Here is a 57,671-nt window from a genome sequence, read left to right as displayed (position 1 = left end):
ATTCGCCGTAGCGCTTTCGTCATTGCCGCAGATAACGATTTCATAAAAGCTGCGGTGAAGGTTCACTTCGATGGTGCGGGAATTACGGGAGATGTTGCAACTAACTACTTCGATAAATTAATACAGGTTCCACTCCATGTCCCTCGCCTTGGTTTGAATGAGGCGAAAGCGTATCTGGTCCTTCTACTGCTTGAACGAGAGACTAGCGTAGGCAATTTTGGCAAGGAAAGGTTCAATCATGCGCTTAGCGTTATCCCTGAGAAACTGCGTAATAGCTGGAAAGGCGAAACGATCAATCAAGAGTTTTTGTATGAACTGGTAGAGCATATTGATGCACTCAAAAGTTTAATGGATTTAGCTCAGGGACTTGCTGCACTTCTTCATAGTTCTTTAGCAGTCAACGCCAATCCCCGATTAATGAAAAGATTTTTGAATACCGTTTATTTACGTGATGCTCTTTCTGCGCCGCAGGGAATAACTTTAGATATAGCCGCACTGGCAAAATGGCATCTCCTTGAAAGGTGTGACGAAAGCCTTGCTGAGGAGCTTGCTAGTCGTGTGCATTCGGATAATGACGGTAGGGTACAAGTTTTGGCGGACGCTGAAGCCGCTGCAGCGGGTCAGAGTAGCTTACCTGAGCCTTTCAAGAATACGCCATTTACTCAGCAATGGCTCCAACTTCTGCCAGCTTTGGGAACCGAGGATCTACGCCCGCTTCTCCACCTCAGTCGTGACTCTGGAACTCGCGACTTTGGTGATGACAATATGACTCCTGATTCTAGAAAATTGAGAGATGCACTGAAAGTTGCCACTAATGGTCATGAATCCTTAGTTGAACTTATGAGGAAAATAGGACCTTCACAGACTGAGTTGGCGATGACAAAGGCCTGGCAAAGTAACAGTGCTTCACGTACCTGGAAGAGTTACAAGGATATTGTAATGCTGATTGAGTGCTGCAAGGTTTACAAGGAAATTGGAAATAAAGCGGTCAGCCTTTTGGATCAGGCTCCTCTAAAACTTATTGGCCCGGGTTTAATCCCAACTCTTGGTGCTCAGCCATGGGCGCAGCAACTTTTGGAACGATGGAAAGATCTTAACGAATTACCAAAGACAACTAAGAAGGCAATTGTGGACCTTGGGAGGGGGCGCTAATGGGAACATCAACCTCTAGTGGGGGAGGACGTTCAGGCTCACCGTTTGACCCTGAATGGTTAAAACCTGATAGTGATACTACAACAGGTGGAGGAGATTCGCCTGATTCACCATCGCAGGAGAATGATAAAAATGTAATTCCTGATGGTGCTATTGCACCTGAAAGACGGTTTGGACCTGCTCGTTCGCTCCTTGGTGGATATCTGCAAAATGGCAGCCACGACAATTTACGCGGTGCGACTAAAAGCATGGTCTCCAAAGGAATGGGGGGAGCACGACGAGCTGCCACTACTATGCGAGGCGTTGCCAGCGGGGTCGGTAGTCTTGGTGAGTTCCTGACGTCTGCTAGGGATGGAAACGACCAGCGAGTGATTGATTGGCTTACTCACGTTCGTCAAGAGAATCTTTCGGCAACGGATCTTACTCTTGAAATTTTGAAAGAAGTTATTCCTGAGACAGGAAGCGTTGATGATGAATCTCTCCGTAATGCTGGCGCGGAGGCTATGGCGCAACTCTATGAACTTTATCCGGAAGTGGACATATTCAATCTTACGGATATGCAAATAGGTGAAGTCATGGGGTTGACCATTGCGAATGAGATTTGTAATCGAATCGATCTCCAGCTTGGGCAGACTTACGAAAAATTAAAATATGATCCTCTATTAATTCAGGAACGGCGTTCTGATATTCGCGAGTGGGTCGGTGCTAAGGTTAGAGTGGTATTGGAAAAGCAGACTACAAAAAACACAGATCCGAAAAGCTTGGCTCAGTCCATTCTCTTCTCTGCCTTAGAGGTATTTTCAGAATGATCAAAGTTATGTGTGCTAAAGCAGAACTTATACCAGCGCAGGTTCCTGCTGATGTGCGAGTATTCTCCTATTTCAAAGGCGCTAAGCGTGCAGGTGTTGGTACAATTGCGAATCGATGGCATGGCGCATTAAAACGGAGTGGATTTTGCCCTTCAATAGATATTTGGGATTTTGTACAATTTTGCCTCGCGGTATGTAGCGCAGATCTGTCAAGCCCTAGAAGAACGAGTGCAGATGGCTGGACCCGGAATATTCAGCTTACGGTTGGATTGTGCAATCCAGATAAGTGGTTACCGCTAAAATCCGATCTTGAAGATATGCTAAAAGTTCTGACTGGTGATTATTGGTTACTAAATTTCAATAATGCAGGCATGGAACCTCCTCAAGGAGATGGCGCTTTTCTAAGTAATGATTGCGTATCTTTATTATCCGGAGGGCTGGATAGTCTAATAGGTGGAATTGATTTGGTGGCAAAGGGTCGAAAACCACTATTTGTTTCTCAACTCGCGCATAAAGATTCTGAGCGACAGAGGGAATACGCATCCATGCTGATGGGAAATGGTTCACATTATCAATGGAGTCATGGCATCAGCTTCAAAGGACCGCGCGAGCCTTCGACACGTGGCCGCTCATTAGCTTTTTATGCATTTGCATTACTTGCCTCAACGAAAATAAATTTAACAAAACCAACAATATTTATTCCTGAAAATGGGGTGATCTCCATAAATCCTCCTTTGGTTCCGGGGCGCGTATCCAGTTTAAGTACTCGTACAACTCATCCTATGTTTATCGATATGTTGCAAAGAGTTCTGGATAATTTGGGCATCCATGTGCAGCTTGAGTTGCCGTATCGTTTCAAAACTAAGGGAGAAATGATGCAGGAATGCCTTGACCAAGACCTTTTGCAAAAATGGGCTGCTGATTCTACAAGTTGTGGCCGTTTTCGAACCTATAATCGTCAGCACTGTGGACGTTGCGTTCCATGCTTGATCCGTCGGGCTGCATTCCTTGCATGGAAACCTGATGGGGATACAACGTCTTACCGCTTTGAATCTGTTGTTGGCAGTGACAAGTCTGGTGCACCAGATGACCCTATGGCTGTAGCACTTGCCATCCTTGATGTAAGGAAGAGAGGGCTAGACAGATTTCTTGGTGGTTCGTTGGTTTTTGCACCGATTAAAGAGCGACCCATGTATCGTAGAGTTTTGCAGCAAGGTATTAAAGAGCTAGAAACTGTACTCGTTCAGGATAAATTGCTTTGATTGATTTTCACTGTCACGTTGATTTGTATCCCGAGGCTAGAGATGTTTATGCCGGTGCGATTAAGCGTAATGTTTTCACGTGGTTAGTTACTACGAGCCCAAAGGCTTTTCAGGCTACAAGCCATATTTTAGAAAAATATGAATCTGTAATGATCAGTCCTGGACTTCATCCTGAAATTGTCGCTGATCGTTTCCAGGAATTGGAAATGCTTCTCGAGTTGATTCAAAACGTGGCTGCTGTAGGTGAGATTGGATTGGATGGTTCAAAACGATATTCCACCAGTTACGCGATGCAACGTCGAGTGTTTTCCGAGGTGGTCAGGAAGTGCCACGATGCTGGGGGACGAGCAATGAGCATTCACTCAAGACAGGCCGTTCCTGATGTGCTGGCTACCTTAAAAGCGTTCCCCTCTCACGGAATTCCTATTTTACATTGGTTCACTGGAAGTGTTACGGAATTGAGGAATGCTTCAGCGCAGGGATGCTGGTTCAGTATTGGTCCGGCTGCTTTCAACTCTGCCGCTGGGAAAGCTCTTGCTATTAAGCTCCCTAAAGACAGGGTTGTGCCAGAGAGCGACGGGCCATTTGCTCAATTTAACAATCGCACTGTGATGCCATGGGATTTCAATATTACAGTTCGATTGCTGGGCGAGGCGTGGTCAATGCCTGAAAATGATGTAAAGCTACAATTGTTAAACAATACGAATACTTTGCTTGGGCAGATGGGGAGCGATCGAATTGCTCTCAACTTTTAAACGAAATGGTATTCAGTTGCCACAGGTTTAACAGATATTTTAGTCGGATGGTGTAAGTCTTAATGCGTATGCCGTTTGTTGACATAGCGAGTAACCGCAACGTACTTAAGCAAAGGAAACTCATAACTTTAAGGGAGAATTGGCAGCGAGAGATATCACCGACGAGTTTTATGGAGAATCATCTTTGTGCGTATTTGACTGCCATAACTAGGTAGGCTGGATTTTTTTCTACAAAAGGAAAGTGTGATGGAATCTGCACGTGATAAACATACCCGTGAGATTGTAGAAGCAGAGGATCTGTGGCTACTTGATAGCGTTGATACTGAAGGTTACGTGTGCTGGGGGTGTGGTATAACCATGCATCCTGCTGCATGGGAAAAAGATAAAAAAGTCAGAGCCTATTTTAAAAAGAAACGCCATATTCAGCATCATCCTGAATGTGATGCTGATGCTGAAAGCACAGTAATTCGCCAAGGCCAGAAGGCCAGTGTCCGCAACATACTGGACAGTGCTCCGGGGTTAATGCCCTCGGGGCTAAAGTTGATCGAAAAACGCCCTGTTGTTGAACCAAGTTTCTCTGGTGATGAAAGTAAATCCAGTTCGACACGTTCAGCATCCTCACAATCTGGTGAAGGTAATTCACCCGAACGACAATCCCGGCGTCAAGTGAATGCTATTCGCAATATTTGCCGTGCCTTCATCCGTTTCCCGCATGACCGGGGAATGTCGCTTAACGTTCCCGGAATCAGTGGTCAAATCTACATGACGGCATTTAAAAAGCTCCGGAATGAGGTTCAACCTTACCCTGAGCCGAAGATCTTTTATGCACCACTGCTCTGGAATAAATTTACTGAAAATGATGAAAACCTAATCATTCCGCTGTCAGGTGAATGGGGAAAAGATGAGGAAGGTAAACCTAAACCTACCCGAAGCTACCAGATCTACATCGAATGGGCTAGCTGGTCTAAAGCCAAGCGTACCGTGGTTCGTAAAGAGCTGGAAGCAGCTCGCACAGAGGCTATCGAAGCTAAAGGTAAAGGGCTGAAAGATAAAGCCTGGATCTTTTTTATCGGCGAGCAAAATGCAGAAAATCCGGAGATCTTTTACGTTAGCGATTATCGACTCATCTGCGCGATTGTAGGGCACATCACTTATCCCTGATGTGAAAAAGGCCTTCCCTAAACAGGAAGGCCACATTGAAATTAAAGATCGATTTGGTAAGAACCGAAATTACGATATCCTTCACCAAAGATCTTGGTCTCTATTTTAGCGAGATAATCAAGGCGGTTCAGCAGCTCCTGATAGTGGCATTGGAAGTCTGGATGGTTAGAATTTAGTACATAACGGCAGTTCTCTGGAAAATGCACCAAGCCTCGATAATCGTCCAGATGTAGGCCCATCGCGCTATACCAAGATCCGGTGATCATTGCTCTTAGCGTATTTTCTTGCTCATAATCCCCGAGATGGTAATAGGCATCTTTGTTAAACAGCAGGCAAAGGTGGTAATGGCATTTACCCGATAATGAAAATTCTCTCGCCCATATAATAATTACTGTTCCTCGGTGTACACGTTTCCCTTCTCGCTCTTTTCTCTGAATATCGGCTATGAGCTTAGCCTCCATTGATTTGCACATACGGCTAATTTCACCAGGTTTCAGGCTATGAAAGCAGCAAATGTTATCACCGTTGTCAACTATCCCCGGAAAATGAGTATCAACTCTGAACGCAACAACTCTTTGGTGCCTGTTCGTAATCAAATTCAATGATTGATTGATTATTGATCGGTAAAGTTCAACATAACTCATATCAGAATTCCTATGTGGTTAGTCCTACGGTCTTTAAAGACCATATTAATGATTGCCACACAGATAAGACTGTACATTGTCTTTGATTCAGATATATTCAGGCATCAGAGCATCGTATCCCCATACTGTTGTGATCTGATAATTACTTGATTAATAATACTGCTCTTAGATGACTATTAGTCATAGCTAAGAGTAGATTGCCATTATAATACCTTTCCAACATCTAAAATTTAGACAAAGACAGTCCTGGCCTGTGGTGGCTATATTAAAGTTACTCTCTAATTAGCTTGTTTTTGCTAAGTAATAAATGTGTTTTTCCAGTGGCGTTTGACTGTTGAAATACTGATTCCTAGAATTTTAGCTGTTTGTATCTGTGTATGTCCTTTTAGCTTAAGTTTTAATATTTCCATCTTATGTTTACTTCCCTTTTTTCTTCCTAACGCTTTTTTCATTGTGCGATTCCGACTCCTTGTTGACTTAAGATTATGAATGTCGACTTTTTTTTGGACTGTTATCAGAAATGACATGCAGCATTCAATTGCTGGCTCAATTCTAGTGCGAGGATGGTAACAGTAGACATTTATCTCCTTTCGAAAAAATAAAAATAAAGCCTCCTCTATGTCCTCAACATTTCTTCCCAGACAGCTTAAATCAGTAATTACAATGGTGTCACCACGGTTCATTTTTGTATTAATGAGCTCCTTTAAAAGCCGTTGTTCTGAAAATGGTCGTTTAATGTCAACAATTTCAATAACAATATTCTCTGAGTCTACATGGAAAAAAACGCATATTTCTCGAAAAACAGTATGCTCTCTAACACCTTTTGCTCCAGCAGAGTCAACACAAGCGAAGTAAGCAAAAAATTTCATTGATTAGAATCCGGTATCATTAATTATTTTTTGACACGTCAGACGTCTCTGACTTTGAGGGCGCAAAAAAGCATTTGATGACAATTGGCATTCTCACAGTGTTATCTGTCTAAGACAAAAAAATGTTTGATCTTGATGTTTCTGCCAATTGTCCTTTTCTTCTTGATTTGATACTTGTAAAAAGTGTCAATAATGTATTTTTGAACCTCTATTCAATTGGTTTGCAAGTTGATTTTATTAAGGTTTAATCGCCTCAATCGAATGATGCCTCCGCAATCTCGTATCGAAATTTCAATGGCTTATTCTGTTTTTATGGCTGAGTTAATGGCCTTTACTTGCAATTCATTAAGACTCAATAACCCACTTGACTACGTAGTAAAAGCCACTCGTCTAACTCAGCTTCCAGCCAGCCGATAGATTGCTTACCCAGTCGACGCTGTTTGGGAAAAGATGCATCGTAGCGCGAAGATTTTGGATTGAGCCAATCATAGATGGTGGAGCGGCTTATGCCCATTTTGCTGACGACGTCGGTTAAACGAAGGATTCTGACGTTGGATGTGTTCATGTTAAGTTACCTTGCATTAGTTCAGTTTGGTTGTGTAAGAGTATGATCAAAGGATTTTGCAAAAAATCCGGGTAGCAAAAAGACATTTTTTACAAGAGTTAACTTGTTGATATATGGTGGATTAATGTTTTCTGTATCTGAAATTTGTGAAGAAATTAGCCAGAAAATAAAGGAAGTCTCTGAGGAGATGTCACACTGCAAGTGGGAGAGATATGCTGAAATACTTGATGAAAGCTACTCGGTAATACAAGAAGAACTAGCCAGAATGAGAGAACAGTACTGGAAATCTGCAAAAGTGGGTACGCGTGTAAGGTTGTACTCAGAACCTCATCTTCGGGATTATCAAAGTCACACTGTTAATGGGATGTTACAGCTCAAAGAGGAGTACACAGAATTATATGATCCTGTACAGGAGTGCTGGCGAGACTTACAGAGTCGTATTTATCGGGAGACTTTTTTTCCATTAATTATCGAGCCCATCAGAATTGATGACATATTTTTTGCGCATCTTTTTAATGCTTCAATGTTGTATCAATGGGGGCAGTCGGTAGCATCGGAAAATGAATGCATCGCGCTAAGGGCATTAAATACCTCTTTTAGTCTATTTGATAAGTGTATCGGAATGGTTTGGTTCAAGGTTTACATTGATAAACAATCAGAACTATCAGGCGTTAGAGTTAAGGCTGGAAAGAAGGGGGGCGAGAAGAAAACAGAGGTATACATTGTTATTCAGAGGAAATTAGTAGACCTTATAAATGAACTTGCACCACAAGGTGGTTGGAAAAGTAAAGCTGCGGCAGTGAATGACCTTATTGACCCCTTATGGGAATATGTTGAAGAATCAGATATTGTAATTAACAATCAAAGTAAAAAATACCGATTAGCAAATGCAAGCCAAGATGCATTAGCGGATACTATTCTAAAAAATTGGTCACGAAACGTTGAGAGTGTCAGACTAGCATTTGATTCTCATGTACACAGAAAAAAATAATCACCTTGTAGCTGAAGCTCTGCTTTGTAATTTAGATAAAGTGTATTAGCTCAAATTTGACTGGCACTGTTGTTGCACAGGGCTTAACCTAAACTGACAGTCCGCTCAGTGCCGATAGCGGAACACGCTAATGCTGGTGTACAGGTGCTGACTCATTTCCTCCTCCACTTTCATCCCGTTAAACTGTGAAAAAAAGGAGGTAGGTGTGAAACTGAAAATGCAGGATTTGAGGCTGTTTAATCTCGTGTTTGAGAGCGATCCTGGCTGGATACTTGATTTCTCTAACCGCACCTTGTCTGCTTTTTTTGATGAAGAACTGAACATTGATATTGATGATAAACGTTATCAGGAAGAGGGGACATCAAAAGCCAAACGAGTTAGATGCTTGCTGAAACAGACTGATCGTGAGACCGCTCTGCGGGTTCTTGGCGCTCTCTGGCAGTATAAAACAGAATCCATGCCTGAACAGGCTGAACAAAGCCGTAATGACTATCTTGCACTGATTTCCCGCTTAGAAAACGCTGACACCAATGAAGCCAAAGGCGTAAAGCCTGTCCAGGCATGGCATGGTGTTGACTGGCCTTCACTTATCGCTGAAATGAACGAGATGAAATCTCTGCCGCCACAACTACGTGGTTTTCGGTTTGAAATTTGGCTTGCTGAACTGTTCAGTATCTTTAAGCTTGCTCCCCGTTCGTCTTTCCGAAATACAGGCGAACAGATTGACGGAAGTTTCCGACTGAATGATGAATTTTACCTGATGGAGGCAAAATGGCATCAGAAAAGAACGTCGGCTGCCGATCTCCATGTATTTGAAGGAAAGCTCAGTACCAAGGCAACCTGGACACGCGGCGTTTTTATCAGTTGGATGGGATTTACGCCTGAAGGTCTGACGGCTTTTGGTAAAGGGAAGCGGGTTATCTGTGTCAGTGGTTATGATCTTTACCACTCACTGAGTCATGGGATCCCTTTGCCCGACCTTCTGGACGCTAAAACCCGGCACGCCGCTGAAACGGGAGAGCCCTATGCTGAGTTCGACCGACTATATGCACTGAAGGACAAACAGTTCGGCACGCTGAAATAACGGGTTGGAAAGCGGTGACTTGCTCCCCGTTTCACACAGAATACAGAATGCTGTTAGTAATGTCCGCATATCGCTCAATGAAAACCTGGCAGCGCAATAGGCGGTCCGCTCCGTATTTTGTTTCGCGAGTTATATTTTTCGCGGTTGCGTATTGAAAAAAGATGAACAGTACCTATTTCAGTATTTCCCGTGCTAATGGTTTTTCCTTTTCAGGAGTACCCTTACGTGAATGCGAAAAAAAAGGCGGATGATTCGAGTGGGCGTTTTAACACTAGCCCTGAAGTGAAAATTCTGGTCTGGATCCGTGCAGCGGGTCATTGTGAACTCTGCGGAACCGATCTGACCCATGATTTTCGTATCGGTACGCCGATGAAATGGGGAGAAGTGGCCCATATTCTTCCTGCCAGCCCGAAAGGCCCCAGGGGAAACGCCACACACAGCGAAGAAGAGGCCCTGGCACTGACGAATGACAGCGAGAATCTTATGCTACTGTGTCCGGGATGCCATGACCGGGTTGATCGTGACGGCGATAATTATCCTGAAGACGATCTTAGCGGACTTCACTCTGCCTGCCTGACCAGAATTCGCTTAGCGGCTTCCACGCCCGGGGAGGAACGCGCCATACCGGTTATCGTTCAAAGCCAGCATCATCAGACTCTGGTTGCAATTCCGGCGCAGGCCCTTCTTACCGCCATGTCTGCAGAAGGGCTTACGGCACAGTGCCATCCGGTTACGGTTGTGTTCCCTGAGCCCAGTTCACGGGGAAGGGATGCGGGTTACTGGCAGGCGATTAAGGATTTAATCACTGAAAAACTCGAGGCCGGGCTTGCCCGCCGCGGGGGGCAATTTGGCGATAAGCCGGCTCTGGCCATGGTTGGGCTTGCGGATATTCCGGCGTTGTTTTTCCTCGGCCAGACCATTGGCGACCGCTATAAACGCTTTCAGTATTCATTTAACAGGGAACATATATTGCGCTGGCCGGATACAGATGCCCTGCCGCCGGCGTTTATCTCTTCTGAACTTCCGCAAGGTGAGGGGCCAGTTGCTCTGGTGCTGTCTCTTTCCGCAGCGGTACCGCGAGGCGATGTTACCGCCGCACTGCCGGGTGCCCGAATTGTAGAATTCACTGTACCTGAACCCAGCTACGCCATGGTGACAAACCGCAGGGTCATCCATGCGTTCAGAGATGAGCTGCAGAAGCTGCTCAGTCAGTTAGAAGCCACCACGACCCAGGCCATTCATGTTTTTGCCGCGGTGCCTGCTGCGCTGGCCATTGAATTTGGGGCTTTGCTGACGACTCAGCATCAGCATCCCTACATCATCTTTGACCGTGACAAAAATAACGCAAACCAGTTTCGCCCCATGCTTAGCATCGGATGTACAGAGGAGCAACGTCCATGAGTAACGAACAGACTAAACACCGCAGCTGGGAGTATTTTCTTCTCCGTGCAGCCCGAAAAATTTCGTTATCAGCAGCTCAGTACAGTGTTATTGATGCTCGCTACTCTCAGCTGGAAAAAATTCTTTCTGCTGCCGATGATCCCCTGCTGGCGGATGCCCATATTTTTCCCCAGGGTTCTATGCGTCTTCAGACAACGATTAACCCGGTGCCTGGGGCGCCAGCAGATCTCGGGACAATTGATGCCGATGCGATTGTCTGGTTGCCCCATGCCAGAGGGATCGATGCCCGGACTGTATTAGAGGTCATTGAACGTCGTTTCCAGGAGGGCAGTAGGGTTCAGGAGGATATTCAACAACTTCGTCGCGGTGTCAGGATTGTTTACGCCGATGAAAATCCGGGTTTCCACATTGATGTCACACCTGCACGTCCCTGCCATCATAATGAGCAAAGCGACGGACTGGGCATGCTCGAAGTACCCGACAGGGAGCACGGCTGGAAGGCAAGCAGTCCCATTCCTTATGCAGACTGGCTGCATGATGCGTCAAAGCAAGACATTATGCTTGAACATGTTGTTGAGTTTAATAAAAGTCATGCAGTAATGGACTCTGCGACCCAGGCCCCGCTGCCTGAATATAAAGAATATCAAAAAGATGATCCGTTACGTGCGAGCATTAAACTGATGAAAAGGCACAGGGATGAATGGGCGATCAGGACGAAAAATGAAAGATACCGGCCTATTTCGGCAGTTATCACCACGCTTGCGACTCACGCTTATCTGGATGTTGTCGCGCAGTCAGAATATACCGCCTTCACCCCGCTTCAGGCTATCCTGGCAATCGTGAACAGGATGCCTGACCATATTCATCGTTACAGTAATGAGTATTACGTCTGCAATCCTGAAGATAACGGCGAGAATTTTGCGGAAAAATGGAATCGTCCGGATGAAGGTTATAAATACGTTGATGCCTTTAATAAATGGCATGCGAGTGCCCGTTCGGCGCTGATGCTGGGGCTCGACAGCCACGCGTCGACAGAAACCTTTGCGAAGGCGGTCCAGGAGCAGTTCGGTATTGGTCCGACATTCGTTCGCGAAGTTAACGAGAGCATTCCGGCAAACTGGACGATGCCCGGGCGGCAAGATGGTGTGACACGAAACTCTGTCGCAATGGGGTCTCTGTTCGGGAGTTCAGTCAGCAGTAACCAGTCTCAGGCAAATGTTGCACCTGTCGGGCGACTCGGCTGATATGAAGGATGAGATGATACAACGCGGCATTTCCGCCCTTAAAGACTGTCTGGGCGCGGACAATGCTTCGGCTCTTCTCAGGCCCGCTGAACTGCGGGTCGGTGAGGCGGCCGCCTTTTATTTTCCTTTACCCGTTGATTACACCGGCCTTGAGCGAAGACTACGGATTGGTTTTCCCAACGATTTCCCGTCTGAATCCCCTAGCCTTCAGGTTGAACCTTCACCGTGGTTAGTCTGGCCCCATGCCATGGCGTCCGGGTTGTGTCTCCATGGATTCAGGGAAAAGCCCGTTACGGGCTCGCCTGAGAAAATTGTTCAGGACAGCTTATCCCGTTTTGCGAGCATTGTGTCTTTTTCTCTGGAAAACGCAGATCCTGCACGGCGGGAAACGGAGTTTCAGAATGAAATTTCCACTTACTGGCTCTGGCAGCTTAAACGATCGGCACGTAACCTGATTCTTTTGGGGGAGCCTGAATCGGATTCAGTTTTGTATGTTGTAAGCGATCCGAGGTATACCGGTCATACTGGCCTCAACCCGGTATGGGTTTCGTCTGACAAGAACGCTATCCGCCAGCATTTCAGACGTGCCACTGGCCGTTCGGTTCTGATAAGAAGCCCCCATGAAGCAGGTTTCTTTGTCAAACTGACGTCTTTCCCTGGCATTAAGGTGCCTGAACCTCACGCGTTTCTCGAATGGCTTGCTCCCCATATTTCTGAAGAATCCCTGGCCGCGATGTCTAAATGGTCAGAAAAGAGTAGTGCTTTGCTTTCCCGATGGGTTGTCATGGCATTACCGGGTGGGGACGGGGCGGCAAGATTTACTGTTAACCTGTGCACCAGAAAGAAGGAAACAGACCGTACACATTTTTACGGCCTGAGATCCTCACGCCGTCAGTCCGGGTTAAAGAAAGAAGGGCCTCCGGCCAGTATTCTGTCATCGCGTGTGAACATTATTGATCGTGGAGCATTTTTTTCACGGGATCGAAGTAACACAGCAAAAACACTTGAGAACTCGCATGTTGTCTTTGTCGGTGTAGGGTCGCTGGGATCCGCTGTGAGTATTCAACTCGCCAAGGCCGGTCTGGGCAGGCTGACCCTTATCGATCCTGACAGACTGGAGTCACCCAATCTGGGGCGGCATATGCTGGGTGCTGAGGATTTAGGCAAATTTAAGTCTCAGGCCATGCGCCATCGACTGCTTCAGGATCTGCCTGTGCTTGATGTCACCGCGCTGGATACATACATCGAATGGGTTATGGGTCAAAAACCCGATATTTTCGAGGATGTTGATCTGGTTATTATCACGACAGCGGACTGGGAATCAGAGTCTGCCCTCTGGGAAAAGAAAGCCTCCGGAGCGAAATGGGGGCTGATACAGGCCTGGAGTGAGCCGCATACACTTGTCGGGCATGCACTGATCGCACCTGAAGGCCGCTTTGATGCAAGATATCTTTTTAGCGATAGAGGTGACTTCAGGCACCGGTTTACCGACTGGCCGGATGGGGGCGTTGTGCCTCTTCCTGCCTGTGGTGAAAGTTTTATACCGGGAGGCTCGGCGGGAATGAATGGTGTTGCAACAATGGTCACTCAGGCCGCAATACGTTACCTGACGACTGTAGGGGATGTCACTCTATGGCATTCCAGTGTGTATCGTCCTGATGAGGCCGGAGTGTTGGGGGGACGCTATACGGGACCTGTACTTCCTGAAGGAGTTGTCCAGAGTGTTTTTGAACGTAACTGGCCGAAACCCGGGCAAAACGCATGAATGAAATAGCATGGCGCTGGGCCTGGCCAGATATGAATGCGGAGCTGCAGGTTGGGCGGCAGGTCTCTGAGATGTTCGGTCACTACCGGCAGTCACAGGGAGAAAATGAGCGAGGCGGGCAGCTGTTTGTCGATCCCGCCGATCCCGGCGGCATTGTACTGTGTCATGCTTCAGCGCCACATCCTGCGGACCGCGCTGGCAGAACGTGGCTCGAACTGAACAACGATCGCTGCCGCACTGAAATCGAGAACGCAAACAGGAAGGGATTACGCTTGGTTGGATACTGGCATACGCATCCGCAGGCAGTTCCTCACATCTCAGGGACTGACATTGCCAGTTTTGCGCGATTCGCGAGGCAAAATGCACGTGATCTTCCACATCCCGTGGCGGTGATTGTCGGCACGTCACCATCGAGCACAGGCATTAAAGCCTGGATATTTCGGGAGGGCAGGTATCAGGAGGCAGTGTATACAGCATCCTTGTCGCGGCCTTAACGGACCCAATTCATCAAGACCCTTTATTTTGCATCATCGCAAAAAGCTCTGCCTGAAATAATGCATCATCCAGAGCATTATGGCTGGGTCTTCCTTTGGCAGATAAACGCTGTGTCATCATTGATGATTTGGTCTCAGACCACGTACAGCCTGTTGCCCCCATAAAGTAAGCTTTAATATCTAATGCACTGAAGCCAAATGGGTTGTTCCCCGTATATTTATGGAAGTAGTAATTGATGAATGACCAGTCAAAGGGGGCATTCAGTCCCGTAAAGACCGGCTTCTGGCTCGGTTGAAGGTGGGTTGTGAGCCATGTGGATAACTGAAGCATGGCGTCCGCGGGGGCTATGCCGGTGGTAGCCAGTGCCTGAAGGTTAAATCCCGTCACTGCCAGCGCCTCAGGATCAAAGCCAGTGCAGTCAGGCTTCAACTCGGCATAAAAACGCACGTCGGGCGCATGCACCAGACAGGCCCCAATGGAAAGCAGACTAAATAATCCCGGGACCGGGCCGGATGTTTCAATATCGACTGAAACGAAAATCTCGCTAGCATTCATAATCACTCCTGCGATTGAGGGCACTGCTATTTGGCTTGTAAAAGAAAACGATACGCTATTACGGGTGGTAAGTATCTACCACACCACCCTTTAACTAATGCCTTTATCAGACTAAAACCATATGCGAACTTCCGCTATTTGCTCAAAGCAGACTGTCAGATTTGATAGTCTGCTGCCAAATAAAACTGTCAGGTCAAGTCTGAGCTAATACAGATAAAGCACCTATGGCTGGCGCTTGTAACTATGTCATCCGACAAGCCTTATACCTCGAATACCATCTCCAAGCATATTTCCACGATCCGCAGCCATTACAAAATCAGCCCACCACTGCATCATCGGGCGGCGCTGCTCAAGGTAATCGCTTCGGTTATAGGCTCGACGTACTTCATTCTTGTCAACATGGGCAAGCGCAGCCTCAATCACATCGGGTGGAAAGCCTTGCTCATTAAGAGCAGTGCTTGCGATAGATCGCAGACCATGTGACACGAGGATACCGCCGAACCCCGCCCTCTTAAGCGAAGCATTTACCGTTTGGCTGTTCATTGGCTGAGTGGGCTTCAAACGACTTGGAAAAATGAATTCCCGGTTGCCACTTAACGGTTTCATCATCTCTAATACAGCAATTGCTTCATCTGACAATGGGACGGTATGGTCACGGTTCATTTTCATACGTGCTGCAGGAATCTTCCACTCTCGCGCTTCCATGTCTACCTCCTCCCAGCGAGCTTCAGCCGCTTCAGCAGGGCGGGTAATGGTAAGAAGTTGCCACATAAACAGGCAGCGTGTGGAAAGGCTAATGCTGGCTGTTCGCATCGTCTGCATCAGTTGAGGCAGCTGATCCGGTCGAATGCTTGGCATATTTTTTTTCTGCGGCTTCTCAAAGGCCTTGCCAATGTTGACACTGGGTACCGCATCAATCAGCCCCGTATTTTGGGCATAGATCATGACCTCATTAATGCGCTGGCACAGGCGACGAACGGTTTCCAGTGCTCCTCTGGCCTGAACCGGTTGGACGGCCTGAACCAGTGTATGAGCTTTAATATCTGTAACGCTAATGTCGCCAATCGCAGGAAAAACATCTCTCTCAAGAGAGCGCCAGATATCCTCTGCGTAGTCTTCGGTCACACTGGCTTTCTTCACATTCCACCAACGTTCAGCCACGAGCTGGAAAGTATTGGTTTTGGCTTCCAGCGAACTGCGAAGTTGTTCTTGCTGATGTTCCTGTGGGTCGATTTGTTTCGCCAGTAGAGAGCGTGACTCTGCTCGATAGTTTCTGGCATCGGCAAGCGTAACTGACGGGTAGGGGCCTATGCTCTTCTTCGCACGTTTCTTGGTGACAGGGCGAATGTAGCGAAACTGCCAGATTTTACTCCCGCTGGATTTGATAAGTAGCTCAAGGCCATCGCCATCATAGAGAACGTAGTCCGCTTCCTTGGGTTTAGCAGATTCGATTTCTTTAACGGATAGAGGTTTGGTTTGTCTTGCCATTGCCGGGTTTCCATAGTTTTAGGCACCTCAAAAACAATAAAGCTTTATGGGGTGCCTAACAAGGTGCCTAAAAGGTTCGGATTTAATTAGTTGGCATCAGACTTCGCGGGACAAATTGAGGGCACAAAAAAGCCCGCAGGGCTTGCGCCGTGCGGGCTCTTAGGACTTCATCGGATGACTCTGGTAATCACCGATGGAGAATTTTGGTGGAGCTGGCGGGAGTTGAACCCGCGTCCGAAATTCCTACATCCTCGGTACTACATGCTTAGTCAGTCTTTACATTCGCCTGGTACCTGCGGACAGACACGCCACTACCAGACTAGCCTGATTAGATTTAACGCTTCAACCCCAGGCAGGGCCTCCACGCGATCTCTTTTGGGTTTGACCTCTCTTTGATCCCCGTCTTAAGAGCGGAAGCTAGGGAGAGAGGGCTCAGAGCAGGTTATTAAGCTGCTAAAGCGTAGTTTTCGTCGTTTGCGACTATTTTTTTGCGGCTTTTTACGAGGCCAACCGCCCCTCGGCATGCACCTTGGGTTTCGCGAATCCCGTCGAATCCAGAATCAGCCCCAATGTGTGAGAGCAAGTATAACAGACTTGTGACACGCGTGACCAGCCCCTGCAACCCCTAATCCTCAAGGATTTACCGCTCGCGCAGTGCTTCTTTTGCACGATTAAATGGTTTGATTAAATAGTCGACGATGGTTTTTTCACCTGTTTTTATATCCACGGTAGCAATCATGCCCGGTACGATGGAGAAATGGCGTCCGAGTTTGTTCTGCAAGAAGTCCTGATGGGTACGGATAAACACGCGGTAGTAGAAAATTTCTGGTTTCACTTTGTCCTGGATGGTGTCCGGGGAGATGGTTTCGACTACGCCTTCCAGACCGCCGTAAATAGCGTAATCATAGGCGGTTATCTTCACCAGCGCCCGCTGCCCGGGGTGGATGAACGCGATATCGCGCGGAGACAGGCGGGTTTCTATCAGCAGATGATCGTCCAGCGGTACAATCTCCATCATCTCGCCGTTAGGCGGAATAACGCCGCCAATGGTGGTGACCTGGATATTTTTTACAATACCGCGCATTGGCGCGCGCACGGTCAGGCGGGTCACGGAATCCTCTCGACCTTTTAAAATAGCCGCCAGCATATCCACTTCGGCGTTGGCTTTTGACAGTGCTTCCCGTGCCTGCACGAAGTATTGCGAGCGCAGGTCGGTGATTTTCAATCCCAGATCGCTTTTTTGGCGTTGCAGGCGCAGCACTTCTACGTGGCTGGCGGCACCGCTTTTCTCCAGCCGCTGAGTAATGGCCAGTTCTTTATTTACCGAAACCAGCGCATCCTGTAGCTCAGCCATAGAATCAGCAAGCTGCGCGCGACGGCTTTTATACAAACGCGTTTCGGAAGCGATAAGTTCCGGCCAGGCGCGCAGTGAATCGGGAAAGACCAGTGGCAGATCGTTAACTTCGGCATTGAGCCTTGCGCTGGAAGCCAGCGAGGCACGATAGCGGGCGGCGCTTTCCCCAACGTTGGACTCCGAACGGGTGGGGTCGAGGCGCGCCACAATTTGATTGGCCTGAACTTTATCTCCCTCACGGACTGTCAGCTCGGCGAGAATACCGCCATCTAGTGACTGCAAGACCTGTTCACGCGAGCTGGGGATCACTTTCCCGCTGCCGGTCGAGACTTCATCCAGCTTGCCGAAATACGCCCAGATCCCCAGGACAGCAAACAGTAGCGTGCTGAGCAGAATAATGCGGCTGGCCCCGGAAAAACGGTGCTCGCGGCGAATATCGAGGTCGTCCATGGCGGCGTCATGCGGATTGGTTTTCATTTTTCCACTCCCGACCGTGAGTAGGGGCAGGTGCCCGGCTTGCATTCAACGCCTGCGCTTTCGGGGCATCCATGACCAGTTGGCCTTCTTTCAACACCACCACGCGTTCGACCAGTTCCAGAACCGGAACGCGGTGGGTGGCAACAATCAATGTGCGGTTGCCCAGCCACAGGTTCAGGCGCTGAATAAACTCCCGTTCGGTATGTTCATCTAACGAAGCGCTGGGTTCGTCGAGCAGCACAATATTGGGTGAGCGCAGCAGCATTCTTGCCAGCAGGATCGACTGCCGTTGGCCGCCGGATAAACCGCTGCCGCCTTCCATAATGGGATGCGCTAGTCCTTTGGCGAGCTGTTTAACGAAAGCCGCCGCGCCGCTGACCTCCAGCGCGTCGAAGATCTGTGCGTCGCTGGCATGCGGTGCGCCGAGGGTCAGGTTCTCGCGCAAGGTACCGAAAAACAGCCGCGCATTCTGGCTGAGAAAACCGATGTTACGGCGTAAATCGGCCATGTCGATTTGTGCCAGGCTCAGGTTATCGAGCCGGACATCACCCTGGATAATCTCCACGCCACCTGCCATGGCCTGTAGCAGCGTTGATTTTCCGGCGCCGTTACGCCCGAGGATCGCCACCCGTTCGCCGGGCATGACCTCCAGACGCGAGATCCGCAGTGGAACGCGCTGATCGTCGCTGTGGTAGCGGAAGTGTGCGTTTTCAAACAGATAATGGCCGTGAAAAGTCTCCTGATGCACGCGGTCTTCATCGTACTGCGTTTCGGTGGGGAGCTGCATGATGCTGTCCAACCCCACCTTCGCCGCCTTCACCTGTTGCCAGCGGGCCAGCACACCGCACAGGTTAGCCATTGGGGCAATCATTCTGGAACCGAGCATCGATGCCGCCACCACGGCCCCGGTGGTCATCGTACCTTCAATGACCATCGGCGCGCCGAACATAATGATGGCGGCGTAGACCAGGCTTTGCACCGACATGCCCCAGCCAATCAGCCCCTGAGTGAGCTTACGCGTGCGCAGCCCTGACTCTCCAGTAATACGGATATAGCTGTTCCACTGCTGTAAAAAGCGGTTTTCCGCCTGCATCAGCTTGATGTCTTCCAGCCCCTGAACGCTCTCGACCAGCACCGCGTTGCGCAGAGTGGATTCATGCGCAGCCTGGTTGGCAAGCACTGCCAGCTTTTTCTGTAACAGCAAGCCAGGCAGAATCATCAACAAGGCAGCGACGGGGGCTATCCACGCTAGTGGCGGGGCAATACAGGCCAGCACTACGATAAACAGAAAGAAAAACGGCAGATCGACAATGGTCGACATAGTCGAGGAAGTGATCATCTCACGAACCTGTTCCAGCTCGCGCAGTTGAGAAATAAAGCTCCCTGTCGAACGGGGGACGGCGCTGTTGCGCAGCCGCAAGGCGTGGCTAAACACGCGATCGGAAATGCGCATATCGGCGCGTTTGCCGAGCAGGTCCATTATGTGAGTACGCGATTCGCGCAGCAGAAAACCAAACAGTACTGCGACCAGAACGCCGGTTGAGAGAACATACAGCGTTGGATAAGACTGGGCGGGGATTACCCGGTCATAAACCTGCATCGAAAAGATAATCCCGGCGAGCGACAGGACGTTAATCAGAAAGGCGGCAATCATGACCGGCAGGTAAGGGCGGATGTCCTGTAATACCAGTTCGCGCATCCAGTCGGGCTTGAAGCGCGAAATATAGCGGTCAACCCGACTATCCTTCAGCGCCGACAGCGGACGCAGTGCGGTAATGCTTACGATCTCTGGCAAAAGTTCTGCAACCGCGAGTCGGTTACGCTGGCCCTCATCGACGATGATAAAAACATCCAGGACATCTTCACCGTTGAAATGTTCTATCACCATCAGTTGGCCGTCGCGCAGTTCCGCTATCACTGGTAAACGCCACTGACCGAACGCCTGTGCAGCAGTATCCAGCGCATGAAATGACAGTCCCGCCTGCCGCGCCAGCTGTGACAGAGCCATCGCCCGACTTTTTCCTGCAAACCACGGGGCGTTGGCCTGGATTGCGCCTGGCGAACAGGTAACGCGATAGTGGCTGGCAATATGCGTCATCGCCTGCGCCCACTGGCTCAGGGCGTGTTCACTAATCGCATCTTTAGCATGTGAATCGACGTCGCTCATAGCGTGATCTCCACCGATTGAATGCTGCGGTTATTTAAGGCGAACGCCTGACGAAGTGAGCCGGTGTTATAAAGGCAGTTCAGCTGTAGCTGGCGCAGCTGATTTTGAGTCTGAAGTTCGGCAAAACGGGCCTGATATACCTCCTGCTCAGCGTTAAGCACGTCGAGCAGTGGACGCGAACCAAGGTCCAGATATTGCTGTTGATAAAGCTCGCGCGTTTGTTCGCTCAACCGCTGTTGGCGACGCAGAATCTGCAGGGCGGTGGCGAGGCTCATTGCCTGGCTACGGGACTCAAGTAATTTCTGTCGTACTTCAAGTCGGGTGCGCTGGATGGAGTACTGTGCAGACTCTACCGCGTGGCTGGCGGCGTTGCGTCTGGCGGTGAGTCCGCCTCCCTGATACAGCGGCATTTCAACTTTTACCCATGCAGAATACTGGGTTTTGTCGAGTACCTCATGGCTGGGGTATTTGTCGTTGAGATAGTGCTGAACCGAAGGCTCCAGAGAGATGGTGGGCGTCATCTGCGCGTTGGCGTAGTCGAGGTTTGCCTGCGCCACATTCGCCTGCGCCCATGCCGCCAACACCGCAGGAACCAGTTTATCTTCTGGTTTGACTACATCACAACTGCTGTCCAGTTTGACCGGAAATTCATTGCTGATGCCGTTAAGCGAGTTCCAGCCGAGGAAGCTCATCAGCGTTGCCTTGCTGCTGTCGAGATTGGCTTGATACTGCGCCAGTTGAGAACGTGCGGACTCGATACGCGCATCGGTTTGCACCACGTCCGACAGTGAGGTTGCCCCTTCATCATTACGCTGGCGGGTCAGTCGGCCAATGCCGTTCAGGGCGTTAAGTTGCTCTTCGGCGGCGTCCACCATTTGCTGCCACGTCTGCACCTGGACTATCGCATTGGCGGTGGCATGAGCGATGGTATCAATACTGAGTAGCACATTCGCCTGCTGTTGTGCGGCTCCGGCAGTTTCAGCGCGGACCTGGCTTGCCACTTTGCCGAAGTCGTACAGCATTTGCGACACCGAAATAACCAGCGCCGGGCTAAAGCCGTGGTCGGTGTAAGTATTGCTGTAACCGTTGTTCATTCCGGCAGAAACCTGCGGATAATATTTTGATTTCGCCACGTCGATCTGCTCATTTTGTGAGAGCAGCTTGCCGATGGATTCACGAATAGAAGGATGCCAGCTCACGGCGCGACTCACCGCGTCATTGAGCGTCAGGCTGCCGGGAGCGGCGGCACTAAGCGGCAGATCGGCAACCGCGCCGTCCAGCGAGGGAAGCATCTGGCTGGTGGCCAGACCTTCCGGCGTAATAATTTGCGGTTCATCTTCGGCATTCACCCGCATGGCACAGAGCGTTAATGCCAGCAGCAAGGCAACAGGCGCGACATTTCTCATAGATTATCCCTTACAAAATACGGCAGCGACGACTGTTATTGCCCCGGACGTCATGGCATCCGGGGCTGTAGTTATGGCGCTTTAACGCTATACGTTAACGTCAGGGCACAATGTGATTTTGTTGCACCAGCTCATCGAGCGTGGTGTGTACGTTCTCCAGCGTTATGAGATTGGTTGAGTGATAAGTGTTGCCCGTACCGTCGCGGTCGATGGCAATTACCGTGTTGTTACCGTTAGTGGTCACGGTGAGGTAGTTACCGAGCGTCGCGTTCTGTCCGTTCCAGCCCACCAGCAGGTCGCCGATATCGATTTTGTCGCCCTGGGCCAGCGAGAAGTTGGTCCAGGTGTCGGTAGGTCCAACGCCAACATTGCCAACGTTACCACCGGTAGCGTCGTTGGCATTAAGCAGGTGATAAATCAGCGTATCGCCGTAGACACTGCCGGTAAAACGATCGGCATCGACGGTGCTCACCACCTGCGGATTCATGTTGATAGTTAGCGTTGCGGTATCGGTATGACCATTCTGGTCGTTAAGGGTGTAGGTAAATGTCTCTTTGGTGATGATGGTGGAGAGTGAGACATCGCTGTTGAGGGCGTAGGTGTAATGACCATCAATTCCAATGGTCAGTTTGCCGTATAGCCCGTTAATGATGGCGCTGGTCGTGCTGCTCAGCGGATCCAGCGTGGCGGTGCTACCGCCCGTGCCGTTCACCGTCAGCAGGGTATGTACGCTGGCAATATGGTCTCCGTCATAAATATTGCCAGTGACGCTGTTTGCTGCGGAAGTCTCGAAGTTCTGCAGGTCGATTATCGTGCCTTTTACGCTGGGGGTGATGGTGATATTCCCCACCCCCAGAGCCCCGACGCTGCCGGTGTAGTCGAGGCGATAGTTGCCGGGGTGCAGCACTACCCCGCTCAGGGCAATATCGATATTGCCGCCAACCAGTAATCCACCATTGAATGAGCTGCCGGCAACCTTGACGTTGTTGCTGTCATACAGCGCCCAGGTGACGGTTAGCCCGCCCAGCGTCAGACCTGAAGCAACGTTAAAATGCAGTATGGCGTTTTGCACCGCCGTTCCCGTCGCGACCTCAATGACGCCGGTACCATTTTGTGAGGTAGGTGAAAGGAGTTGGGCGTTCCAGCTGGCACTCCCAACGCTGCTATCGGTGAACGACCGGGAAGTATCCGCCTGCGTGGTGACTGCCATTTGACTGCTGATGTCGTTTACGGCATCCAGCGCCTGCGGGGTTGCTGTAATGTTCAGTGACGCGCTGCCGGTATCGCCATTTGGTGCCCTGACCTTATACACGAAGCTGTCCGGTGTGTTGATACCGTCTGCGCCCAGTCCGCTTTTCAGCGTGTAGGTATAGTTCCCTTTTGCATCAATAGTCAGCGTGCCGTACTGCCCATTAATCGTGGTCGTGCCCGTCCCATTCACGGTGACACCGTTCACTTCGGTGATAACGCTATTAGCCGGAGCCGAGTCGTTGGCCAGCAGATTTCCATTGGTTGCCGCACTCAGGCTGTCAACGGCGTAGGTATGATCGGCCAGAATATTCAGGGTATAGCCGGTCAGCAGCGTCAGGCCGCCGGAAGCGTTAAGCAGGAACAGATAGTCACCGCCCGGCAGGGTGATGGTGTAGTCCGTTGAGTTGCCACCCAACAGCGCCGTGACCCAATTGGGCTTCACGCGGAACTGTTCATACTGCTGAATAGATTCGTTGAAACGATAAACATAGAGATCAAAACCGCCCACCGTTACGCCAAGAACGCTGGCCTTGACAGTTAACGTGCGGGTTGCGCCATCGTCAACGTTGAACTTAATCGGGTTAGTCAGACCGTTGACCAGACTCACGTCCAGCACATTGCCGAGCCCAACGCTGGCGAGGGTGAAGCCGGTTTGTTGGGATGAGCCATGATCAACTGCGATAACCTGCGTCCCGTAAGTCAGCGCAGCCACATCGTCTGCCGCCGTTACCGTACTGGTGGTTGGGGCCTGACCCAGCGTGACCACCAGTTTTGCCGAGGAGTGATCGCTGCCATGCGTTAGCGTGTAGGTGAAGCTTTCGGAACGTCCATACACTGAGATTGACGTATTGGTCAGGGTATAGGTGTAGCTACCATTCTGGTTGATATGCAGAATGCCGTATTTCCCCTGCACATCAATGCCGCCCGCCGGGACGTTCACGACGTTGCCGTTACCGTCAGTAACGGCGGTGACCAGCGTGCCGGAAGGTGCATTATCTTGCCCGTTAGCGGGATCGGTATCCGTGATGATGTTGCCGGATTCTGTGGTACCGCCAATGATGGTCCCTGCGCTGGCTTTCACCACCGAGACATCAAGGCTGGTGTATGCCCCGGTAGCCAGCAGGTTGGTGTTGTAGCTGACCACACGGTAATCACCACCAGTCAGTCCGCCGTAATTGAGCGTAACCCCTGAGGCGCCCAGGGTGAGTAGGCTGGCAAAGTCTGGTTTACCGGTATCCACCACCGTTACCCAGGCATTCAGCGAGGTGTCAAAGCGCTGGATGACAATTTCCATGGTGCTCAGCAGCGACAGGACCACGCCGGTGGCGGCGGCATTGATCGTAATGGATCCGCTGCCGCCAGGGGCGATGCTGAAATTGACGGCTGCTGTATCGTTCCCCAGCACGTTGGCGACATTTCCCAGCGTATTAACCAACAGGAAGCCATAATCGCTTTGATGCTCGGTGCTGACGATCACATCGGTTTGTAGTGGCAGACTGGTGACATTGTCTTCAGCCAGCAGCGGCAATACCGGCGCGATAGCGCTTGTTGGTGATGAGGTATTTCCCGCTGCATCGGTTGCCGTGGCGGACAGCGACTGCCCTTCAATCTGGCGAACCGGCAGGTTGACGCTGTAAACACCGCTGCCGTTGGCGATTGCTGTCACGCTGGTGCCGCCGGGTAGAGAGATGATGACCGTGCTTCCCGCTTCGGCGACGCCGCTGACGGTACCGCCATCGGCGCTGATCAGTATCGTTGGCGCGGTCGGTGGCGTGGTATCCACAATCACGCTGAACGAACTGGACAACCCGCTTGCGCCGTTGACGTTTGTTGCCGTGGCGGTAAACGCGTGGCTGCCTTCGCTGAGCGCGCCGGATGGCGTAAAGCTCCAGAGCCCGTTACCGTCTGCGGTCGTAGTGCCCATGAGCGCGCCATTGTTGTACAGATTGATGATGGCGTTAGCCTGTGCCGTTCCGCTGAGCGTAGGCAGGGTATCATTGGTGGTTTTTCCGGCCGCGACCAGCCCCGTGATCGTGCCGACGTCATCGAACACGCTGGCAATAACCGGCGCAGGCGGTACGCCGGTAAACGGTGCGAGCACGTTACCCGCCGTGCCGATGTTGCCTGCGGCGTCCTGTGCGCTAACCAGCAGCGTTTGCCCACTGATTTGGGGTGGGTTCAGCGTGAAAGTGAAATTACCGGAGCCGTTGGCGGTTGCCGTACCGATCACCGTTCCGCCGCTGGAGGTAATAATGACCGTGCTGTTTGGTTCGGCAATGCCAGTAAGCGTGGTGCCGTTGGCGTTGACCGCCAGCCCCGTAGGGATGCCCGGGGCGACGGTATCGACCACAATCGCTGCCGCAGACGATGTACCACTGGTATTCCCCGCACTGTCCGTTGCGGTGATGGTAAACGAGTGGGTACCTTGTGCCAGTGCGGTAGCCGGGGTGTAGCTCCAGTTGCCGCTGCCGTCCGCTGTCACGCTGGTGACAAAGGTGCCATTATCATAAATATCGACCCGCGCGTTGGCCTCGGTGGTGCCGTTTAACGTTGGGCGTGCGTCGTTGGTTGGCTGATTACTGCCAATCGCCCCCGTGTTTGGTCCAACATCGTCAATAATATTGCTGATTGAAGGCTGCGCCGGTGCCGTGGTGTCGACCACCACGTTAAAGCCTGCCGTCGCACCGCTGGTGTTGCCCGCCGCATCGGTGGCGGTGACGGTGAACGTGTGCGATCCATTCGCCAGTGGTGTGGTGGGGGTGAACGACCAGCTGTTATTGCTTTGCACCAGCGCCGTGCCCAGCAGGGTGCTGCCGTCATAGATGCTGACAGTGCTGCCTGCCTCAGCGGTACCGTTTAGAGTCGGGCGTGCATCATTGGTCAGTTGTCCGTTGCTGAGCGCCGCATTGAACACGCCGCCTGCGACATCATCTACCACTGAGACCAGCAGCGGGACGGAAGGCGCAATGGTGTCGACATTAAGAGTAAACCCGCCTGATATGGGGCTCACGTTCCCGGCGGCATCGGCGGCGATAGCGGTAAACACGTGCTGACCGTTGCTCAGCGTAGCCGGCAGATATTCCCAGCTGCCGTCTATCGCCGCAGTTACTGTTGCCAGCAGCGTGCCATTATCGTAGATAGTTATCCGGGCACCGGCTTCCGCCGAACCGTTCAGTACGGGACGGGTATCATTGGTGTAAGCACCGTTCGACAGCGTTCCGGTACCTGGCAGTACGTCATCAAAAGCCTGGATAATTGTTGGCGCTAGCGGGGCCACGGTATCAACAACGATGTTAAATCCAGCGGACGTTGGGCTTACGTTTCCAGCCGCGTCGGTTGCTGTCGCTGTCAGCGTGTGATTCCCGTTGCCAAGCGCGGTTCCCGGCGTGAAGCTCCAGGCGCCCGTGCCATCTGCTGTGGTTAAACCGATAAACGCTCCGTTATCGTAAATTCTCACCGTGGCATTGGCTTCGGCCGTGCCGCTCAAGGCGGGGCGTGCGTCATCCGTTGACTGACCGTTGGTTAAGTTCCCTTGCTGCGACCCGAAATCATCGGCGGCCTGAGTAATAGCTGGTGCTGTCGGTGCCAGCGTGTCGACGGTGTAGGTAAAGCCACCTGAAGGAAGGCTGGTATTGCCTGCGCTATCTGTCGCCGTGGCGGTCAGCGTATGCAGGCCGTTACCTAACGCTGCTGAGGGTGTAAAGCTCCAGGTTCCACCCGCGCCGACGATAGTGGTGCCAATGGGTTGGCCATCGCTCAGGACAGTAATGGTCGCGCCAACTTCACCCGTACCGCTGAGCGCCGGGCGACTTTCGTTACTGATTTGCCCGTTAGAGATAGGCCCGGTTGTCGGGGCTGTGTTGTCCTGAACGGTCAGAATTATCGGTGCTGTCGGCGCAATCGAATCGACTAAAACGGTGAACGAGGCAGAAGCTCCGCTGGTGTTGCCCGCTGCATCCGTCGCGGTCACCGTAAAGATATTTTCCCCCTGCGCCAGCGCGTTTGTTGGGGTGAAGCTCCAGCTACCGGAGCCATCGGCATTTGCGGTGCCAATGATCGTTCCGTTACTACGAATGGTGACAATAGCATTAGCTTCGGTCGTGCCACTCAGAGTGGGTTGGGCATCATTAGTCAGTTGGCCGTTGGTCAACAGCGTGCTTCCCGGCTGATCGTCGATGACTGACACAATCGTTGGTACTGCTGGCGGGAGTGTGTCGACCAACAGCGAGAACGGCGATGTCGCCGGGCTAACGTTGCCAGCAGCGTCCGTGACCGTGGCGGTCAACGCGTGATTGCCTTCGCCGAGTGCCGGAGAAGGCGTAAAGCTCCAGTTGCCGCTTCCGTCGCTGGTGGTGGTGCCAATCACCGTGCCGTTATCGCGAAGAGTGACCAGGCTATTGGCTTCGGTGGTACCTGCCAGGGTTGGCGTATTATCGTTGGTTGTCTGCCCGGAAATGAGCGTGGATGTTACACCTACATCATCGGTTACCGACACAATGACCGGTGCTGAAGGTAGGCCTGTATCAACCGTTATCGGATAGGGGGCTGATGCGAGCCCCTGATTTCCGGCGGCGTCGGTGGCGCGTACGGTGAAAGTATGAGAGCCGTCATTTAGGGCGTTCTGCGGGGTAAAGCTCCAGTTTCCGCTGCTGTTAACGGTAGTGGTGCCGATGGATACGCCACCGTCATAAACCGTAATGGTCGCGCCAATCTCGCCTGAACCACTTAGTGTTGGACGCGCGTCGTTGGTGCTTTGTCCACTGCCGACGTTGCCCGTTACTGGGGCGACGTCATCAGTAACGGCGGTGATGCTCGGCGCAAGCGGCGCGGTGGTATCGATAGTAATGACATAGTTTGGCGACTTGCCGCTGGTGTCATTTCCCACCGTTTGCGACACAGCGTAGCTCCAGGTTGTGCCGTCTGCCAGCGCGGTGGGGAGGGTGTAGCTCCAGGCACCGGTACTCGCGTCAGCCGGGACGGTGGTCAGCAGGAGCCCGTTTTGGTAGATATTTACATCAGCTCCGGCGGTTGCCACGCCTTGTAAGGTTGGCTGCGTGTCATTGGTGGTTTTCCCGTTGCCAATATCGCCTGTTCCGGGGGCAACATCGTCGATAATTTGCAGAGTTGGCGGATGCGGAAGGCCCGAGATTGAGGCGGTAAACGGTGTTTCTCCGCTTTGGTTACCCGCTGGATCCTGGGCAATTGCGTTCAATGATTCACCCGCCGTCTGTGCCGGTGAAATTGTGACGGTGTAAGCGCCGGTAATGCTATCTGCGACGGCCTGGCCCAGCACCGTTGTACCGTTTCTGATGATGACGGTGCTGCCCGGTTCGGCTGTCCCGCTCACCAGCGTACCGCTATTATCTATGGTGTCTACAGCGGGGGCGCCCGGCGCTTGCGTATCGGTTGTTATAACGATCGGGTTGGCCGCCGGGAGGCTATTACCTGCTGCATCCTGCGCGCCAAAGGTCAGCGTGTGTTTCACGTTGGCCGAGAGTGGGACGTCCACGCTCCACTTACCATCGGCTCCCACCATTGTGATGATCAGCGGGATGGGATTGCCATTATCATAGATTAGGATCGTACTACCCGGCGTTCCGGTACCGCTGACGGTCGGTGAGAGATCGTCCGTCACGCTGCCACTGCCGAGTGTACCGGTAATCACGCCGACGTTATCCTCGATATCTGTCACCAGCGGGGCGGTAAGCGGCGTCGAATTCACCGTAAACGAGATGCTATTTGATGCGCTGCTGGGGTTGCCAGCGGCATCGGTGGCGACCGCCGTCAGCGTGTAGGTGCCATTGGGCAGCGCCGTCGTCGGCGTGATGCTCCACAAACCATTCACGACGGTGGTGGTGCCGATAACCGTCGTGCCGTTATACAGCGTAATGATCGAGCCGCTTTCGCCGGTTCCGCGCACAGTTGGTGTGCTGTCATCGGTAGTGCCGTTTGCTGCGATGTCTCCCTGAACAGCGCCTACGTCGTCATTTGCGGCAAGGATTGTGGGCGTTGCGGGAGGGGTAATATCAATGTTCAGGGTAACAGGAGTCGAAGCCTGGCTGACGTTGCCCGCTGGATCGGTTGCGGTAACGGTAACCTGATAAGTATCCGGATTAATAGGTGTGGTTGGCGTAAAGCTCCAGGTGCCATCTGCGCCAACTTTTGTGGTGCCCAGCGGCGTGGTACTGCCGTCGAGATACACCGAGATCACATCACCAGCCGTGCCGGTACCGCTAAAGGTTGGCGTGGTGTCGTTGGTATTGCCATTTGTGACCACACCCGTTACCGGAGCCGCATCGTCAGTAATGATGGGGGCACCAGGCTGAGCGGGAGGCGTGTTGTCTACCGTCAGAGTGAAACTAGCCGATGGGATCCCCGTATTACCTGCAGCGTCAGTTGCCGTGGCGGTAAATTTGTGTGGACCCTCTATGAGTACGGGGTCCGGGGTAAATGTCCAGGTGCCATTTGGCTGAACGGTGGCGATACCAATACTGGCGTTATTGTCAAAAATAGTAATGGTTGCGCCCGGCTCACCCGTACCGGAGAGGGCCGGTGCGGTACTTTTCGTACTACCGCCGTTCGCCAGAGCAACGGTGGTGTTGCCCACGAGTCCTTCACCGACGGTAATCACCGGAGCCGCTGGTGGGGTGGTATCAATGGTTAACGTAAAGCTTCCCGGCGCGCTGGCATTACCTGCGGCATCCGTCGCCACGGCTGTCAGAGTGTGTGGCCCTTCGCTTAGCGGTTGAGTCAACTGGATGCTCCAGTTACCTCCAGGCGGCACTACCACGCTGCCAACAGGCGTCGTACCGTCATAGAGCGTGACGGTTGAACCTGCAACCCCCGTACCGTTCAGTTTTGGCAGAGTATCGTCCGTACTCTTGTTGGTGAGCAGATCGCTTTGGATGCTACCGACATCATCCGTCATACTGACAATGACAGGTGCGGCGGGCGCTTGCGTATCCACCGTAACAGACACCACGATTGGTGAGGTGGTGACGTTACCTGCCATGTCCGTGGCCGATACCGTGAAATTATGCACCCGATCAGTGAGTGGAGCGCTATCCGGCACCGTATAGCGCCATGTGCCGGAACTGGTGACCAGGACAGTATTTAGCAAAACGCCATTATCAAACAAACTGACCAACGAACCGGGTTCACCGGTACCTGAAATCGTCGGCGTGTTGTCATTGGTGATGCCGCCATTGTTGGCGACATTGCCGGTTATCGTCCCGACATCATCGTTCACCAATGTAATGGCGGGTGCTGTCGGCGCGATGCTATCGACAATGATTTTCCAGCTTGCCGCGCTGCTGGTATTGTTGGCGGCATCGGTTGCCGTCACTGTAAATACGTGCGCCCCCTGGCCCAACGCAGAGGTGGGTGTATAGTTCCAGTTACCGTTGATATCAGCGGTAATGGTTGTTAGCAGGGTGCCGTTATCGTAAATTTTGACCTGAGAACCCGCTTCGGCGGTGCCTTCCAGTTTAGGCTTGCTATCGTTGGTGACGTCGCCGTTATTGAGAGGGCCCTGGTACATGGGCTGGTCATCCGTCACGGCGGTAATGATCGGGGTGTCGGGGGCGGTGATATCCGGCGCCAACGCGGAAGTCGGCAGACTCTCGTTATTGCTGCTGTCCGTTGCGGTGACGTTTACCGTTTCGCCGTTCTTTTGCGACGGTGTTATAGACACGGCGAAGTTGCCGCCGCTGTCAGCCTGGCCTACGCCAATCTGGTTACCGTTGCTGTCTTTGACGGTGACGGTGCTCCCCGCTTCAGCATGTCCACTCACAGAACTGCCGTCTCCTGAAACGGTGACGCCAGTTGGCGCATCAGGCGCTGTGGTATCCGGTGCGGTAACTGGGCTGTTGGCGCTGGTATTACCTGCCGCGTCCGTCGCGTTGGCGACGAGATGTTCTCCATTGGTCTGTGGTGGAACCAGCGTGGCGGTGAAACTCCCACCTGAGCCTGCGGTTGCTGTTCCAATAATCGCGCCGCCGGGAGCCAGGATATGCACCGTACTGTTGGGTTCTGCGGTGCCGGTCACCTGATCGCCAGTGGGATTAATCACCAGATTAGCAGGCGGCTGCGGGGCCGTGATGTCTGGCGCGAGCGCCGTTTCCGATGGGCTTAGGTTTCCTGCCGGGTCGGTAGCGACAGCGGTAATGGTTTCGCCATTGGTCTGCGGCGGGTTAATAGTGATAGAAAATGAGCCATCGGGTCCGGCGACACCGCTGCCGATAGGATTATTGCCAGCGTCGGTGATAACCACGGTATTGCCGGGCTCGGTGGTTCCGGTGACGACAGTGCCATCAGCGGATACACTCAGATCATCCGGTGGCAACGGTGGTTGTGTGTCAATGTTGATAGTGAATGCTGCCGACATTCCTCCGGTTCCTGATGCGTTCGTTGCATCGACGGTAAAGGCGTGAGGACCATCAGGCAGGTTGGTTGGCGAAGCCCAGTTCCAGTTTCCGTTAGCATCAGCAGTAACGCTCGCCAGCAGGCTGCCATTGTTATAAATGTTTACCGTGCTGTTGGCGTCTGCGATACCTGAGAGCGTGGGCGTCGGGTCATTGGTGGCCTGATTGTTGCTCAATGGCCCGGTTGAGGGGGCGACATCATCCATAACGCTGACGATAATGGGTACGCCCGGGTAGCCTGAATTGGTGGCATTGAAGGACGTATTTGGCCCGATATTACCTGCCTGATCCTGGATCTTCGCGATCAGCGCTTCTCCGTGCGTCTGTGACGGTGAAATCGCGATGGAGAAATTGCCGGTGTGATCGACCGTTGTAGAACCTAAAACCTGATTATTACTGCCGATGATAATGACCAGGCTTCCAGCTTCCGCGCTACCGGTTACCGTTGTACCTTCCGGATTAACGGAAGAAATGATCGCGGCTGCAGGCGGAGTCGTATCAACGGTAAATGTTGGCACGGTTGTTTCCGCGCTCACGTTACCTGCGGCATCTGTTTGCGTTAGCGTTAGGTTGTGAACACCGTCGCTGAGCGGCGTGTCCGGTGTAAACGTCCAGAAACCATTGTCATCCACCTGGACCATGCCTATCAGAATACCGTTATCAGATACACTAATGAAACTGCCTGCTTCGCCGGTGCCTGTGATCGTTGGTGTGGCATCGTCAGTTACGCCATTATTGGCGATAAGACCGGTGATTGAACCAAAATCATCAGCGACTTCTGTCGCTACAGGGGCGTCGGGGGCAAGCGTATCAACAGTAATTTCCCAACTGTCCGACATTCCACTGCTGCCCGTACTGTCTGAGGCGCTGACGGTAAACTGGTGGGTACCGTCCGCGAGCGGAGATGATGGCGTAAACGACCAGTTGCCGTTGGCATCGATAGTGACCTGGCCTATTTCGACACCGTTATCAAAAATATGTAAGGTGGCATTAGCGGGGCCGGTGCCCTGGAGAGTAGGCGTATTATCGTTGGTAGATTCCTGTTGATTGACAGGACCTGTAATCAGCTCCTGATTATCGATTACGCTGGTAATAACGGGCACGCCTGGTATGTTAGGTGTTGTCGTTGGCGGAGTGCCGCCATCGCCGTTACCATCACCATCACCATCACCATCACCATCACCATTGCCATTGCCATTGCCATTGCCATTGCCATTGCCGTTGCCACTATTACCGTTTCCGGCATTGTTATCACTCCCACCGCTGCCACCACCGCCACCGCCTCCTGCAGCAAGGCCTATTCCACCAGCAACCGCGATCCCACCAAGAACCCAGGGCCAGACAGCTCCACCTTCATGACCACCTTCGGCTGTCATCAGCGGAGTGAGATCGTCTAAATGCTGGAAGTGGAAAGCGCCATCGGTATCCTGGACCCACCACAGCGCGCCATTGCTGTCTTCCAGAACAAGCTGGTTTTGCGCATCACCTTTTCCGACGTAGAAGTTTTTAATGGTGATGGTTTCACCTGAACGGAGTGTGACAACCAGATCCTGATTAACGCGTGTCAGTTGGCTTACTTCCTCACGCGACACCGACAGTTTCACTATAGAAGGTGAACTGAGCGTAACTTCAGAGGTTTCAACATTTGTGGAAACGCCAGTTAATTTTGATACAACGGCGAGTAGACGCATATGTTCACTCCTGATGGCATGGCGGGAGTATTAATCCGCAACAGCGCTGGGAAAATGAGCAGACAGGGGCCCGGTTCATCATAAAAATGAATTTACACATGTAATTACATTGATTAGGTCAAGCAGATGTTATTTTATCGACGTATTGCGTTTGGGCCCTTTTGGCTGAATAGTTCTTTCGTATTAGATGATATAGTCAGAAAGAAACTATTCTGCAACTTATCCATTTTAAAAAACTATTTAGTCATTTGAAAAGGATTCTTTCCAGTATGATTTTAACGGAGGTTTACTTGTTAACCTGTTGTATTAATTGTCTTTATTTGGATTTTATATAATATAATAAACGCCAGTAATAATAGTGTTATTCAATAAAATAAAATACGAATTTATGATCTTGAACTTTTATATTATTAGACTATAGACAGCTACCATAATGATAGAGGGGTTATTTCATCTTTGGACGATTCAGCATAAATATACTATAAGTTGGGTGAATGTATTGGGCAGGGTTCAATAACTAAAAAATAAGAACCAGCCTCAAGATGAGAGACTGGTTGCAGTGGAGTGGCGTTTAGCGGCCAGCATTTTTCATAATACGCGCTTTATCTAACTGCCATTCGCGTTCTTTGACATCAGAGCGTTTGTCGTGCTGTTTCTTACCTTTTGCAACGCCAATTTTCACTTTGCACCAGGCATTTTTCCAGTACAGCGAAAGCGCAACAACGGTATAACCATCACGATTCATTCGACCATACAAGGAGTCGAGCTCGCGCTGGTTTAACAACAACTTACGGGTGCGAGTGGGATCGCATACTACGTGCGTTGAGGCCACCGCCATCGGCGTGAAGTTGGCGCCAAACAGGAACGCTTCGCCGTCTTTAAGAATGACATAGCTGTCGCCGATGTTAGCTTTACCCGCGCGCAGGGATTTGACTTCCCAACCCTGCAAGGCGAGGCCTGCTTCGAACTCTTCTTCAATAAAGTATTCGTGTCGTGCGCGCTTGTTAAGCGCGATTGTGGCTGAGCCAGGTTTGTGTGCTTTTTTCTTCGTCATAATGCCGCTCAGTATAGGTAATCTGGAATCGAAAAACACCCCATTTCATCCAGCGGGGCGCAAGGCGCTATCTTAGCACGAGTTAGGCTATAGCGTTTTTTTTAGCAGGGGATAAATGGTATTATTTGCGTGATTGATATTGATGGAAATTGTTATGCCTCAGATTAGCCGGACCGCTTTAGTACCTTACAGTGCGGAACAGATGTATCAGCTAGTGAATGATGTTAAATCCTATCCCCAGTTTTTACCGGGTTGCACCGGTAGCCGCGTGCTGGAGTCGACTCCAGGACAAATGACGGCCGCTGTGGATGTCTCGAAAGCAGGGATCAGCAAAACGTTCACCACGCGCAATCAACTGACCAGTAATCAGAGCATCCTGATGCATCTGGTCGATGGACCGTTCAAGAAACTGATTGGCGGCTGGAAGTTTACGCCACTAAGCCATGAAGCGTGTCGTATTGAGTTTCATCTCGATTTTGAGTTCACCAATAAGTTAATCGAGCTGGCGTTTGGCCGCATCTTTAAAGAGCTGGCTTCTAACATGGTGCAGGCCTTCACGCTTCGCGCGAAAGAGGTTTACAGTGTCAGCGTCGGCTAAAATTGTTGTTGAAGTAGCGTACGCGCTGCCCGAGAAACAGTATTTACAGCGCGTCACGCTGCAGCAGGGTGCAACGGTGGAAGAGGCTATTCGTGCTTCCGGGCTGCTGGAATTACGTACCGATATCGATCTCAGTAAAAATAAAGTGGGCGTCTACAGCCGTCCGGTTAAGCTAGCTGATGTTCTGCATGACGGCGATCGGGTGGAAATTTATCGGCCATTGATTGCTGATCCAAAAGAACTGCGCAGGCAGCGAGCAGAAAAATCCGCTAAAAAATAACAGACAATAAAAAAGGTGCTCATTGAGCACCTTTTTTGATCTCTCAAACCTACTTGTTGTCGGTCAGAGCGGGTTTGTTATCAATGTTGGTCAATACGCCGCTGCTGTTAAAGGTCAGCGTCAGCGTTTGCTGTGTTACACCTTCATGCCCAGGCTGCTGACGGAACACATAAAACCAGGTGTTAGTACCAAAAGGATCGGACATCATTGGTGTACCCAGAGCATAAGCAACTTGCTGTTGCGTCATACCTGTACGCACTTTGGCGACATCGGTAGGTGTCAGATAATTTCCCTGGTTGATGTCAGGGCGGTAAACCACTCGCTCCAGAGTGGAACAGCCTGCAGTCAACATCAGTAGTACTGCTGCAGCAGCAGTCAGCGTTTTACAGCGCATAGTGATTTGATTCCTTTTCGGGCCCGAGCAGTACGCGGCTCATATGTAATATGCCGATGATAATAGACCTTTCACCACTTTAAAACCTTTTGCTGTCGGGTCGGTCGGCGATTTTATGTTGAACTCAGACCTTCACAAGGTAAAAAAGTTTATGCCGCCAGCAGTTCTTTTGCATTTGCGAGGGTATTGCGCGTCACTTCGCTCCCGCCAAGCAGGCGGGCTAATTCCTGCAGACGAGCGCGTTTATCAAGCGGCTGCATGTGTGTTTCGGTCATTGCGCCGTCAGTTTCTTTGCTGACATAGAAATGTTGATGACCGCAGCCAGCAACCTGCGGCAGGTGAGTCACACACATAACCTGGGTTGACTCACCTAGCTGACGCAGCATTTTACCCACCACAGCAGCAGTCGGGCCGCTAATACCGACATCCACCTCATCGAAAATCAGGGCAGGGGTTTCCATTTTACGTGCGGTGATGACCTGAATAGCCAGCGCAATGCGAGACAGCTCGCCGCCAGAAGCGACTTTCGCAATGGGCTGTAACGGCTGACCGGGGTTAGTGGTAACTTTAAATTCCACGCGATCGGCACCGTCTGCGCTCAGATGGTGTTCCTCAAATTTCACATCAATACAAAAGACACCGTGCGGCATCGAGAGAGCATGCATGCTCTCTGTAATAAGTTGTCCCAGTTCCTGAGCATAATGTTGACGCTGCTGATGCAGCATTTTTGCCGTTTCCAGCGCCTGCTGGTGATGATTGTTCACCGCCAGGGTTAATGTTTCGAGTGAGTCTGCCTGATCGTCCAGTTGTTGTTGCTCATCCAGCAATGACTGGTAGAACAGTGGCAGTGCTTCAGGGGCAACATGATGCTTACGCGCCAACGAGATTTGTCTGGAAATACGTTGCTCCAGTTCGAACAAGCGGTTAGGGTCTAAATCCAGACGATCGCAATAGTGGCGAAGCTCGTCGCTGGCTTCACTGAGCTGGATGGTCGCCTCTTCCAGCATGTCCAGAATACCGGAGAGCTTACCGTCCATTCCTGCCAGTTCACTAACCAGCTGTTTTACCGTATACAGCTGACTTTGCAGATTAACGTCTTCGCCGTCTGCCATGATAGCCAGTGCCTGTTGGCTGGACGTGAGCAATTGCCCACTGTTAGCCAGACGTTTGTACTCTTCATCAATTTGCTCAAATTCGCCCGGCTGCGGGCTAAATTCGTTCAGTTCCTTTAACTGATACTGTAACAGCTCCGCCCGGGCCGCGCGTTCCTGGCTTTGTTGTTGATGATGGGCGAGGTCGCGACAGCTCTGGTGCCACAGCTGGTAGCGCGCGGCCATTTCCTGAGTCAGGGACACTTCATTGGCATAACCATCAAGCAGGGCTTTTTGGTGTTCAGATTTCGTCAGGAGTTGGTGCGCGTGCTGGCCGTGGATTTGAATAAGCAGTTGTCCCAGCTCGCGCAGTTGCGACAGGGGAACGGCGGTGCCGTTGATAAAGCCTCGGGAGCGGCCATCGTTGCTGATTACGCGACGCAGCAAACACTCACGACCCTCCTCAAGCTGGTTTTCTTCCAGCCAGCGCAGGGCCGCGGGGGTGTCTTTTAAGGCAAAACGGGCGCACAGGTCGGCTCGGGTGGCGCCTGTACGCACCATGTCGGCATCGGCCCTGCCGCCCAGGCACAAACCGAGGGCATCAATGGCAATGGACTTACCCGCACCAGTCTCGCCGGTAATGACGGTCATTCCGCTCTGAAAATCGATCTCAAGTTCACGAACGATAGCAAAATTGCTGATGGTCAGTTGTGCCAACATAGCTGTTTTCCTGTATGAAAAACCATTACTGTAATTACATACAGTATAAACTGGTTTTTTATACAGTAAAGAGGTTGGCGTTAAATTAGAATAATTTTTTTGACCAGCCTAACTTAGTGCTTAATGTATTGAAATAGCTGTAGTCTTTGGGGTGTATCAGGTTCAGATGATAATCACAGCGGCGAATCAATACGTCTTCACCTTCCTGGATAGGCAGGGCGATCTGGCTGTCACAGCTGATCTCCAAATCGTTCCGGCGATGTGAAAAGCGCAGGCGAATCGTGCTGCTACTGTTGATCACCAGCGGTCGCGCAGAAAGCGTATGCGGGAACATCGGTACCAGCGTAATAGCATCTAAAGAAGGCGTCAGAATTGGGCCTCCGGCAGAGAGCGAATAGGCGGTAGAGCCGGTAGGGGTGGAGATAATTAGCCCGTCAGAACGCTGAGAGAAGGCAAAGATTTCATCAATGTAGACTTCAAATTCAATCATGTGCGCCACTTTTCCGGGGTGCAGCACAACTTCATTGATGGCCGTGCTAATGCGCTTTTGGCAATCTTGCTGGCACACCTGGGCTTCGAGTAGAAAGCGCTTTTCGCTGATGTAGTGGCCTTCCAGCACGTCAGCTAACTGCTGCTGGGCATTGTCAGGGTCTAGATCGGTCAGGAAACCGAGGTTGCCGCGGTTAATCCCGATAACCTTGATGTCATAACGTGCCAGAGTGCGTGCCGCACCCAACATATTGCCATCGCCGCCAACGACCACGGCGAGGTCTGCCTGATGGCCAATCTCTGCGAGCGTACCGGTTTTCACATTTTTCAACTGCAGCTCGTGGGCGATTTGTTGCTCGACGATAACCTCATAACCTTTGGCGCAAAGCCAGCGGTAGAGCATTTCATGTGTGGTCAGTGCAGTGGGGTGACGTGGATGCCCCACAATGCCAATACACTTGAAATGTTTGTTCATTTTCTCGAGGTCCTTGTAACGAAGATTAGTGACAATGTGAGTACTTCCCTTGAAACCCTGAATCTTATCCCCATAATAATCCAGGTTAGCGAGATGAATGCGAAAAAACGCGGAGAAATTCATGAGTAGTAAAGAACAGAAAACGCCTGAGGGGCAAGCCCCGGAAGAAATTATCATGGATCAGCACGAAGAAGTTGAGGCGGTTGAATCAAACGCTTCTGCTGAGCAGGTGGATCCGCGCGATGAAAAAATTGCGAATCTGGAAGCTCAGCTTGCTGAAGCCGAAACTCGCGAGCGCGACAGCGTGTTGCGTATCAAAGCGGAAATGGAAAACCTGCGTCGTCGTACCGAACTGGACGTAGAAAAAGCGCATAAATTTGCGCTGGAAAAATTCGTCAACGAACTGCTGCCGGTGCTGGATAGCCTGGACCGCGCGCTGGAAGTGGCGGACAAAGATAATGACGCGATGGCGGCGATGGTTGAAGGTATTGAGCTGACCCGTAAGTCAATGCTGGATGTTGTGGCGAAGTTTGGCGTACAGGTGGTGGCGGATATTGATGTGCCGATGGACCCGAACGTGCACCAGGCCATTGCAATGGTAGAGTCTGACGACGTTGCCGCCGGTAATGTGCTGATGGTTATGCAGAAAGGTTATACCCTGAACGGACGTACCATTCGCGCCGCGATGGTCTCTGTGGCGAAAGCCAAAGGCTAATCAGCTTTCAGGTCGGGTAATGCTCACGCGCTACCCGGCCTGAATTACGCTCACTGATCCGACACGCTTTCCCGTAGCGGTTTGACCGGCAAGACCTGCACCTGCTTAATCATATTGTCCTGGACGTCGAGAATATCGATATCATACTGCCCAATACGCACACGCGTACCGGCAACCGGGATCTCTTCCAGTGCTTCAAGAATAATACCATTCACGGTCCGGGCGTCATCTTCCGGCAGGTGCCAGTTAAACGCCTTATTGATTTCACGAACGTTGGCGCTGCCGTCAATGATCACTGAGCCATCATTTTGCGGCGTTACTTCTTCGGCAAGCGTGGGTGACATTGAGGTGGTGAAGTCGCCGACAATCTCTTCCAGTATATCCTCAACCGTGACCAGTCCCTGAATATCGCCATATTCATTAACGACCAGACCCACTTTCTTTTTATTTCGCTGAAACTTAATGAGCTGGGTGCTAAGCGGTGTACCTTCCGGGACGTAATAGATTTCGTCGGCGGCGCGTAACATGGTCTCTTTGGTGAACTCTTTTTTTTCTGCCATTAATCGCCAGGCCTCACGCACGCGCAGCATACTGATAGCATCGTCCAGCGAGTCTCGGTACAGCACAATGCGGCCGTGCGGAGAGTGCGAAAGCTGACGTACGATAGACTTCCAGTCATCGTTAATATCAATACCGATGATTTCGTTACGCGGGATCATGATGTCATCGACGCTGACTTTTTCCAGATCCAGCACGGACAGCAGCATATCCTGGTTACGGCGTGAAATTTGCGAGCGCGATTCATTCACCAGCGTTCGCAGTTCATCTTTGCTCAACGAACCGCTCACCACGATATCCGTTTTGATGCCCATCATGCGCATTAGCAGCCGCGTGATGGTATTGAGTAGCCAGACCAACGGCATCATCAGAATTTGCAGTGGGGCCAGCAGGACGCTGCTTGGATAGGCGACTTTTTCCGGATAAAGCGCGGCAATGGTCTTTGGCAGTACTTCGGCAAATATCAGCACTACAAACGTCAATACCCCGGTGGCAATGGCGACGCCCGCATCGCCATACAGGCGCATACCGACAATGGTACCGAGCGCGGAGGCCAGAATATTCACCAGGTTATTCCCGATGAGTACCAGACTTATCAGACGGTCCGGCTTGCGCAGTAACTTTTCAACGCGTTTCGCCTGACGATTTCCCTGCTTGGCCCGATGACGTAGACGGTAGCGATTCAGGGTCATCATTCCGGTTTCAGAACCGGAAAAATAGGCGGATATGACCACCATGATGAGAAGCGTGACAATGAGTGTGGTGGTGGAGATGTGTTCCACGTAGGGTTCCTTAAAGATTTAACTCACGAACTGCTGCAGGATACGGCTGCCGAAATAGGCCAGCGTCAGAATGCCTGCGCCTGCGACGTTAAACCATACGACGCGACGTCCGCGCCAGCCTTCATGGTAATGCCCCCACAACAGAACGATATAGACAAACCATGCCACGATAGAGAGGACGGCTTTATCAATGTTCTCCGTGCTGAACAGGTTGTGCATGTAAAACAGGCCGGTGCACAGGGTGAGCGTCAGCAGAACCACGCCGATTTGGGTGATATGAAACATTTTCCGCTCAATACTCATCAGCGGTGGCATTTCATTGCTGAAGGCCAATTTTTTGTTTTTTAACTGGTAGTCAATCCATGCCAGCTGTAGCGCATAGAGCGCGGCGATAATCAGCGTGGCATAAGCGAACAGCGACAGCCCGATGTGAATCATCATGCCCGGCGTAGCTTCGAGATGGGTGATGAACTCGTTAGGCATAAACGTGGCAAAGGCGAGATTGATTAGCGCAAAGGCGTAGACAATGGGCAGCAATAGCCAGCCGCGATTGCGCGACGCGACGATGGTCATCACGGTACAGATCATCAGACTCACCAGCGAGCCAACGTTCAGCAGACTCAGGTTTTGTCCGCTTTCACCGCCGGGTAGAATACGTGCTTCCAGAGCGACAGCATGGCACACCAGCGCGACGACCGCAGAGAGAATAGCCATACGCCGCCAGCCGCTGTTTTTTTGCAGCAGAGCGGGAATAATCAGCGCAAGGCTGACTGAGTAGGCGACAAGGGCGAGCAGAGCAAAAACGGGCATATAGGTGTCGACAGTTGGCCAGTGATAAAGAAAAGCAGTATAGCGTTACGTGACCGCTGCTCCAACCGTTGCATAACAACAAAGGCGGCTTCATGTTATACTGCGACAAATTTCTGTTGATGTGTCGCTGTCGCGACCGACCGTTTCCACCCCAGGCGAGAGACAATGTTTGATAATTTAACCGATCGTTTGTCGCGCACGCTGCGCAATATCAGTGGCCGTGGACGCCTTACTGAAGACAACGTTAAAGAAACGCTGCGCGAAGTGCGCATGGCGCTGCTGGAGGCTGACGTAGCGCTGCCGGTAGTGCGTGAGTTTATCAATCGCGTAAAAGAGAAAGCGGTTGGTCATGAAGTTAACAAAAGCCTGACGCCGGGTCAGGAGTTCGTCAAGATTGTCCGTAACGAACTGGTTGCGGCAATGGGCGAAGAAAACCAGACCCTGAATCTGGCTGCACAGCCGCCAGCCGTTGTGCTGATGGCGGGCCTGCAGGGGGCGGGTAAAACCACCAGCGTCGGTAAGCTGGGTAAGTTCCTGCGTGAGAAACACAAGAAGAAAGTGCTGGTGGTTTCCGCAGACGTGTATCGCCCGGCGGCGATCAAACAGCTGGAAACGCTGGCCGAGCAGGTCTGTGTGGACTTCTTCCCGTCGGATGTCGGCCAGAAGCCGGTTGATATCGTTAACGCCGCGCTGAAAGAAGCCAAACTCAAATTCTACGACGTGCTGCTGGTGGATACCGCCGGTCGTTTGCACGTTGATGAAGCGATGATGGACGAAATCAAACAGGTTCACGCTTCTATCAAGCCGGTAGAAACGCTGTTTGTGGTCGATGCCATGACCGGTCAGGATGCTGCAAATACCGCCAAAGCCTTTAACGAAGCGCTGCCGTTAACCGGTGTGGTGCTGACTAAAGTTGATGGTGATGCCCGTGGCGGTGCCGCGCTCTCTATTCGCCACATCACCGGCAAGCCGATTAAATTCCTCGGCGTCGGGGAGAAAACTGAAGCACTGGAGCCGTTCCATCCGGACAGGATTGCTTCACGTATTCTCGGCATGGGCGACGTGCTGTCGCTTATCGAAGATATCGAAAGCAAAGTTGATCGCGCGCAGGCCGAGAAATTAGCCAGCAAGCTGAAAAAAGGCGATGGCTTCGATCTCAACGATTTCCTTGAGCAGCTCAACCAGATGAAAAACATGGGCGGTATGGCAAGTCTGATGGGCAAGCTACCGGGCATGGGTCAGATCCCTGACAACGTGAAATCGCAAATGGACGATAAAGTGCTGGTGCGTATGGAAGCCATCATCAACTCGATGACGATGAAAGAACGCGCTAAGCCAGAAATCATCAAAGGTTCCCGTAAACGCCGTATTGCTGCTGGTTGCGGTATGCAGGTACAGGACGTAAACCGCCTTCTGAAACAGTTCGACGACATGCAGCGCATGATGAAGAAAATGAAGAAGGGCGGTATGGCTAAGATGATGCGTGGTATGAAGGGGATGATGCCGCCCGGCTTCCCCGGTAGATAAATATATCGGGCTACCTTATTTGCCATTTTGACACCGGAGTGTGCTCAACAAAACACTGTAGTGTTTTGAACGCCCTTTAGGGCGGCCCGAAGGGCGAGCGGAGCGAGTAAATGCTCACGTACTGCGTGTACGCTCCGGAGGCTGACGGCACTGCCGACGGCCTTTTATAGCAGAGTTATCAACTGCTGATTGCATTTTCCCCAGAAATCAGTAAAATTTTCGGGCTTTTAATATGACACCCGGGCTCCGTTCCTCGATGGGGCCTGGGTGTTTTATTCACACAAGAGGATGTTATGGTTACTATTCGTTTAGCTCGTCACGGCGCTAAAAAGCGTCCGTTCTACCAGGTTGTTGTTACCGACAGCCGTAATGCACGCAACGGTCGCTTCATCGAGCGCGTTGGCTTCTTTAACCCAATCGCTAGCGAAAAAGAAGAAGGCACTCGCCTGGATCTGGATCGCATCGCTCACTGGGTTGGCCAGGGCGCGACTATTTCTGATCGCGTAGCTACGCTGATCAAAGCAGCAAACAAAGCAGCTTAATCTGTCACGGTGGTCATGATGAGCAAGCAACTCGCCGCACAGGCTCCTGTGGAACCCATTGTTTTGGGGAAAATGGGGTCTTCTTACGGTATCCGTGGTTGGCTCAGAGTGTTTTCTTCCACTGAAGACGCCGAAAGCATTTTTGACTATCAGCCCTGGTTTATCCAGAAGGCGGGTCAGTGGCAGCAAGTACAGCTGGAAAGCTGGAAGCACCACAATCAGGATCTGATCATCAAGCTGAAAGGCGTTGACGATCGTGATTCGGCGAATCTACTGACTAATTGCGAAATTGTCGTGGATTCCTCGCAGTTGCCAGCGCTGGAAGATGGTTCTTACTACTGGAAAGACCTTATGGGCTGCCAGGTAGTGACCACTGAAGGCTACGATCTCGGTAAAGTCGTCGATATGATGGAAACCGGTTCGAATGACGTCATCGTCATCAAGGCAAACCTGAAAGATGCGTTTGGTATCAAGGAACGTCTTGTGCCGTTCCTCGATGGGCAGGTTATCAAGAAAGTCGATCTCGCTACTCGAACTATCGAAGTAGATTGGGATCCTGGTTTTTAAACCACCGGATAAACGGTAAAAGTCGGCGTTATGGGGATTGGCTTGTGTTTATAGGTATCGTTAGCCTGTTTCCAGAAATGTTCCGCGCAATTACCGATTACGGGGTAACTGGCCGGGCAGTAAAAAATGGCCTGCTAAACATCCAGAGCTGGAGTCCTCGTGACTTTACTCATGACCGGCACCGTACCGTGGACGATCGTCCTTACGGCGGCGGACCGGGGATGTTAATGATGGTGCAACCCTTACGGGACGCCATTCATGCAGCGAAAGCTGCGGCTGGTGAAGGCGCAAAGGTGATTTATCTCTCACCTCAGGGACGCAAGCTTGATCAAGCGGGCGTTAGCGAACTGGCCACGAATCAAAAGCTGATTCTGGTGTGTGGTCGCTATGAAGGAATAGATGAGCGCGTGATTCAAACCGAAATTGACGAAGAATGGTCAATCGGCGATTACGTCCTCAGCGGTGGTGAGTTACCAGCAATGACGCTGATAGACTCCGTTTCCCGGTTTATTCCGGGGGTTCTGGGTCATGAGGCTTCAGCAATCGAAGATTCGTTTGCTGATGGATTGCTGGATTGCCCACACTATACCCGACCTGAAGTGTTAGAGCAGATGGAAGTACCGGCAGTGTTACTGTCAGGAAACCATGCTGAGATACGTCGCTGGCGTTTGAAGCAGTCGCTGGGCCGGACCTGGCTTAGAAGACCTGAACTTCTGGAAAACCTGGCTCTGACTGAAGAGCAAGCAAGGTTGCTGGCGGAGTTCAAAAAGGAACACGCGCAACAGCAACATAAACATGATGGGCAGGCGTAAGCCCCCAATATCAGTTTACCCAGGATAAGAGATTAAATTATGAGCAACATTATTAAGCAACTTGAACAAGAACAGATGAAGCAGGACGTACCTTCCTTCCGTCCGGGTGATACCGTGGAAGTGAAAGTATGGGTTGTTGAAGGTTCCAAAAAACGTCTGCAGGCATTCGAGGGCGTGGTTATCGCTATTCGTAACCGCGGTCTGCACTCTGCATTCACTGTTCGTAAAATTTCCAACGGCGAAGGCGTTGAGCGTGTCTTCCAGACTCACTCTCCGGTAGTTGACAGCATTGCTGTTAAACGTCGTGGTGCTGTTCGTAAAGCTAAACTGTACTACCTGCGTGAGCGCACTGGTAAGTCTGCTCGTATCAAAGAGCGTCTTAACTAAGATTCGCGCAAGCGACATCCTGTTAGAAAAGGGCTGGCCGAAAGGCTGGCCCTTTTTTTATTCCGACCTTTATTCATTTGTTTTTTGTTATTAGATGACTGCGCGGCGCGCAGTCAGTTGAATATTCATTACGGCGTCGAGATCACGACTGCAACGCGACGGTTTTCAGCACGACCTTTTGACGTCTGGTTGCTTGCGATCGGGTATTTCTTCCCAAGCCCCTGAGTTGTCAGGTTGGCGCGGGGAATATTGGCGCCCTGTGCCCAGGCATCGGCAACCACATTCGCGCGTTTGAGCGACAGAGCTTCGTTGTAACTGTCTTCGCCGTAGTTATCGGTATGACCGTCCAGGCGCGCATGGTTAAGCCCGGTAGCAGCCAGTTTGGAAGCCATTTCCTGGATCTGTTTTTCGCTTTCGGGGCGGAGCTTGTAGTCGTTTTTATCAAACAGGATGTTGTCAGACAGGCCAAGAGACCAGTCTCCGGAAGCTTCAGTAAATCCGTACGATTTCATGGCTGCAATTTGCTCTGGGGTAAATTTTCCCTGAGGAGCCTGACAGCCTGCCACAACCAGTAAAAGCAAAAGAAATGGGGATAATAAGCGTTTTAGCATGTGTGTGATTCCTTATTTAATAATAGTGCGTTCAGAACGCATATGTTTGGCCTGATACATATTTTGATCGGCAAGTTCTTGTAATTTCTCGGCAGAGGCATGTTCCCACGTCAGCGCAAAACCGATACTGAGTGTCATGCTTGCTAAATGACCATTATGCAGGTCAAAAGGTCGGTCAAACTCTTGTGAAAGTGCCGCACAGATCCGCTGAACCTCATATTCAGAATGAACGCTATATAGCACCATCGCGAACTCGTCGCCGCCAAGTCTGTATGGCGAATGTCGATTACCGCCAAACTCGGACAGCCTTTTTGCGACTTCAATCAGAACCCGATCCCCCGCAGCGTGGCCCCAGGTATCATTAATAAATTTAAAATTATCACCATCAAGAAATAACAATGCGGAACTGCTGTGGGTGACATCGTCATTCATCAGCGCGTTAATACTGCTACGAAATGCGGCTCGATTCGCCAGGCCCGTCAGAGGATCATGGAGTGCAGTACGCAAAAGCTGAGCGTTCTTTGCCTGCAGTCGAAGTTGCCACTCCTCCATCTCGTCCAGCAGACTATTAAAATCCTGGGCAAAAAGATGAAACTCTTCAATGCGCTCTTCGGATACACGTCGTGAAAAATTACGGTTGGTACGAACATCATGTACCACTTCAGTTATATTTTGCAGGGCTTCCACGACGCCATTGTGTAAATAGCGAGTGAGCATTAATGCAATGCCTGATGCCAACAGAATGCACCCGGTAAGAACGGCCAGCGACAAATAAATGAAATGACTAATGACGCTATCGCGCGCGGTCAATCGTACTTCGCCGATGACGTTGCCATTATGCAAAATAGGCTTAGTGACCGGTTGTGGGAACAGCCAGTGGCTGATCAGTCCGCTGATCTTCTCCGTGGTGTCCTGCGCGTTATAACGCCAGGTGGCGATCGCCTTTTGGTTTTTATTACGAACTTCCGCAACGGAAAATTGCCCTTGCTGGCCCAGTGCAGCCAGCGTTTCCGTTGCCGCGACGCTATCAGAAAAAACGAGCGCAGCTTCAAGCGTACGGGTCATGGTGGCTGCGGTCAAATCCAGGTTCTTTTGCGCATACTGTCTCAATGCCAGCACGGAAGAAATGCTGAGCAGCAACCAGATCAACGTCATCGTCACCAGGACACTGATTATGCTGATACGCCGTAATGTCCGCTTAAACGTCGGGCGTGTTACAGGAGAATGGCCCTTATCCATGCTTATTATTCCGTGCAAGCATCAATACGTCTGGACTGACCCTTACGCCACTGCGTGAAAGGGAATCCATATTTACGGAAAATCTCACATCTTCATCTTTAATTATGAGGCAAAAGGCGCTGCCAATAACGCATTCGGGATTCTGTTCGGCAATTAATAACAATGCCTTAGTCGGATATTTATTCTTTAATTCCACCTGATAAGTAGGTGATTCTTTTCCAAAATAAAAACCGTCACACTGCGAAACTAATATTTCTTGTTCCGTACGAATGATGACGGGAAGATAGGGTAATGCCCCAGTACTGGTATCTTCCAGAACACTGGAAAAACGCGATGAAGAGAAAATACACAGTTTGGGCGGCCCGGAAAGTGCAGGCCAGCGTGTATAACTAACGATACCGGAAACCATAGCACGTACAGATTTTGCTTCTTCTGTAATGCTTTGGGCGTACAGCGGTAACCCGGTCAGGAGCAGTGCCAGTAGAAGTATGAGTCGGTAAGAATAGCTCATGAATAGTTACCTACCAGCATTTGCCGTAAAGCGTCGAAATACATTCAAAATTGTTTAGGACAAAATAACATTATTTTCCTAAGTCGTCATTATTCCAGGGATAAAGCTGCTGGTGATTTAAGTTAAATCCTAGTTGATTGTAAAGTTTAACTCATTGTTTAATTTAATCTTATTGAGGCGGAGCCTTCATTTAATCCTTTTTGCCAGGCATTATGTAACTGGTCTACATTTTCGACCGTATCACAACTTTGGGGAAAGGTTTTCCCGGCCAGCCCCCTGGCGTAAACAAAATCCTGCTGGCAGATTTTACGTTGCCCCTCGGCGAAACCCTTAAGATATTTCGTACGATCGACGTCGGGATCATTGAAGTTGTCGGCAAGAGTTTCATTATCTTTAACGGCATAGCCCGAAATGGCATCTTGTATACCGGCATCGTACCAGTCGGTCCCTGTCCAGGTGGGGGCGTGGGTATAGGGATCTATTTGACAACCGCTAAGAAGGAATAGAAATAAGGTGCTGATGAGTTGCTTCATTGCCCGTGCTCCCTTGTTTTTTTAAGCATAGCGGATTTGAATATTGAATGGTGTAAATTTAATTGTACGCTCTTAGCGGCTTTTTCTGCTGATAAATTGCGTGTTGTAAATTAAAATTTACGGATTGTGGATTGAAATCTTTACCTGTTGTGGTATCGTTATTTCCTCCTCGCTGAGGATTAACTATCGCAAACGAGCTAAACAGGATCACCATCATGCAAAAAGACGCGCTGAACAACGTACATATTACCGACGAACAGGTTCTGATGACTCCGGAGCAGCTGAAAGCTGAATTTCCGCTGAGCCAGGCGCAAGAAGCGCAAATCTCCCAGTCGCGTAAAATCATTTCAGATATTATCTCCGGTCGCGATCCGCGTTTGCTGGTGGTATGTGGTCCATGCTCCATTCACGATCCTGAAATGGCTATTGAGTACGCTCGTCGATTTAAAGCCCTTGCCGCAGAGGTCAGCGATAGCCTCTACCTGGTGATGCGCGTCTATTTTGAAAAACCCCGTACCACCGTCGGCTGGAAAGGGTTAATTAACGATCCTCACATGGATGGCTCTTTTGATGTTGAAGCAGGACTGAAAATTGCGCGTCAACTGCTGCTTGAACTGGTGAATATGGGACTGCCGCTGGCAACTGAAGCGCTGGATCCAAATAGTCCGCAATACCTGGGCGATCTGTTTAGCTGGTCCGCAATCGGAGCCCGTACCACGGAATCGCAGACTCACCGCGAAATGGCTTCCGGTCTTTCCATGCCGGTCGGCTTTAAGAATGGTACTGACGGTAGTCTTGCGACCGCCATTAATGCCATGCGAGCGGCGGCACAGTCGCACCGCTTTGTTGGTATTAATCAGGCCGGGCAGGTTGCGCTGTTGCAAACTCAGGGGAATCCGGACGGTCACGTGATCCTGCGTGGTGGTAAAGCGCCGAACTACAGTCCGGCAGATGTCGCCCAGTGCGAAAAAGAGATGGAGCAGGCGGGACTACGACCTTCTCTGATGGTAGATTGCAGTCATGGTAACTCCAATAAAGATTACCGCCGCCAGCCTGCCGTGGCTGAATCTGTGATTGCACAAATCAAAGATGGCAATCGCTCGATCATTGGCTTGATGATCGAAAGTAATATTCACGAAGGCAACCAGTCTTCTGAACAGCCGCGCAGCGAAATGAAATACGGCGTGTCCGTAACCGATGCCTGTATTAGCTGGGAAATGACGGATGCGCTGTTGCGTGAAATTAGCCAGGATTTAAACGGTCAGCTGTCGGCGCGTGTAGCATAAGAGGTTGGTTATGGTTGCTGAATTGACCGCATTACGCGATCAAATTGATGAAGTCGACAAGGCGTTGCTGGACTTACTGGCACGCCGCCTGGAGTTGGTTGCCGAAGTCGGTGAAGTAAAAAGCCGCTTTGGGCTGCCGATCTACGTACCGGAGCGGGAAGCCTCTATGCTGGCCTCCCGCCGGGCAGAGGCGGAAGCTCTGGGCGTGCCACCGGACCTGATTGAAGATGTGTTGCGTCGGGTTATGCGTGAGTCCTACTCCAGCGAAAATGACAAAGGGTTTAAAACACTTTGTCCTTCTCTGCGCCCGGTGGTGATCGTCGGTGGCGGTGGTCAGATGGGACGTCTGTTCGAAAAAATGCTCACCTTGTCAGGTTACCAGGTGCGGATCCTGGAACAGCAGGACTGGGATCGCGCGCCGGAGATCGTCTCTGATGCCGGCATGGTGATCGTCAGTGTGCCGATCCACGTCACCGAGCAGGTGATCGCCAAATTACCGCGCCTGCCTTCTGACTGTATCCTGGTGGATCTGGCTTCGGTGAAAAATGGTCCTTTGCAGGCGATGCTGGCGGCGCACGATGGCCCGGTGGTGGGATTGCATCCGATGTTTGGTCCGGACAGCGGCAGTCTGGCCAAGCAGGTCGTCGTCTGGTGTGACGGACGTCAGCCGGAAGCTTATCAGTGGTTTCTCGAACAGATTCAGGTGTGGGGGGCGCGGTTGCATCGGATCAGCGCCGTTGAACACGACCAGAATATGGCGTTTATTCAGGCACTACGTCACTTTGCGACTTTTGCTTACGGTCTGCATCTAGCGGAAGAGAATGTTCAACTGGAACAGTTGCTGGCGCTCTCTTCGCCGATTTACCGCCTTGAGCTGGCGATGGTAGGACGTCTGTTTGCCCAGGATCCGCAGCTCTATGCTGATATTATTATGTCGTCTGAGAGCAACCTTGCGCTGATCAAACGCTACTACCAACGTTTTGGTGAGGCGATCGGTTTACTGGAGCAGGGCGATAAGCAAGCGTTTATCGACAGCTTCCGTAAGGTGGAGCACTGGTTTGGCGATTACGCTCAGCGCTTTCAGAGCGAAAGCCGTACGTTGTTGCGCCAGGCTAACGATAGCCGCCAGTAAATAGAATGCCGGATAATCTTAGCGCTATCCGGCATTATAAAACGTTAGCTCGGATCGACCGGCACCACATTTTCACTTGGATAGCAGCCAAGTACTTTCATCGAACGCGTAATCTCACCCAGTTCCTTCAATGCTTTTTGCATCTGAGGCGATTCCAGGTTGGCCTGAATATCCAGGTAAAACATCTCTTCCCACGGATTGCCGTGAATTGGGCGTGACTCCAGTTTGGTCATAATCAGATTATGGTTGCGCAATACCAGCAGCGCTTCAACCAGCGCACCCGCCTGTTGTCCTGTCGCCATCAGCAGCGTGGTTTTTGCCGGAACCTGGTCAGAAACATTGATTGCTTTGCGCGCCAGTACCACGAAGCGGGTGATGTTTTGCGTCTGGTTAGCTTCAATGTGCTCAAGAACCTGCAAACCATACAGTACGCCTCCGGCTTCGCTCCCCAGAGCCGCCACGCGCGGCGAGTTAGCCTGCGCAACTTTTTCCATTGCCGCAGAGGTACTTTCGGTGTACTCAATCTTCCAGTGTGGATGGCGACTCAGAAATTTGCTGCACTGCTGGAACGGCTGCGGATGGCTGTAAACCGTTTCAATAGTCTCGAGATCCGTCGTGCCGGATACCAACACACAGTGGTCAATTGTGATGGTCATCTCGCCAACGATAGACAGGCTGGTGTGTTGTAGCAGGTCGTAAACGTCGTTAATCCCGCCGGAACTGGTGTTTTCAATCGGAACCACCGCGTAGTCAGCTTGTCCGGTTTCAACCTGATTAAAGATATCGGCAAATTTTGCGCAGCCGCTTTCAATAAATTGTTCAAAGTGGCGGGCGGCATACTGACGGGCGGCGAGGTGAGAATATGAACCCTTTGGGCCGAGGAAGGCTACGCGCGCAGAGTGCGGATTGATTTTGTTCAGATGCTGCTGGAGCAGTGCCTGTTGTGTCAGGACGGAGTCTTCGATAATCAGCTGGAACAGGCGAGTAATATAATGAGCATCAAGATGATGTGCTTTGCCAAGCTGAATCAGGCGGTCTAACAGGTCGCGCTCACGGTCGATATCACGAACCGGACGATGCGAAAGCAGTTTTGCTTTGCCAACTTCTACGGCCAGTCCACGTCGCTCAGCCAGCAGGGCCAGTAATTTTTCATCCAGCGTGCTGATCTTATCGCGTAGCGCCAGCAATGGGTTTTCCGATGTCATAGTGTTGCCTTTCTTGTTATCAATAAAAAAGGCCCCCCGTGGTGGGAGGCCTTATTGTTCGTCTTCGCATTCTTTATCACACGACGAAACGCCTCCCATTCAGGGGAAGGTAAAAAAGAATGCGAAGAAGAACGGGACAAGTTTCATGTAATTTTCCTTTGGCTATATCAGTAAAGTACCCGTACTGTTTTCACCATGTCAACAAAAAACGCGCCCGAAGGCGCGTTGGCGATACACTCAATGTAAGGGACTACTCTTCTTCTGCTTCGACGAAGTTGGCGTCTTTTACTGAAGCTGTTGCACGACGGGCTTCGCCTTTGTGCTGCACTTTATTGAGCTGCCGTTCCAGCTTGTTGATCAAATCGTTAATTGCGGTGTACATATCCTCGTGTTTTGCGCTGGCGACCAGATGTCCGTTCGGTGTATTGATGGTGGCATCAGCAATGAAACCCTGTGGCTCCTTAGACAGAATGATATGTGGATTAATCAGATGAGTTTGCCATTTTTCAAGTTTGGCGAGACGGTCTGCGACATGCTGGCGAATTGCCGGAGTAATTTCCATTTGTTTACTGGTAATGTTCATTGTCATAAATTTTACCTCTTGTCTTTCCCGTCTTGGTGATTCCAGCATACCGTTCCTAATGTCAAAATGTGTGATTTAAATCACATTATTTTGTCGCTTTTTGTCAAGAAAACCTTTTTGTGAGGCACAGCAGGAACAGGCGATATTTTACTTGAGGAATACCAGAAAGCAGGCCATATTTGATGAGATGCGTTGCAGCTAAACCGCTTCAGTTGTGGCGTTAACGGATAAAAAAACGGCAGCCCAAGGGCTGCCGTTTTGCATTCTGAGGTAAATCAGGTATTGCTGCTGTTAGCGGCAATGATTTTCGCTACTTTTTCTGCCTGCGCATTCATCTGCATCTGGCGATAAGCTTTTTCCATTAACGGCAGAGCATCACGTGTTGCCTGAGTATCAGGGTAGTCGCGTAGCATACCTTCCACACGGTTTACCACAGCGACCCATGCTCCGCGGGCAGTGTAGTATTGCGCAACGGAGTATTCATACTTCGCCAGACGGTCCTTCAGGAATACCAGACGTTTGGTGGCGTCAGTAGTGTACTGGCTGTTCGGATAGCCACGTACCAGTTTGGAAAAGTCATTAAACGCAGCTCGGGCGTGTTGCGGATCGCGATCGCTGCGATCAACACCAAAGAACCCTTGCAGTGCGCTATCGTCCAACGCCATATTGGTCAGGCCACGCATATACATGACATAATCAATGTTAGGGTGTGTCGGATTAAGACGGATAAAACGATCGATGGCAGCCTGAGCAAGCGGCAGATCGGCGTTTTTGTAGTAGGCGTAGATGAGATCTAATTGCACCTGCTGAGAATACGGTCCAAATGGATAACGGTTATCCAACGCTTCCAATTGCGTTATTGCCTGTTTCCAGTTACCGTCCTGCAGCTTTTGCTGAGCAGTCGCGTAGATTTCATTTGGCGGATTATCGGGCACCTCTTCCTTTGAACCAGAGCAACCCGCCAAAAACAGGCTCAACGTGGCTGCTGCCACCAGATATTTCATGCGCGTCATGACGTTTTGACTTTCCTCAAAATGTATTACGGGAGATTCTCTGTTCCTGCTCCCGGTTAAGACCAGCTACAATAGCACACTATATTAAACGGCAAAGCCGTAAAACCCAACGTTAAACGAAGAAGCAGTTTATGGCACAACGAGTAGAACTCACCGCAACAGTCTCCGAAAATCAGCTCGGTCAACGCTTAGATCAGGCTTTGGCCGAATTGTTCCCTGATTATTCACGATCGCGCATAAAAGAATGGATCCTTGATCAGCGCGTACTGGTAAATGGCAATCTTTGCGATAAACCGAAAGAAAAAGTGTTGGGTGGAGAACGCGTCTCCATCAATGCAGAAATTGACGAAGAGGTGCGTTTTGAACCTCAGGATATCCCGCTGGATATCGTTTATGAAGATGACGACATTCTTGTCATCAACAAACCCCGTGATCTCGTGGTGCATCCGGGCGCCGGTAATCCTGATGGCACGGTCTTGAATGCATTGCTGCATTACTACCCGCCGATCGCGGATGTTCCTCGTGCCGGTATTGTGCACCGTCTGGATAAAGACACGACGGGATTAATGGTGGTGGCAAAAACCGTTCCTGCGCAAACGCGACTGGTGGAGTCGCTGCAGCTGCGTGAAATTACCCGTGAGTACGAAGCCGTGGCGATTGGTCACATGACGGCAGGCGGAACCGTTGAGGAGCCGATTAGCCGTCACCCGACTAAGCGTACGCACATGGCGGTACACCCGATGGGGAAACCTGCGGTGACGCACTATCGCATCATGGAACACTTCCGTGTGCACACGCGTCTGCGGTTGCGTCTGGAAACCGGACGTACGCACCAGATCCGCGTGCACATGGCGCATATCACCCATCCGCTGGTGGGCGATCAGGTCTACGGCGGTCGTCCGCGTCCACCGAAAGGCGCTTCTGACGAATTTATCTCCGTATTGCGTAAGTTCGATCGTCAGGCGCTGCACGCGACCATGCTGCGTTTGTATCACCCAATTTCCGGTATCGAAATGGAATGGCACGCGCCAATTCCACAAGATATGGTGCAGTTGATTGAAGTGATGCGTGCTGATTTCGAAGAACATAAGGATGATATTGCCTGGCTATGAGTAAGCTAATTGTCCCGCAGTGGCCGATACCGCAGGGTGTTGCGGCGTGTAGTTCTACTCGTATTGGCGGTGTCAGTATGTCGCCTTACGATTCGCTGAATCTGGGTGCCCATTGCGGTGATAACCCGGAGCATGTTGAGGAGAACCGCATGCGGCTGTTTGCTGCGGGCAATCTGCCTGCAAAACCCGTCTGGCTGGAACAGGTCCACGGTAAGGACGTTCTGAAACTGACTGGCGAGCCTTACGCCTCCAAACGTGCAGATGCTTCATACAGCAACATGCCGGGCACCGTGTGTGCGGTGATGACGGCTGACTGTTTGCCGGTGCTGTTTTGCAATCGCGCAGGAACGGAGGTTGCGGCGGCCCATGCGGGTTGGCGAGGATTATGCGCAGGTGTGCTGGAAGAGACGGTGGCGTGTTTTGCCGACAAACCTGAAAACATTATCGCCTGGCTAGGCCCGGCGATTGGCCCGGACGCGTTTGAAGTGGGAGCAGAAGTCCGCGAAGCGTTTATGGAGAAAGATCCGCAAGCGGACATCGCATTTGTCCCGCGTGATGACAAATATCTGGCGGATATCTATCAGCTTGCGCGCCAACGTCTGGCAAATGTCGGTGTGGAGAACCTTTACGGCGGCGACCGTTGCACCTTCAGCGAAAGTGAGACGTTCTTCTCTTATCGTCGCGACAATACCACGGGGCGTATGGCAAGTTTTATTTGGCTGATATAACCTAAAGAATCAAGACGATCCGGTACGTGTAATTTTCTTTTCACATAATTCAGGTCATTAACCTTGAATAATTGAGGGATGACCTCATTTAATCTCCAGTAGCAATTTTGACCTGTTATGGGAGGAGTTATGCGTCTGGATCGTCTTACCAATAAATTCCAGCTTGCTCTTGCCGATGCCCAGTCACTCGCATTGGGGCACGACAATCAATTCATCGAACCACTTCATCTAATGAGCGCCTTGCTGAATCAGGAAGGGGGATCGGTACGTCCTTTATTAACGTCCGCTGGCATTAATGCTGGCCAGTTACGTACAGCTATTGACCAGGCGTTGAGCCGTTTGCCGCAGGTAGAAGGTACCGGTGGTGATGTGCAGCCTTCTCAGGATCTGGTGCGTGTTCTGAATCTTTGCGACAAGCTGGCGCAAAAACGTGGGGACAACTTTATTTCGTCAGAACTGTTCGTTCTGGCAGCGCTTGAGTCACGCGGTACGCTGACCGATTTATTAAAATCAGCAGGCGCGACGACCGCCAATATCACTCAGGCAATTGAACAAATGCGTGGAGGTGAAAGCGTGAATGACCAGGGGGCTGAAGACCAACGTCAGGCCTTGAAAAAATATACCGTCGATCTGACCGAACGTGCCGAGCAGGGCAAACTCGATCCGGTTATCGGTCGTGATGAAGAAATTCGCCGCACCATTCAGGTGCTGCAGCGTCGTACTAAAAACAACCCGGTGTTAATCGGTGAGCCCGGGGTCGGTAAAACCGCGATTGTTGAAGGGCTGGCTCAACGCATCATCAATGGTGAAGTGCCGGAAGGCTTAAAAGGCCGCCGTGTGCTGGCGCTGGATATGGGTGCGCTGGTGGCTGGAGCCAAATATCGTGGTGAGTTTGAAGAACGCTTAAAAGGTGTGCTGAACGATCTTTCTAAACAGGAAGGCAATGTCATCCTGTTTATTGATGAGTTACACACCATGGTTGGGGCGGGTAAAGCCGATGGCGCAATGGACGCCGGAAATATGCTGAAACCTGCACTGGCACGTGGGGAACTGCACTGTGTAGGCGCAACAACGCTTGATGAGTATCGCCAGTACATCGAAAAAGATGCTGCGCTGGAACGTCGTTTCCAGAAAGTGTTTGTGGCCGAACCTTCAGTAGAAGATACCATCGCGATTTTGCGTGGTCTGAAAGAGCGTTATGAGTTGCACCACCACGTGCAGATTACTGACCCGGCGATTGTCGCGGCAGCTACGCTGTCTCACCGCTATATTGCCGATCGTCAGTTGCCTGATAAAGCTATCGACCTCATTGACGAAGCGGCATCCAGCATTCGTATGCAGATTGACTCCAAGCCGGAGGAACTCGACAGACTCGACCGCCGTATTATCCAGCTCAAACTGGAACAGCAGGCATTAATGAAAGAGTCTGATGAGGCGAGTAAAAAACGTCTCGATATGCTCAACGAAGAGCTGGATGATAAAGAGCGCCAGTATTCTGAGTTAGAAGAAGAGTGGAAAGCTGAAAAAGCTTCCCTTTCTGGAACGCAAACTATCAAGGCTGAGCTGGAACAGGCGAAAATCGCCATTGAACAGGCGCGTCGTGTCGGCGATCTGGCGCGGATGTCCGAACTGCAGTATGGCAAAATTCCTGAACTGGAAAAACAGCTCGAAGCCGCCACCCAGTCTGAAGGCAAAACCATGCGTCTGCTGCGTAATAAAGTGACGGATGCAGAAATTGCAGAAGTGCTGGCGCGCTGGACCGGGATCCCGGTTGCCCGCATGCTGGAAGGCGAGCGGGAAAAACTGTTACGTATGGAGCAGGAACTGCACAGCCGCGTGATTGGCCAGAATGAAGCGGTGGAAGCGGTTTCTAACGCCATCCGTCGTAGCCGTGCAGGGTTGTCCGACCCGAATCGTCCGATTGGTTCATTCCTGTTCCTTGGTCCAACCGGGGTCGGTAAAACCGAACTGTGTAAGGCGCTGGCTAATTTTATGTTCGACAGCGACGACGCAATGGTGCGTATCGATATGTCCGAGTTTATGGAGAAACACTCTGTCTCTCGTCTGGTCGGGGCGCCTCCGGGATATGTCGGCTATGAGGAAGGTGGGTATCTGACGGAAGCGGTACGCCGTCGTCCTTACTCTGTCATTCTGCTCGATGAAGTGGAGAAAGCGCATCCGGATGTGTTCAACATCCTGTTGCAGGTGCTTGACGATGGTCGTCTGACTGACGGGCAGGGGAGAACGGTCGATTTCCGTAACACGGTTGTCATCATGACCTCAAACCTGGGATCGGACCTGATTCAGGAACGCTTCGGGGAGCTGGATTATGGCCACATGAAGGATATGGTGCTGGGCGTTGTGAGCCATAACTTCCGTCCGGAATTTATCAACCGTATAGATGAGGTCGTTGTATTCCATCCGTTGGGTGAGCAGCACATTGCTTCTATTGCTCAGATCCAGCTGCAGCGTCTGTATAAACGTCTGGAAGAGCGTGGTTATGAAATTCACATCTCTGACGAGGCGCTTAAACTGCTGAGCGCGAATGGTTACGATCCAGTCTATGGCGCACGTCCATTGAAACGCGCTATCCAGCAACAGATCGAAAACCCGCTGGCTCAGCAAATCCTGTCTGGTGAGCTGATTCCTGGCAAAACGATTCGCCTGGAAGTTAACGACGATCGCATTGTGGCAGTGCAGTAAGTCACTAAATGACCATAAACGGGCCCTGCGGGGCTCGTTTTTGTTTAATAACCAGGCAAAAACAGAGTGATCGATTGAAAAGTAATCGCTTGATAAGTTTTTTGTATTTTTAACTTGTCAGCCTCAAATAACTCCCTATAATGCGCCTCCACTGACACGGAACAACGGATTACAAGCCGCCGGGTCAGCGGGGTTCCACTGAGAA

The 57,671-nt window shown here is 51.2% G+C and carries 47 protein-coding genes, 1 other RNA gene and 1 other annotated feature (1 of these 49 running past the window's edge); of the genes, 24 read left to right on the top strand and 24 right to left on the bottom strand.

What is annotated here, in order from left to right; genetic code table 11:
* The 5 genes from OGY15_RS01025 to OGY15_RS01005 form a co-directional block, all read left to right on the top strand.
* Positions 1 to 1,152 carry the 3' portion of a KAP family P-loop NTPase fold protein gene (locus tag OGY15_RS01025; RefSeq protein ID WP_142476590.1) on the top strand. 726 nt of this gene lie to the left of the window's left edge, so the window shows 1,152 of its 1,878 coding nt (coding positions 727–1,878); its start codon lies beyond the left edge, outside the window; its stop codon occupies positions 1,150 to 1,152.
* Complete coding sequence (locus OGY15_RS01020) at positions 1,152 to 1,961, top strand: Qat anti-phage system associated protein QatB (protein WP_248208885.1); 810 nt, start codon at positions 1,152 to 1,154, stop codon at positions 1,959 to 1,961. Before OGY15_RS01025 ends, OGY15_RS01020 begins: the two co-directional genes overlap by 1 nt.
* Positions 1,958 to 3,223 (top strand): Qat anti-phage system QueC-like protein QatC, encoded by a 1,266-nt coding sequence (qatC, locus tag OGY15_RS01015; RefSeq protein ID WP_181499900.1) that lies wholly within the window; start codon positions 1,958 to 1,960, stop codon positions 3,221 to 3,223. The genes OGY15_RS01020 and qatC overlap by 4 nt, the downstream gene beginning before the upstream one ends.
* On the top strand, positions 3,220 to 3,978 hold the full coding sequence (gene qatD, locus OGY15_RS01010; RefSeq protein ID WP_286537530.1) for a Qat anti-phage system TatD family nuclease QatD: 759 nt from the start codon (positions 3,220 to 3,222) through the stop codon (positions 3,976 to 3,978). The genes qatC and qatD overlap by 4 nt, the downstream gene beginning before the upstream one ends.
* Before the next feature lie 246 nt (positions 3,979 to 4,224).
* Positions 4,225 to 5,139 carry a hypothetical protein gene (locus OGY15_RS01005; RefSeq protein ID WP_012540836.1) on the top strand — a complete coding sequence of 305 codons (915 nt, stop codon included), beginning with the start codon at positions 4,225 to 4,227 and terminating at the stop codon, positions 5,137 to 5,139.
* 41 nt (positions 5,140 to 5,180) lie between these two features.
* On the opposite strand, the gene OGY15_RS01000 is transcribed toward OGY15_RS01005, so the two are convergent.
* The 3 genes from OGY15_RS01000 to OGY15_RS00990 form a co-directional block, all read right to left on the bottom strand.
* Positions 5,181 to 5,783 (bottom strand): inovirus Gp2 family protein, encoded by a 603-nt coding sequence (locus tag OGY15_RS01000; RefSeq protein ID WP_142476595.1) that lies wholly within the window; start codon positions 5,781 to 5,783, stop codon positions 5,181 to 5,183.
* A 296-nt stretch (positions 5,784 to 6,079) separates the two neighbouring features.
* Entirely contained in the window at positions 6,080 to 6,652 is a 573-nt protein-coding gene (locus tag OGY15_RS00995; protein WP_286537522.1) for a helix-turn-helix domain-containing protein, read from the bottom strand.
* A 352-nt stretch (positions 6,653 to 7,004) separates the two neighbouring features.
* The gene (locus OGY15_RS00990) at positions 7,005 to 7,217 is read right to left on the bottom strand and encodes an AlpA family phage regulatory protein (protein WP_071602232.1); all 213 of its coding nucleotides are present in this window, start codon (positions 7,215 to 7,217) and stop codon (positions 7,005 to 7,007) included.
* 124 nt (positions 7,218 to 7,341) lie between these two features.
* Here OGY15_RS00990 and OGY15_RS00985 point away from each other — a divergent pair, with 124 nt between their 5' ends.
* From OGY15_RS00985 to OGY15_RS00960, 6 genes are all read left to right on the top strand, one after another.
* The gene (locus OGY15_RS00985) at positions 7,342 to 8,208 is read left to right on the top strand and encodes a hypothetical protein (protein ID WP_286537519.1); all 867 of its coding nucleotides are present in this window, start codon (positions 7,342 to 7,344) and stop codon (positions 8,206 to 8,208) included.
* Positions 8,209 to 8,413: 205 nt separating this feature from the next.
* Positions 8,414 to 9,292: a restriction endonuclease gene (locus OGY15_RS00980; RefSeq protein ID WP_286537515.1), complete on the top strand. Its 879-nt coding sequence runs from the start codon at positions 8,414 to 8,416 to the stop codon at positions 9,290 to 9,292.
* 225 nt (positions 9,293 to 9,517) lie between these two features.
* A complete protein-coding gene (locus tag OGY15_RS00975; protein ID WP_119261511.1) occupies positions 9,518 to 10,693 on the top strand; it encodes an HNH endonuclease in 1,176 nt (391 codons plus the stop codon).
* A complete protein-coding gene (locus OGY15_RS00970; RefSeq protein ID WP_286537509.1) occupies positions 10,690 to 11,937 on the top strand; it encodes a nucleotidyltransferase domain-containing protein in 1,248 nt (415 codons plus the stop codon). Before OGY15_RS00975 ends, OGY15_RS00970 begins: the two co-directional genes overlap by 4 nt.
* A gap of 1 nt (position 11,938) precedes the next feature.
* Complete coding sequence (locus OGY15_RS00965) at positions 11,939 to 13,702, top strand: HesA/MoeB/ThiF family protein (RefSeq protein WP_286537506.1); 1,764 nt, start codon at positions 11,939 to 11,941, stop codon at positions 13,700 to 13,702.
* On the top strand, positions 13,699 to 14,196 hold the full coding sequence (locus OGY15_RS00960; RefSeq protein ID WP_038869359.1) for a Mov34/MPN/PAD-1 family protein: 498 nt from the start codon (positions 13,699 to 13,701) through the stop codon (positions 14,194 to 14,196). Before OGY15_RS00965 ends, OGY15_RS00960 begins: the two co-directional genes overlap by 4 nt.
* A 13-nt stretch (positions 14,197 to 14,209) precedes the next feature.
* Here OGY15_RS00960 and OGY15_RS00955 read toward each other — a convergent pair whose 3' ends face one another.
* The 8 genes from OGY15_RS00955 to smpB all read right to left on the bottom strand — a co-directional run bounded on the left by OGY15_RS00955 (position 14,210) and on the right by smpB (position 34,063).
* Positions 14,210 to 14,752, bottom strand: a complete 543-nt coding sequence (locus tag OGY15_RS00955; protein ID WP_038869357.1) for a 3'-5' exonuclease — start codon at positions 14,750 to 14,752, stop codon at positions 14,210 to 14,212.
* A gap of 246 nt (positions 14,753 to 14,998) precedes the next feature.
* Positions 14,999 to 16,240, bottom strand: a complete 1,242-nt coding sequence (locus OGY15_RS00950) for an integrase (RefSeq protein WP_286537497.1) — start codon at positions 16,238 to 16,240, stop codon at positions 14,999 to 15,001.
* Between the two features lie 204 nt (positions 16,241 to 16,444).
* Positions 16,445 to 16,808, bottom strand: a transfer-messenger RNA (tmRNA) gene (ssrA, locus tag OGY15_RS00945).
* Between the two features lie 72 nt (positions 16,809 to 16,880).
* Positions 16,881 to 18,044: a beta-barrel domain-containing protein gene (locus tag OGY15_RS00940; protein ID WP_151218389.1), complete on the bottom strand. Its 1,164-nt coding sequence runs from the start codon at positions 18,042 to 18,044 to the stop codon at positions 16,881 to 16,883.
* Positions 18,045 to 18,051: 7 nt separating this feature from the next.
* Positions 18,052 to 20,238 (bottom strand): type I secretion system permease/ATPase, encoded by a 2,187-nt coding sequence (locus OGY15_RS00935; protein WP_187253040.1) that lies wholly within the window; start codon positions 20,236 to 20,238, stop codon positions 18,052 to 18,054.
* Complete coding sequence (locus tag OGY15_RS00930; protein ID WP_151218121.1) at positions 20,235 to 21,644, bottom strand: TolC family outer membrane protein; 1,410 nt, start codon at positions 21,642 to 21,644, stop codon at positions 20,235 to 20,237. The genes OGY15_RS00935 and OGY15_RS00930 overlap by 4 nt, the downstream gene beginning before the upstream one ends.
* A 100-nt stretch (positions 21,645 to 21,744) precedes the next feature.
* Positions 21,745 to 33,009, bottom strand: a complete 11,265-nt coding sequence (locus OGY15_RS00925) for a BapA/Bap/LapF family large adhesin (protein WP_286537492.1) — start codon at positions 33,007 to 33,009, stop codon at positions 21,745 to 21,747.
* Positions 33,010 to 33,580: 571 nt separating this feature from the next.
* Positions 33,581 to 34,063, bottom strand: a complete 483-nt coding sequence (gene smpB, locus OGY15_RS00920; RefSeq protein WP_003031211.1) for an SsrA-binding protein SmpB — start codon at positions 34,061 to 34,063, stop codon at positions 33,581 to 33,583.
* Positions 34,064 to 34,217: 154 nt separating this feature from the next.
* Between smpB and ratA the strand changes: the two genes are divergently transcribed.
* Together ratA and OGY15_RS00910 are read left to right on the top strand one after the other, a co-directional pair.
* Positions 34,218 to 34,661 (top strand): type II toxin-antitoxin system RatA family toxin, encoded by a 444-nt coding sequence (ratA, locus tag OGY15_RS00915; RefSeq protein WP_210905271.1) that lies wholly within the window; start codon positions 34,218 to 34,220, stop codon positions 34,659 to 34,661.
* Positions 34,645 to 34,941, top strand: a complete 297-nt coding sequence (locus OGY15_RS00910; RefSeq protein WP_151218118.1) for an RnfH family protein — start codon at positions 34,645 to 34,647, stop codon at positions 34,939 to 34,941. Before ratA ends, OGY15_RS00910 begins: the two co-directional genes overlap by 17 nt.
* A gap of 49 nt (positions 34,942 to 34,990) precedes the next feature.
* Here OGY15_RS00910 and bamE read toward each other — a convergent pair whose 3' ends face one another.
* From bamE to nadK, 3 genes are all read right to left on the bottom strand, one after another.
* Complete coding sequence (bamE, locus tag OGY15_RS00905) at positions 34,991 to 35,335, bottom strand: outer membrane protein assembly factor BamE (RefSeq protein WP_003826401.1); 345 nt, start codon at positions 35,333 to 35,335, stop codon at positions 34,991 to 34,993.
* Positions 35,336 to 35,484: 149 nt separating this feature from the next.
* Positions 35,485 to 37,146, bottom strand: coding sequence for a DNA repair protein RecN (gene recN, locus OGY15_RS00900; protein ID WP_286537487.1), 1,662 nt, complete (start codon positions 37,144 to 37,146; stop codon positions 35,485 to 35,487).
* A gap of 85 nt (positions 37,147 to 37,231) precedes the next feature.
* The gene (nadK, locus tag OGY15_RS00895) at positions 37,232 to 38,110 is read right to left on the bottom strand and encodes an NAD(+) kinase (RefSeq protein WP_151218116.1); all 879 of its coding nucleotides are present in this window, start codon (positions 38,108 to 38,110) and stop codon (positions 37,232 to 37,234) included.
* A gap of 121 nt (positions 38,111 to 38,231) precedes the next feature.
* Between nadK and grpE the strand changes: the two genes are divergently transcribed.
* Positions 38,232 to 38,825 (top strand): nucleotide exchange factor GrpE, encoded by a 594-nt coding sequence (gene grpE, locus OGY15_RS00890; RefSeq protein WP_210905270.1) that lies wholly within the window; start codon positions 38,232 to 38,234, stop codon positions 38,823 to 38,825.
* A 50-nt stretch (positions 38,826 to 38,875) separates the two neighbouring features.
* Here grpE and OGY15_RS00885 read toward each other — a convergent pair whose 3' ends face one another.
* Both OGY15_RS00885 and OGY15_RS00880 read right to left on the bottom strand, forming a co-directional pair.
* Positions 38,876 to 40,165, bottom strand: a complete 1,290-nt coding sequence (locus tag OGY15_RS00885; RefSeq protein WP_187253037.1) for an HlyC/CorC family transporter — start codon at positions 40,163 to 40,165, stop codon at positions 38,876 to 38,878.
* Between the two features lie 18 nt (positions 40,166 to 40,183).
* Entirely contained in the window at positions 40,184 to 40,975 is a 792-nt protein-coding gene (locus OGY15_RS00880; protein ID WP_151218114.1) for a cytochrome C assembly family protein, read from the bottom strand.
* A 165-nt stretch (positions 40,976 to 41,140) separates the two neighbouring features.
* Here OGY15_RS00880 and ffh point away from each other — a divergent pair, with 165 nt between their 5' ends.
* The 5 genes from ffh to rplS all read left to right on the top strand — a co-directional run bounded on the left by ffh (position 41,141) and on the right by rplS (position 44,810).
* The gene (gene ffh, locus OGY15_RS00875; protein WP_286537482.1) at positions 41,141 to 42,502 is read left to right on the top strand and encodes a signal recognition particle protein; all 1,362 of its coding nucleotides are present in this window, start codon (positions 41,141 to 41,143) and stop codon (positions 42,500 to 42,502) included.
* Between the two features lie 293 nt (positions 42,503 to 42,795).
* Positions 42,796 to 43,044 carry a 30S ribosomal protein S16 gene (gene rpsP / locus OGY15_RS00870; protein WP_003031228.1) on the top strand — a complete coding sequence of 83 codons (249 nt, stop codon included), beginning with the start codon at positions 42,796 to 42,798 and terminating at the stop codon, positions 43,042 to 43,044.
* Positions 43,045 to 43,062: 18 nt separating this feature from the next.
* Positions 43,063 to 43,611 (top strand): ribosome maturation factor RimM, encoded by a 549-nt coding sequence (rimM, locus tag OGY15_RS00865; protein ID WP_003031230.1) that lies wholly within the window; start codon positions 43,063 to 43,065, stop codon positions 43,609 to 43,611.
* A gap of 44 nt (positions 43,612 to 43,655) precedes the next feature.
* The gene (gene trmD, locus OGY15_RS00860) at positions 43,656 to 44,423 is read left to right on the top strand and encodes a tRNA (guanosine(37)-N1)-methyltransferase TrmD (RefSeq protein WP_003031232.1); all 768 of its coding nucleotides are present in this window, start codon (positions 43,656 to 43,658) and stop codon (positions 44,421 to 44,423) included.
* Positions 44,424 to 44,462: 39 nt separating this feature from the next.
* A complete protein-coding gene (gene rplS, locus OGY15_RS00855) occupies positions 44,463 to 44,810 on the top strand; it encodes a 50S ribosomal protein L19 (RefSeq protein ID WP_002914145.1) in 348 nt (115 codons plus the stop codon).
* 128 nt (positions 44,811 to 44,938) lie between these two features.
* Here rplS and OGY15_RS00850 read toward each other — a convergent pair whose 3' ends face one another.
* The 4 genes from OGY15_RS00850 to OGY15_RS00835 all read right to left on the bottom strand — a co-directional run bounded on the left by OGY15_RS00850 (position 44,939) and on the right by OGY15_RS00835 (position 47,704).
* Complete coding sequence (locus OGY15_RS00850) at positions 44,939 to 45,421, bottom strand: OmpA family protein (RefSeq protein WP_151218113.1); 483 nt, start codon at positions 45,419 to 45,421, stop codon at positions 44,939 to 44,941.
* Positions 45,422 to 45,433: 12 nt separating this feature from the next.
* On the bottom strand, positions 45,434 to 46,660 hold the full coding sequence (gene dgcN, locus OGY15_RS00845; RefSeq protein WP_187260360.1) for a diguanylate cyclase DgcN/YfiN: 1,227 nt from the start codon (positions 46,658 to 46,660) through the stop codon (positions 45,434 to 45,436).
* Positions 46,653 to 47,171 (bottom strand): regulatory sequestration protein YfiR, encoded by a 519-nt coding sequence (yfiR, locus tag OGY15_RS00840; RefSeq protein WP_151218111.1) that lies wholly within the window; start codon positions 47,169 to 47,171, stop codon positions 46,653 to 46,655. Before yfiR ends, dgcN begins: the two co-directional genes overlap by 8 nt.
* A 158-nt stretch (positions 47,172 to 47,329) precedes the next feature.
* Positions 47,330 to 47,704 (bottom strand): DUF2799 domain-containing protein, encoded by a 375-nt coding sequence (locus tag OGY15_RS00835; protein ID WP_286537442.1) that lies wholly within the window; start codon positions 47,702 to 47,704, stop codon positions 47,330 to 47,332.
* Positions 47,705 to 47,919: 215 nt separating this feature from the next.
* Here OGY15_RS00835 and aroF point away from each other — a divergent pair, with 215 nt between their 5' ends.
* Together aroF and tyrA are read left to right on the top strand one after the other, a co-directional pair.
* Positions 47,920 to 48,990, top strand: coding sequence for a 3-deoxy-7-phosphoheptulonate synthase (gene aroF, locus OGY15_RS00830; RefSeq protein WP_210905266.1), 1,071 nt, complete (start codon positions 47,920 to 47,922; stop codon positions 48,988 to 48,990).
* A 10-nt stretch (positions 48,991 to 49,000) separates the two neighbouring features.
* Positions 49,001 to 50,122, top strand: a complete 1,122-nt coding sequence (gene tyrA, locus OGY15_RS00825; RefSeq protein WP_151218108.1) for a bifunctional chorismate mutase/prephenate dehydrogenase — start codon at positions 49,001 to 49,003, stop codon at positions 50,120 to 50,122.
* Positions 50,123 to 50,166: 44 nt separating this feature from the next.
* On the opposite strand, the gene pheA is transcribed toward tyrA, so the two are convergent.
* The 4 genes from pheA to bamD all read right to left on the bottom strand — a co-directional run bounded on the left by pheA (position 50,167) and on the right by bamD (position 52,923).
* A complete protein-coding gene (pheA, locus tag OGY15_RS00820) occupies positions 50,167 to 51,327 on the bottom strand; it encodes a bifunctional chorismate mutase/prephenate dehydratase (protein ID WP_003031243.1) in 1,161 nt (386 codons plus the stop codon).
* Positions 51,328 to 51,349: 22 nt separating this feature from the next.
* Positions 51,350 to 51,475: a sequence feature (Phe leader region), on the bottom strand.
* Complete coding sequence (gene pheL, locus OGY15_RS00815; RefSeq protein WP_100250063.1) at positions 51,427 to 51,474, bottom strand: pheA operon leader peptide PheL; 48 nt, start codon at positions 51,472 to 51,474, stop codon at positions 51,427 to 51,429. It overlaps the preceding feature by 48 nt.
* A gap of 102 nt (positions 51,476 to 51,577) precedes the next feature.
* Complete coding sequence (gene raiA, locus OGY15_RS00810) at positions 51,578 to 51,916, bottom strand: ribosome-associated translation inhibitor RaiA (RefSeq protein ID WP_151218107.1); 339 nt, start codon at positions 51,914 to 51,916, stop codon at positions 51,578 to 51,580.
* Positions 51,917 to 52,185: 269 nt separating this feature from the next.
* The gene (bamD, locus tag OGY15_RS00805) at positions 52,186 to 52,923 is read right to left on the bottom strand and encodes an outer membrane protein assembly factor BamD (RefSeq protein WP_151218106.1); all 738 of its coding nucleotides are present in this window, start codon (positions 52,921 to 52,923) and stop codon (positions 52,186 to 52,188) included.
* Between the two features lie 131 nt (positions 52,924 to 53,054).
* Between bamD and rluD the strand changes: the two genes are divergently transcribed.
* From rluD to clpB, 3 genes are all read left to right on the top strand, one after another.
* The gene (gene rluD, locus OGY15_RS00800) at positions 53,055 to 54,035 is read left to right on the top strand and encodes a 23S rRNA pseudouridine(1911/1915/1917) synthase RluD (protein WP_003031246.1); all 981 of its coding nucleotides are present in this window, start codon (positions 53,055 to 53,057) and stop codon (positions 54,033 to 54,035) included.
* On the top strand, positions 54,032 to 54,763 hold the full coding sequence (gene yfiH, locus OGY15_RS00795; protein ID WP_151218105.1) for a purine nucleoside phosphorylase YfiH: 732 nt from the start codon (positions 54,032 to 54,034) through the stop codon (positions 54,761 to 54,763). Before rluD ends, yfiH begins: the two co-directional genes overlap by 4 nt.
* 129 nt (positions 54,764 to 54,892) lie before the next feature.
* Positions 54,893 to 57,466: an ATP-dependent chaperone ClpB gene (clpB, locus tag OGY15_RS00790; RefSeq protein ID WP_187253035.1), complete on the top strand. Its 2,574-nt coding sequence runs from the start codon at positions 54,893 to 54,895 to the stop codon at positions 57,464 to 57,466.
* Positions 57,467 to 57,671 lie beyond the last annotated feature (205 nt).

This window comes from Citrobacter sp. Cu231, assembly GCF_030332265.1.
GTDB classification, from domain to species: Bacteria; Pseudomonadota; Gammaproteobacteria; order Enterobacterales; family Enterobacteriaceae; genus Citrobacter; species Citrobacter meridianamericanus.
The sequence above is the reverse complement of the archived record's forward strand: the minus strand, read 5'-3'. Positions and strand labels throughout refer to the sequence as shown.

What these genes read in the sequence shown, in the direction of transcription:
- OGY15_RS01020 (WP_248208885.1), top strand. Translation starts at nt 1,152, where the DNA reads ATGGGAACATCAACCTCTAGTGGGGGAGGACGTTCAGGCTCACCGTTT.
- qatC (WP_181499900.1), top strand. Translation starts at nt 1,958, where the DNA reads ATGATCAAAGTTATGTGTGCTAAAGCAGAACTTATACCAGCGCAGGTT.
- OGY15_RS01005 (WP_012540836.1), top strand. Translation starts at nt 4,225, where the DNA reads ATGGAATCTGCACGTGATAAACATACCCGTGAGATTGTAGAAGCAGAG.
- OGY15_RS01000 (WP_142476595.1), bottom strand. Translation starts at nt 5,783, where the DNA reads ATGAGTTATGTTGAACTTTACCGATCAATAATCAATCAATCATTGAAT.
- OGY15_RS00995 (WP_286537522.1), bottom strand. Translation starts at nt 6,652, where the DNA reads ATGAAATTTTTTGCTTACTTCGCTTGTGTTGACTCTGCTGGAGCAAAA.
- OGY15_RS00990 (WP_071602232.1), bottom strand. Translation starts at nt 7,217, where the DNA reads ATGAACACATCCAACGTCAGAATCCTTCGTTTAACCGACGTCGTCAGC.
- OGY15_RS00985 (WP_286537519.1), top strand. Translation starts at nt 7,342, where the DNA reads ATGTTTTCTGTATCTGAAATTTGTGAAGAAATTAGCCAGAAAATAAAG.
- OGY15_RS00970 (WP_286537509.1), top strand. Translation starts at nt 10,690, where the DNA reads ATGAGTAACGAACAGACTAAACACCGCAGCTGGGAGTATTTTCTTCTC.
- OGY15_RS00965 (WP_286537506.1), top strand. Translation starts at nt 11,939, where the DNA reads ATGAAGGATGAGATGATACAACGCGGCATTTCCGCCCTTAAAGACTGT.
- OGY15_RS00960 (WP_038869359.1), top strand. Translation starts at nt 13,699, where the DNA reads ATGAATGAAATAGCATGGCGCTGGGCCTGGCCAGATATGAATGCGGAG.
- OGY15_RS00955 (WP_038869357.1), bottom strand. Translation starts at nt 14,752, where the DNA reads ATGAATGCTAGCGAGATTTTCGTTTCAGTCGATATTGAAACATCCGGC.
- OGY15_RS00950 (WP_286537497.1), bottom strand. Translation starts at nt 16,240, where the DNA reads ATGGCAAGACAAACCAAACCTCTATCCGTTAAAGAAATCGAATCTGCT.
- OGY15_RS00940 (WP_151218389.1), bottom strand. Translation starts at nt 18,044, where the DNA reads ATGGACGACCTCGATATTCGCCGCGAGCACCGTTTTTCCGGGGCCAGC.
- OGY15_RS00935 (WP_187253040.1), bottom strand. Translation starts at nt 20,238, where the DNA reads ATGAGCGACGTCGATTCACATGCTAAAGATGCGATTAGTGAACACGCC.
- OGY15_RS00930 (WP_151218121.1), bottom strand. Translation starts at nt 21,644, where the DNA reads ATGAGAAATGTCGCGCCTGTTGCCTTGCTGCTGGCATTAACGCTCTGT.
- OGY15_RS00925 (WP_286537492.1), bottom strand. Translation starts at nt 33,009, where the DNA reads ATGCGTCTACTCGCCGTTGTATCAAAATTAACTGGCGTTTCCACAAAT.
- smpB (WP_003031211.1), bottom strand. Translation starts at nt 34,063, where the DNA reads ATGACGAAGAAAAAAGCACACAAACCTGGCTCAGCCACAATCGCGCTT.
- ratA (WP_210905271.1), top strand. Translation starts at nt 34,218, where the DNA reads ATGCCTCAGATTAGCCGGACCGCTTTAGTACCTTACAGTGCGGAACAG.
- bamE (WP_003826401.1), bottom strand. Translation starts at nt 35,335, where the DNA reads ATGCGCTGTAAAACGCTGACTGCTGCTGCAGCAGTACTACTGATGTTG.
- recN (WP_286537487.1), bottom strand. Translation starts at nt 37,146, where the DNA reads ATGTTGGCACAACTGACCATCAGCAATTTTGCTATCGTTCGTGAACTT.
- nadK (WP_151218116.1), bottom strand. Translation starts at nt 38,110, where the DNA reads ATGAACAAACATTTCAAGTGTATTGGCATTGTGGGGCATCCACGTCAC.
- grpE (WP_210905270.1), top strand. Translation starts at nt 38,232, where the DNA reads ATGAGTAGTAAAGAACAGAAAACGCCTGAGGGGCAAGCCCCGGAAGAA.
- OGY15_RS00880 (WP_151218114.1), bottom strand. Translation starts at nt 40,975, where the DNA reads ATGCCCGTTTTTGCTCTGCTCGCCCTTGTCGCCTACTCAGTCAGCCTT.
- ffh (WP_286537482.1), top strand. Translation starts at nt 41,141, where the DNA reads ATGTTTGATAATTTAACCGATCGTTTGTCGCGCACGCTGCGCAATATC.
- rpsP (WP_003031228.1), top strand. Translation starts at nt 42,796, where the DNA reads ATGGTTACTATTCGTTTAGCTCGTCACGGCGCTAAAAAGCGTCCGTTC.
- rimM (WP_003031230.1), top strand. Translation starts at nt 43,063, where the DNA reads ATGAGCAAGCAACTCGCCGCACAGGCTCCTGTGGAACCCATTGTTTTG.
- rplS (WP_002914145.1), top strand. Translation starts at nt 44,463, where the DNA reads ATGAGCAACATTATTAAGCAACTTGAACAAGAACAGATGAAGCAGGAC.
- OGY15_RS00850 (WP_151218113.1), bottom strand. Translation starts at nt 45,421, where the DNA reads ATGCTAAAACGCTTATTATCCCCATTTCTTTTGCTTTTACTGGTTGTG.
- dgcN (WP_187260360.1), bottom strand. Translation starts at nt 46,660, where the DNA reads ATGGATAAGGGCCATTCTCCTGTAACACGCCCGACGTTTAAGCGGACA.
- yfiR (WP_151218111.1), bottom strand. Translation starts at nt 47,171, where the DNA reads ATGAGCTATTCTTACCGACTCATACTTCTACTGGCACTGCTCCTGACC.
- OGY15_RS00835 (WP_286537442.1), bottom strand. Translation starts at nt 47,704, where the DNA reads ATGAAGCAACTCATCAGCACCTTATTTCTATTCCTTCTTAGCGGTTGT.
- aroF (WP_210905266.1), top strand. Translation starts at nt 47,920, where the DNA reads ATGCAAAAAGACGCGCTGAACAACGTACATATTACCGACGAACAGGTT.
- tyrA (WP_151218108.1), top strand. Translation starts at nt 49,001, where the DNA reads ATGGTTGCTGAATTGACCGCATTACGCGATCAAATTGATGAAGTCGAC.
- pheA (WP_003031243.1), bottom strand. Translation starts at nt 51,327, where the DNA reads ATGACATCGGAAAACCCATTGCTGGCGCTACGCGATAAGATCAGCACG.
- raiA (WP_151218107.1), bottom strand. Translation starts at nt 51,916, where the DNA reads ATGACAATGAACATTACCAGTAAACAAATGGAAATTACTCCGGCAATT.
- bamD (WP_151218106.1), bottom strand. Translation starts at nt 52,923, where the DNA reads ATGACGCGCATGAAATATCTGGTGGCAGCAGCCACGTTGAGCCTGTTT.
- rluD (WP_003031246.1), top strand. Translation starts at nt 53,055, where the DNA reads ATGGCACAACGAGTAGAACTCACCGCAACAGTCTCCGAAAATCAGCTC.
- yfiH (WP_151218105.1), top strand. Translation starts at nt 54,032, where the DNA reads ATGAGTAAGCTAATTGTCCCGCAGTGGCCGATACCGCAGGGTGTTGCG.
- clpB (WP_187253035.1), top strand. Translation starts at nt 54,893, where the DNA reads ATGCGTCTGGATCGTCTTACCAATAAATTCCAGCTTGCTCTTGCCGAT.